Annotated in this window: 48 protein-coding genes and 2 riboswitches (2 of these 50 cut by a window edge); of the genes, 21 read left to right on the plus strand and 27 right to left on the minus strand. The window is 68.6% G+C overall.

The window, feature by feature from the left end:
- A protein-coding gene (locus GXW79_RS14310; protein ID WP_211875087.1) for a class I SAM-dependent DNA methyltransferase crosses the window boundary here: on the minus strand, window positions 1-77 show its beginning. It extends 508 nt beyond the left edge of the window; 77 of the gene's 585 nt are visible here — the first part of the coding sequence; its start codon is at window positions 75-77; the stop codon falls past the left edge of the window.
- Window positions 78-222: 145 nt separating this feature from the next.
- Window positions 223-1335 carry an acyl-CoA dehydrogenase family protein gene (locus GXW79_RS14315; protein ID WP_211875088.1) on the minus strand — a complete coding sequence of 371 codons (1113 nt, stop codon included), beginning with the start codon at window positions 1333-1335 and terminating at the stop codon, window positions 223-225.
- Window positions 1336-1924: 589 nt separating this feature from the next.
- Window positions 1925-2153: riboswitch (cobalamin riboswitch) on the plus strand.
- A 105-nt stretch (window positions 2154-2258) separates the two neighbouring features.
- On the opposite strand from GXW79_RS14315, the gene metE reads away from it, so the two are divergent.
- Both metE and GXW79_RS14325 read left to right on the plus strand, forming a co-directional pair.
- On the plus strand, window positions 2259-4583 hold the full coding sequence (metE, locus tag GXW79_RS14320; RefSeq protein WP_211875089.1) for a 5-methyltetrahydropteroyltriglutamate--homocysteine S-methyltransferase: 2325 nt from the start codon (window positions 2259-2261) through the stop codon (window positions 4581-4583).
- 52 nt (window positions 4584-4635) lie between these two features.
- Window positions 4636-4842 (plus strand): hypothetical protein, encoded by a 207-nt coding sequence (locus GXW79_RS14325; RefSeq protein WP_211875090.1) that lies wholly within the window; start codon window positions 4636-4638, stop codon window positions 4840-4842.
- A gap of 3 nt (window positions 4843-4845) precedes the next feature.
- Here GXW79_RS14325 and GXW79_RS14330 read toward each other — a convergent pair whose 3' ends face one another.
- The 4 genes from GXW79_RS14330 to GXW79_RS14345 all read right to left on the minus strand — a co-directional run bounded on the left by GXW79_RS14330 (window position 4846) and on the right by GXW79_RS14345 (window position 10548).
- Window positions 4846-6240: a BLUF domain-containing protein gene (locus tag GXW79_RS14330; RefSeq protein WP_211875091.1), complete on the minus strand. Its 1395-nt coding sequence runs from the start codon at window positions 6238-6240 to the stop codon at window positions 4846-4848.
- 105 nt (window positions 6241-6345) lie between these two features.
- Window positions 6346-6555: riboswitch (cobalamin riboswitch) on the minus strand.
- Window positions 6556-6574: 19 nt separating this feature from the next.
- Window positions 6575-6739 (minus strand): hypothetical protein, encoded by a 165-nt coding sequence (locus tag GXW79_RS14335; RefSeq protein WP_211875092.1) that lies wholly within the window; start codon window positions 6737-6739, stop codon window positions 6575-6577.
- Window positions 6740-6841: 102 nt separating this feature from the next.
- Window positions 6842-10279: a transcription-repair coupling factor gene (gene mfd, locus GXW79_RS14340; RefSeq protein ID WP_211875093.1), complete on the minus strand. Its 3438-nt coding sequence runs from the start codon at window positions 10277-10279 to the stop codon at window positions 6842-6844.
- On the minus strand, window positions 10279-10548 hold the full coding sequence (locus GXW79_RS14345; RefSeq protein WP_211875094.1) for a succinate dehydrogenase assembly factor 2: 270 nt from the start codon (window positions 10546-10548) through the stop codon (window positions 10279-10281). Before GXW79_RS14345 ends, mfd begins: the two co-directional genes overlap by 1 nt.
- A gap of 58 nt (window positions 10549-10606) precedes the next feature.
- On the opposite strand from GXW79_RS14345, the gene recG reads away from it, so the two are divergent.
- Window positions 10607-12676, plus strand: coding sequence for an ATP-dependent DNA helicase RecG (recG, locus tag GXW79_RS14350; RefSeq protein ID WP_211875095.1), 2070 nt, complete (start codon window positions 10607-10609; stop codon window positions 12674-12676).
- Here the strand turns inward: recG and upp are convergent.
- The 8 genes from upp to GXW79_RS14390 form a co-directional block, all read right to left on the minus strand.
- Window positions 12673-13302: a uracil phosphoribosyltransferase gene (gene upp, locus GXW79_RS14355; RefSeq protein ID WP_211875096.1), complete on the minus strand. Its 630-nt coding sequence runs from the start codon at window positions 13300-13302 to the stop codon at window positions 12673-12675. The genes recG and upp overlap by 4 nt on opposite strands.
- Window positions 13299-14978, minus strand: coding sequence for a peptidoglycan -binding protein (locus tag GXW79_RS21680; RefSeq protein WP_211875097.1), 1680 nt, complete (start codon window positions 14976-14978; stop codon window positions 13299-13301). Before GXW79_RS21680 ends, upp begins: the two co-directional genes overlap by 4 nt.
- 17 nt (window positions 14979-14995) lie before the next feature.
- Window positions 14996-16129 carry a flagellar motor protein MotA gene (locus GXW79_RS14365; protein WP_211875098.1) on the minus strand — a complete coding sequence of 378 codons (1134 nt, stop codon included), beginning with the start codon at window positions 16127-16129 and terminating at the stop codon, window positions 14996-14998.
- A complete protein-coding gene (locus GXW79_RS14370) occupies window positions 16126-16845 on the minus strand; it encodes a hypothetical protein (RefSeq protein ID WP_211875099.1) in 720 nt (239 codons plus the stop codon). The genes GXW79_RS14365 and GXW79_RS14370 overlap by 4 nt, the downstream gene beginning before the upstream one ends.
- Complete coding sequence (locus GXW79_RS14375; RefSeq protein ID WP_211875100.1) at window positions 16842-17672, minus strand: inositol monophosphatase family protein; 831 nt, start codon at window positions 17670-17672, stop codon at window positions 16842-16844. The genes GXW79_RS14370 and GXW79_RS14375 overlap by 4 nt, the downstream gene beginning before the upstream one ends.
- A gap of 25 nt (window positions 17673-17697) precedes the next feature.
- Entirely contained in the window at window positions 17698-18267 is a 570-nt protein-coding gene (efp, locus tag GXW79_RS14380; RefSeq protein ID WP_211875101.1) for an elongation factor P, read from the minus strand.
- Between the two features lie 1213 nt (window positions 18268-19480).
- Complete coding sequence (locus tag GXW79_RS14385) at window positions 19481-20854, minus strand: AAA family ATPase (protein ID WP_211875102.1); 1374 nt, start codon at window positions 20852-20854, stop codon at window positions 19481-19483.
- A gap of 158 nt (window positions 20855-21012) precedes the next feature.
- Window positions 21013-22641 carry an NAD(P)/FAD-dependent oxidoreductase gene (locus GXW79_RS14390; protein WP_211875103.1) on the minus strand — a complete coding sequence of 543 codons (1629 nt, stop codon included), beginning with the start codon at window positions 22639-22641 and terminating at the stop codon, window positions 21013-21015.
- A 138-nt stretch (window positions 22642-22779) separates the two neighbouring features.
- Here GXW79_RS14390 and GXW79_RS14395 point away from each other — a divergent pair, with 138 nt between their 5' ends.
- The 3 genes from GXW79_RS14395 to GXW79_RS14405 are packed head-to-tail and all read left to right on the plus strand — an operon-like array spanning window position 22780 to window position 26212.
- Window positions 22780-23268 carry a hypothetical protein gene (locus tag GXW79_RS14395; protein WP_211875104.1) on the plus strand — a complete coding sequence of 163 codons (489 nt, stop codon included), beginning with the start codon at window positions 22780-22782 and terminating at the stop codon, window positions 23266-23268.
- The gene (locus GXW79_RS14400; protein ID WP_211875105.1) at window positions 23268-24236 is read left to right on the plus strand and encodes a glycosyltransferase; all 969 of its coding nucleotides are present in this window, start codon (window positions 23268-23270) and stop codon (window positions 24234-24236) included. The genes GXW79_RS14395 and GXW79_RS14400 overlap by 1 nt, the downstream gene beginning before the upstream one ends.
- A complete protein-coding gene (locus GXW79_RS14405) occupies window positions 24233-26212 on the plus strand; it encodes a glycosyltransferase family 2 protein (RefSeq protein WP_211875106.1) in 1980 nt (659 codons plus the stop codon). The genes GXW79_RS14400 and GXW79_RS14405 overlap by 4 nt, the downstream gene beginning before the upstream one ends.
- 2 nt (window positions 26213-26214) lie before the next feature.
- Here GXW79_RS14405 and GXW79_RS14410 read toward each other — a convergent pair whose 3' ends face one another.
- From GXW79_RS14410 to GXW79_RS14420, 3 genes are all read right to left on the minus strand, one after another.
- A complete protein-coding gene (locus tag GXW79_RS14410) occupies window positions 26215-26577 on the minus strand; it encodes a DUF1428 domain-containing protein (protein WP_211875107.1) in 363 nt (120 codons plus the stop codon).
- A gap of 58 nt (window positions 26578-26635) precedes the next feature.
- The gene (locus GXW79_RS14415; protein ID WP_211875108.1) at window positions 26636-28522 is read right to left on the minus strand and encodes a propionyl-CoA synthetase; all 1887 of its coding nucleotides are present in this window, start codon (window positions 28520-28522) and stop codon (window positions 26636-26638) included.
- 78 nt (window positions 28523-28600) lie between these two features.
- A complete protein-coding gene (locus GXW79_RS14420) occupies window positions 28601-30280 on the minus strand; it encodes an MFS transporter (protein ID WP_456315835.1) in 1680 nt (559 codons plus the stop codon).
- A 260-nt stretch (window positions 30281-30540) separates the two neighbouring features.
- Between GXW79_RS14420 and GXW79_RS14425 the strand changes: the two genes are divergently transcribed.
- Window positions 30541-30933 (plus strand): hypothetical protein, encoded by a 393-nt coding sequence (locus GXW79_RS14425; protein WP_211875109.1) that lies wholly within the window; start codon window positions 30541-30543, stop codon window positions 30931-30933.
- A 10-nt stretch (window positions 30934-30943) separates the two neighbouring features.
- Here the strand turns inward: GXW79_RS14425 and GXW79_RS14430 are convergent, their stop codons facing one another.
- The 5 genes from GXW79_RS14430 to GXW79_RS14450 form a co-directional block, all read right to left on the minus strand.
- On the minus strand, window positions 30944-31615 hold the full coding sequence (locus tag GXW79_RS14430) for an MlaA family lipoprotein (protein ID WP_211875110.1): 672 nt from the start codon (window positions 31613-31615) through the stop codon (window positions 30944-30946).
- Between the two features lie 22 nt (window positions 31616-31637).
- The gene (locus tag GXW79_RS14435) at window positions 31638-32330 is read right to left on the minus strand and encodes a hypothetical protein (RefSeq protein ID WP_211875111.1); all 693 of its coding nucleotides are present in this window, start codon (window positions 32328-32330) and stop codon (window positions 31638-31640) included.
- On the minus strand, window positions 32327-33742 hold the full coding sequence (locus GXW79_RS14440) for a TRAP transporter large permease (RefSeq protein WP_211875112.1): 1416 nt from the start codon (window positions 33740-33742) through the stop codon (window positions 32327-32329). The genes GXW79_RS14435 and GXW79_RS14440 overlap by 4 nt, the downstream gene beginning before the upstream one ends.
- A 40-nt stretch (window positions 33743-33782) precedes the next feature.
- Window positions 33783-34391, minus strand: a complete 609-nt coding sequence (locus GXW79_RS14445) for a TRAP transporter small permease subunit (RefSeq protein WP_211875113.1) — start codon at window positions 34389-34391, stop codon at window positions 33783-33785.
- A gap of 191 nt (window positions 34392-34582) precedes the next feature.
- Window positions 34583-35731, minus strand: a complete 1149-nt coding sequence (locus GXW79_RS14450) for a TRAP transporter substrate-binding protein (RefSeq protein WP_211875114.1) — start codon at window positions 35729-35731, stop codon at window positions 34583-34585.
- Window positions 35732-35898: 167 nt separating this feature from the next.
- Here GXW79_RS14450 and GXW79_RS14455 point away from each other — a divergent pair, with 167 nt between their 5' ends.
- Window positions 35899-36360, plus strand: a complete 462-nt coding sequence (locus GXW79_RS14455) for a MarR family winged helix-turn-helix transcriptional regulator (protein ID WP_211875115.1) — start codon at window positions 35899-35901, stop codon at window positions 36358-36360.
- On the opposite strand, the gene GXW79_RS21820 is transcribed toward GXW79_RS14455, so the two are convergent.
- Genes GXW79_RS21820 through GXW79_RS14470 form a run of 3 tightly spaced genes read right to left on the minus strand, consistent with a single transcriptional unit; the run spans window position 36357 to window position 39595 of the window.
- Window positions 36357-37298, minus strand: coding sequence for a DUF697 domain-containing protein (locus GXW79_RS21820; protein ID WP_211875116.1), 942 nt, complete (start codon window positions 37296-37298; stop codon window positions 36357-36359). The genes GXW79_RS14455 and GXW79_RS21820 overlap by 4 nt on opposite strands.
- Entirely contained in the window at window positions 37295-38728 is a 1434-nt protein-coding gene (locus tag GXW79_RS14465) for a YcjX family protein (RefSeq protein ID WP_211875117.1), read from the minus strand. Before GXW79_RS14465 ends, GXW79_RS21820 begins: the two co-directional genes overlap by 4 nt.
- A gap of 57 nt (window positions 38729-38785) precedes the next feature.
- Window positions 38786-39595 carry a ferredoxin--NADP reductase gene (locus GXW79_RS14470; RefSeq protein ID WP_246504006.1) on the minus strand — a complete coding sequence of 270 codons (810 nt, stop codon included), beginning with the start codon at window positions 39593-39595 and terminating at the stop codon, window positions 38786-38788.
- Between the two features lie 89 nt (window positions 39596-39684).
- On the opposite strand from GXW79_RS14470, the gene GXW79_RS14475 reads away from it, so the two are divergent.
- The 3 genes from GXW79_RS14475 (at window position 39685) to GXW79_RS14485 (ending at window position 41650) form a co-directional block, all read left to right on the plus strand.
- A complete protein-coding gene (locus tag GXW79_RS14475; RefSeq protein ID WP_367614913.1) occupies window positions 39685-40398 on the plus strand; it encodes a GNAT family N-acetyltransferase in 714 nt (237 codons plus the stop codon).
- Between the two features lie 64 nt (window positions 40399-40462).
- Window positions 40463-40624: a hypothetical protein gene (locus GXW79_RS14480; protein ID WP_211875119.1), complete on the plus strand. Its 162-nt coding sequence runs from the start codon at window positions 40463-40465 to the stop codon at window positions 40622-40624.
- A gap of 63 nt (window positions 40625-40687) precedes the next feature.
- A complete protein-coding gene (locus GXW79_RS14485) occupies window positions 40688-41650 on the plus strand; it encodes a Bug family tripartite tricarboxylate transporter substrate binding protein (RefSeq protein WP_367614914.1) in 963 nt (320 codons plus the stop codon).
- Window positions 41651-41721: 71 nt separating this feature from the next.
- Here the strand turns inward: GXW79_RS14485 and GXW79_RS14490 are convergent, their stop codons facing one another.
- Window positions 41722-42483 (minus strand): MOSC domain-containing protein, encoded by a 762-nt coding sequence (locus GXW79_RS14490; protein ID WP_211875121.1) that lies wholly within the window; start codon window positions 42481-42483, stop codon window positions 41722-41724.
- A gap of 114 nt (window positions 42484-42597) precedes the next feature.
- Between GXW79_RS14490 and clpB the strand changes: the two genes are divergently transcribed.
- Entirely contained in the window at window positions 42598-45192 is a 2595-nt protein-coding gene (clpB, locus tag GXW79_RS14495) for an ATP-dependent chaperone ClpB (protein ID WP_211875122.1), read from the plus strand.
- Here the strand turns inward: clpB and GXW79_RS14500 are convergent.
- Window positions 45189-45554 (minus strand): hypothetical protein, encoded by a 366-nt coding sequence (locus GXW79_RS14500; protein ID WP_211875123.1) that lies wholly within the window; start codon window positions 45552-45554, stop codon window positions 45189-45191. The genes clpB and GXW79_RS14500 overlap by 4 nt on opposite strands.
- A 23-nt stretch (window positions 45555-45577) precedes the next feature.
- Between GXW79_RS14500 and GXW79_RS14505 the strand changes: the two genes are divergently transcribed.
- The 9 genes from GXW79_RS14505 to GXW79_RS14545 form a co-directional block, all read left to right on the plus strand.
- The gene (locus tag GXW79_RS14505) at window positions 45578-46297 is read left to right on the plus strand and encodes an ANTAR domain-containing response regulator (RefSeq protein WP_246504007.1); all 720 of its coding nucleotides are present in this window, start codon (window positions 45578-45580) and stop codon (window positions 46295-46297) included.
- 208 nt (window positions 46298-46505) lie between these two features.
- Entirely contained in the window at window positions 46506-47597 is a 1092-nt protein-coding gene (locus GXW79_RS14510; RefSeq protein ID WP_211875124.1) for a CmpA/NrtA family ABC transporter substrate-binding protein, read from the plus strand.
- On the plus strand, window positions 47594-48862 hold the full coding sequence (locus GXW79_RS14515; RefSeq protein ID WP_211875125.1) for a CmpA/NrtA family ABC transporter substrate-binding protein: 1269 nt from the start codon (window positions 47594-47596) through the stop codon (window positions 48860-48862). The genes GXW79_RS14510 and GXW79_RS14515 overlap by 4 nt, the downstream gene beginning before the upstream one ends.
- 3 nt (window positions 48863-48865) lie before the next feature.
- Window positions 48866-49741 (plus strand): nitrate ABC transporter permease, encoded by an 876-nt coding sequence (gene ntrB, locus GXW79_RS14520; protein ID WP_246504008.1) that lies wholly within the window; start codon window positions 48866-48868, stop codon window positions 49739-49741.
- Between the two features lie 12 nt (window positions 49742-49753).
- Entirely contained in the window at window positions 49754-50545 is a 792-nt protein-coding gene (locus GXW79_RS14525; protein ID WP_211875126.1) for an ABC transporter ATP-binding protein, read from the plus strand.
- A gap of 4 nt (window positions 50546-50549) precedes the next feature.
- A complete protein-coding gene (locus GXW79_RS14530) occupies window positions 50550-51749 on the plus strand; it encodes an NAD(P)/FAD-dependent oxidoreductase (protein ID WP_211875127.1) in 1200 nt (399 codons plus the stop codon).
- Window positions 51746-53482: a NirA family protein gene (locus tag GXW79_RS14535; protein WP_211875128.1), complete on the plus strand. Its 1737-nt coding sequence runs from the start codon at window positions 51746-51748 to the stop codon at window positions 53480-53482. Before GXW79_RS14530 ends, GXW79_RS14535 begins: the two co-directional genes overlap by 4 nt.
- On the plus strand, window positions 53479-55014 hold the full coding sequence (locus tag GXW79_RS14540; protein WP_211875129.1) for a sulfite reductase subunit alpha: 1536 nt from the start codon (window positions 53479-53481) through the stop codon (window positions 55012-55014). The genes GXW79_RS14535 and GXW79_RS14540 overlap by 4 nt, the downstream gene beginning before the upstream one ends.
- A 1-nt stretch (window position 55015) precedes the next feature.
- A protein-coding gene (locus tag GXW79_RS14545; RefSeq protein ID WP_211875130.1) for a molybdopterin-dependent oxidoreductase crosses the window boundary here: on the plus strand, window positions 55016-56951 show its 5' portion. It continues 620 nt past the right edge of the window; 1936 of the gene's 2556 nt are visible here — the first part of the coding sequence; its start codon is at window positions 55016-55018; its stop codon lies off the right edge, out of view.

Consider the following 56951-nt stretch of genomic DNA (forward strand, 5'->3'; position numbering starts at 1 on the left):
TGTCGGGCGAATCCCCAGGGGTCCTCGCCCTGCTTCCTGTAGAAATCTTCGAAAAAGATGGCTGGGAGCGATTCCATCACGCCGCGTCCTCAAGGTGCCCCAGGAACGGACGACACAGCACGTCCAGTCTCCATGGCTGCACCACCTCCTTCGTACCGGGCATCGGGCCACAGTGTCGGACCAGGACCCGCACTTCCGCGTTCCGCAAACGTCCGGACGCAGTCACTGCCACATCTCGCCAACCCTGTTCCGAGACCGAAGAGCCGCCGCGGCGCCACGCACCAGCGCATGATCAGGGCCGGGCTGGCGCAAGTAGGTGGAAAGGTCACGTACCAGCCGCTCCAGTGGGTTCGGCTGCATGAACGCCTGCAGGCCGACCGAACGGTTGGCAAGCTCCATGACGTCCAGCGCGGCCCGCTCGACCACGCCCCGTGCCAAATCGACGTACGCGATGACGTGGTCCGGATCGGCGCCGTCCTGCTCGGTCAACGCCGCGGCGGACTGAACCCACAGCCGCGCCGTCTCGGCGGCCGCGATGGCGTTGCCCAGGCGCGCGGCCTGATGCGGATCGCCACCGCGCTGCGTGCGGGTAAGATGGCTACGCAGCAACTCGGCCACTTCTTCGAGCGCACCCAGGTGGACAGCCAGGAACCGCCAGGCTCCGGTCGAGAAATCGGGCTGCGTCTGATAGGCATCGCGAGCGCCGATCATCATGTCGGGCGTAACCGCAACGCCTTCCAAATCGACGCTGCCGGTGGCCGATGCCCGCATGCCTGTCGGCGTCCAGGCGGAAAGATCCGCGCGTGGGGTGGAAAGGGGAAGTGGAACCAGCACCATCTGCTGCCCCTCTCCGTCCGCTTCAGACCAGCGCGCCGTTACGAGCGCCCGCTCAACAAGTCCTGCCCCAGAGCAGAGAACCTTTCCTCCGCGCAGTATGCGATCCCGCAACCGCAGGCTGAGCGAAGGCGATTCGGTGTTCCAGACGCCAAAAAGACGCCCGTCCAATGCGGCGACCGACGCCCCCTCCTGCTGGTCCGACGTGCCGTGGCGCAGGATCAGGCGGATGGCATTGACGTGGCCTTCATACAGACGCCCGAGCGACAGGTTCGTCCGACCAAGCAGGCGCAGGGCATCAAAGCCCGCGGCACCCGACCAACCGCTGCCACCAAGTGACGGCGGAAAAGGGGCTACCAGCAGCCCTGCGGCCGCCAAATCCTCGATGTCTTTCGCGGGCAGCCCGGGTTTCGAATCCAACGCTGTAGCCCGCTGAGCGATCGTCGGAAGAACATCGCGAAGGCGTTCCAATTGCGATCGTGATGCCTGGTTGGTGTCCATGCGGTGCAGACGCGTTGCAAACACAAAGGTTGCAAGATCTGCGCTGCAGCTCGAGGCCGATAGCGTCGGCCTTGTTTCAGGCGGAAGTGAACTCTGCGATGCGAAATGAAGGTCAGCAGGAGCCCTTTTGGGCGATGATTCCGCGGCGAAGACCAGTTTTACGTAGACCCTGACGCGACATGTTCCGCAGCTACTTCGGGACGTCGATCGAGAGGATGCGAGAACCCTGCGCTCCAGCAGCTTCGCATGCCCGATCTGGCGACACAGCAACGGCCTTCCATCGGCTGCGAACTTGGCCACCCGCGTTTCCTGCGGCGTCACGTTCGTAGCCCTCGCACATCGCGCCGCGCCGCGAGGTTTAAGTCAGGCGGTTCGCCAATTCAAAGCGATACGCGGTGAATGCCACTTGTGGGCCAGCGCAGGAGGTCGCCTGCTCTTGCGTGTTGCAGTCACGTCGGTGCCGGCGCGGGTCGACGACGTCATGCTTCGGACGAGGTGCCCGGCCCCGGAGCCGTAAGCGGGCCGGCCGACGAAATGATTTGCGGATATAAATATATCTTTATGTTACTTGACGTAGATGTGCCGCTGGTCCAGACAGGCTCGTCGAGGTTCCCCTGGTCGGGTTTGGCCGGGGGCTAAGAGGGAATTCGGTGGGGCGGCAACGCCGAGCCCGAAGCTGCCCCCGCAACTGTGAGCGGTGAGCCGAAGTCCGACACGCGCCACTGATGCCACCCCCGATCCATCGGGACGCACCGGGAAGGCCAGGACACAGGCGCTGACCCGTGAGCCAGGAGACCTGCCCCGACACATAACGTCCTCCGGCGGGGTGCCCGGTCAGGTCGCAGGTTTCGCCCGCGACGGGATCAGCCGCCGCGCGTGGAGTTGCGCCCGGCTGTGCCTCTGCCAGCAGCAAAGGCAGATCGATGACCGTCACCGTCGCAACCCTCGGATTTCCCCGCATCGGCCCGCGCCGCGAGCTGAAGGTGGCGCTGGAGCGCTACTGGTCCGGCAAGTCGGACCGCGCTGCGCTGCTCGCCACCGCCGCCGAGCTGCGCGCCAAGAGCTGGGCGCGCCAGGTCGCCCTCGGCGTCGATCATGTGCCGAGCAATGACTTCTCCCTCTACGACCACGTGCTGGACACCTCCGCCATGGTCGGCGCCATCCCGGCGATCTATGGCTGGGCCGGCGGCAGCGTCGATCTCGATATCTATTTCGCCATGGCGCGCGGCGCCCAGGGTGACGCGCAGGACGAATGTGGCCAGGGCTGCACACACAAGGCCGTGGACGTGCCCGCGGCCGAGATGACAAAGTGGTTCGACACCAACTACCACTACCTCGTGCCCGAATTCGCGGCCGGACAGGCCTTCGCGCTCAGCTCCACCAAGGTCATCGATGAGTATCTCGAAGCCAGGGCGCAGGGTGTTTTGACGCGCCCCGTGCTGCTCGGCCCGGTTACCTTCCTCAAGCTCGGCAAGAGCCAAACCGAAGGGCTGCACCGGCAAGAGCTGCTGCGCGCCCTGCTGCCGGTCTACGTCGAGGTGCTCAACCGCCTGGCCGCCGCCGGCGCGACCTGGGTGCAGATCGACGAGCCCTGCCTGGTGCTGGACCTCGCCGCCGAAGACCGGGCGCTGCTGGCCGAGGCCTATGCGGCGCTGGCCGCGGCCGCGACGGGCATCAAGCTGATGCTGACCACCTATTTCGGCGCGCTGGGCGACAATCTCGACACCGCCCTCGTCCTGCCGGTCGCCGGCCTGCATCTGGACCTGGTGCGGGCGCCGGCACAGCTCGGCGATGTGCTGGCCAAGGCGCCGCCCGGCCTCGTGCTGTCGCTCGGCATCATCGACGGCCGCAATGTCTGGCGCGCCGACCTCGACGCCATCCTCGCCCGGCTGGATCCGGTGGCCAAGAGCGGCCGAGCGATCGTGCTCGCCCCCTCCTGTTCGCTGCTGCACACGCCGATCGACCTGGCGCAGGAGAACGCACTCGATGCGGATGTCCGCAGCTGGCTCGCCTTCGCCGTGCAGAAGATCGAGGAGCTGGTCACGCTCGCACGCGCCCTGAACGAAGGCCGCAGCGCTGTAGCCGAGGCGCTTGCGGCATCGTCCACCGCCGCGACGTCACGAAGAACCTCGCCCAAGATCCACGACCAGGCGGTCGCCACGCGGCTGGCGCAGGTGACGGCGGCGATGACGCGGCGCCACGCTTCCTTCCCCGAGCGGCGCCGCCAGCAGGCCGAGCAGCTTGGCCTGTCGGCCTTCCCGACCACCACCATCGGCTCCTTCCCGCAGACCGAGGACGTGCGCAAGGCGCGCGCGGCCCATGGCAAGGGCACACTGTCGGACGCCGAGTACGAGAGCTTCCTGCGCGAGGAGACGGCGCGGACGGTGCGCTGGCAGGAGCAGATCGGCCTCGACGTGCTGGTGCATGGCGAGTTCGAGCGCAACGACATGGTGCAGTATTTCGGCGAGCAGCTGGCGGGCTTCGCCTTCACCAGACATGGCTGGGTGCAGTCCTACGGTTCGCGCTGTGTGCGCCCGCCGATCCTGTTCGGCGACGTGTCCCGGCCCAAGCCCATGACGGTTGCCTGGTGGTCCTATGCACAATCGCTGACCGCCAGGCCGATGAAGGGCATGCTCACCGGCCCGGTCACCATCCTCAACTGGTCGTTCGTGCGCGACGACATCCCCCGCGCGCTGGCCTGCAGGCAGACCGCGCTCGCCATCCGCGACGAGGTGGTGGATCTGGAGCAGGCCGGTGCCAGGATCATCCAGATTGATGAGGCGGCGCTGCGCGAGGGCCTGCCGCTGCGCCGTGGCGACTGGAACACCTACCTGACCTGGGCGGTGGAGAGCTTCCGCCTGACCGCCTCGGGCGTGGCCGACCGCACCCAGATCCACACCCACATGTGCTACTCGGAGTTCAACGACATCATCGCCGCGATCGGCGACATGGATGCCGATGTGATCTCGATCGAGACCGCTCGCTCGAAGATGGAGCTGCTCGGCGCCTTCGCCGACTACCGCTACCCGGCCGAGATCGGGCCGGGCGTGTACGACATCCACTCGCCGCGCGTACCGCCGGTGGAGGAAATGACGGAGTTGCTGCGCGTGGCACGCACGCGGCTCGCACCCGACCAGATCTGGGTCAATCCAGATTGCGGCCTGAAGACCCGCAAATGGCCCGAGACCGAGGCGGCGCTGGTGAACATGGTCGCCGCCGCGCAGGCCGCCCGTGCCGCCCTCGCCTGAACGCCCCGCGACGCGCGACCCCCGGTCGCGCGTCGTGGGCCCAGACGCGGCGATGCTCGACCATTTGCTCCTCCATGGGGTCGAGGTGCATGGCCGTCACGGCGTGTTCGACTTTGAAGGCCGCAACGTCCAGCGCTTTGTCAGCACCGTGGCGGTCACGGCCGGGGAGTCCTGGCGCCTGATCGAGAAGCTGGCCGCCTGCCTGGCGCAACAGGGGGCATCGTCCCGGCCGGGCCGATCACCCCTCCCACCGTGCTGAGGATCAGGCCAAGGCCATGCGCTTGCGTGCACCAGCCAAGGATGTGGGACCCTTCGGCGCAGTCTCGGGAGCATCGGCCTGGCGGCGTGCAGCACGATGGAGGGCGGCCTCGATCGACATGCCCTGCATGATCCGCTGATCCAGCTCCGCTGCGGTCGCGCTGGCCTGGTCGGCGCCGACATGCGCGCCGGCCGTCTGATCCTCGACAAAGGCGCGGCCGCCGACGACGACCAGAAGCGCCGGGTTGCGCGAGGCACGGCGAGCCTGCGCGATGCTTCGTGACAGCTGCGGCAGGGAGTCCGGACGCCGGAAGGCGGCGCTGAGCGACAGGTCCAGCACATCGATCCAGCTTGCAGAGAGCAGCTCCTGCAAGGCGCGGTCGTTCGCCGGGTATTCCGTCTGCGGCGCCCAACCTGCGCTCCAGAGCCATTCGGAATCGAGCGCGGCCACGAGGTGATGCAGTTCGCCGGGCACCGGGGCGACGAGGACATTGGGCCGGCCGCGCTGAAGCACCGCCGGCGGCGCATCGGCACCCAGCAGCCGCACCGCGGTCTGCAGCCGGCACAGGGCGAGCGTGATCTCCACCTCAGTGCAGATGTCGTCATTCCAAAGGTCGCCCAGGCGCCGCGCCGCCGGTTCGAACACCGGCGCGTAGAGGCGCCGTGGATCGCCATGGTTGCCGCGCAGTTCGCGGATCAGGTCGAGTGCGGCCCCTTCGTCCGAGGCGAGGAGAAGCTCGGCCAGTTCGGCCGCGCGGGGATTGACGGGCGAGCGCTCGTCATCGGCGGCGCCCACACCCACCCGCTGCAGAAGCATGGGGATGACCGAGCTCAGGATCACGGTCTTCAGCACCGCGGCCGGGGCCTGGCCCAGCGCCGCGCGCAGCATCGGTGCGTGTGCCTGTTCGTCGGTTTGCGCCGCGACCACCGGCAGCGGGATGAGCTTGACCAGCAGGCTGGGTGCCGCGTCCGGCTGACGCTGCAGGCTTTCGATGATGTCGGCGGGGGGTTCGATGACATCGTCCCGCCAGTCCAGGGCGTTGGCGTCGGGCGCGGCCAGCTTCATGTCCCAGCCGATGAATTTGCGGGCGACCGCGCTGCGCCTGGCTAGGATCTCCAGATCGGTATGCCGCGGATCGTTGTGGATCGAGTGCATCACCCGCTCGATACCTTCGGGCGGACCTTCGAGCCACTGGAAGAAATGGGTCTTGTCATAGAGCATGACGCCGGTGATGGACTCAGCGTGGTTGCGAGACTGCGCAGTCTGGATGAGGTGCTGCAACTCGGGGCCGGGCAGCGGCGCGACGGACCGGCTGCGATAGACCACAGTCGCGAGCGGCATGGCGCTGATCCCGGGTCGCTCCTCGGTACTGGCCTCGATGCCCGCCGGATGTGCCATGGCCAACCTCATTCCCTCCCGTCTCCGGTGCATGGGCGGGCAGGGACATCGCCAGCGCACTTCAGCAAGCCGTTGCGCCTCTACGACCCTGCCGGAGCACCCCGCCCGGCGTTCTCTGCTACGGCAGGTCTCCCGGTTCGCGGCAGCGACTTCGTCCAGCTCCTCCCAAGGGGTCGATCAACCCTGGTGAACCGTTTGGACGCCGCCTCACCGCTCACAGTGCAGGAGCAGCTTCGAACCAAGCCTACACTCGGCCTAACTCCCCTTTGCCCCGTGCATAGCTACGCATAGGGCACCATAGCGATGGCACGTTCGCAAGTGAGATCGTCAGATGTCAAGGGTTCCAAGGCTGAGGTCCGAAAGCCAATGCTCTGGAAACGCGCAGCTTGCGTAGCGGAACATCCTTGCCTGGATGCTCGATGCCGTTGAGGCACAGAAGCATACCGACACACAGGCCGACGCCGAGGGTGATGACGGTAATCGCCAGGGTCTGTTGCATGCAGGGCCGCGGGCAAGGCGGATGCAACACCGCACCCACGCTGCCACGTTGGCATGGGCCAGTCGGCCAGGCGAAGGCCTTTTTGACGACGCAAGCCGGTTGCTACGCCGCCTTCGCCTGCCGCGTGAGCTTCACCAGCCCCTGCATCAACTCGCGGGCCACCTTCACCCGCGCCGGCACATCCATGTCGCGCAGCAGGGCTAGCTTGTGGTCGGGGCGCAGTTTGATCTCGTCCCGCCGCCCCTGCACCCAGGCGACCAGCCCGCCGGGGTTGGCAAACCGGTTGCCGCGGAAGGTCACCACCACGCCTTTCGGCCCTGCATCGAGCTTTTCCACCCCCGCCTCACGGCACAGCCGCTTGATGCTGACGACCTGGAGCAGGTTTTCCACCTCCCCTGGCAGCGGCCCGAAACGGTCGGCGAGTTCGGCCGCCATCGCGTCGATCTCGCCATCGGTCGCGAGCGCGCCGATGCGCCGATACAGTCCCAGGCGCACCGGCAATTCGCGCACGTAATCCTCGGGGATCAGCACCGGCAGGCCGAGGCCGATATTGGGCGTGAAATCGCCGCTGTGGTCCGCGCGCTTCTTGCCCGCACCGGCGCGGAGGTCGGCCACCGCTTCCTCCAGCATCTGCTGGTACAGCTCGATGCCGACTTCGCGGATATGCCCGCTCTGCTCGTCGCCAAGCAGGTTGCCGGCGCCACGGATGTCGAGGTCATGCGAGGCGAGGGTGAAGCCGGCGCCGAGATTGTCGAGCGTCTGCATGACCTCCAGGCGCTTCTGCGCGGCGGGGGAGAGCTTATGGGCGGCGGGCCAGGTGAGATAGGCGTAGCCGCGCTGCTTGCCGCGCCCCACACGGCCGCGCAGCTGATACAGCTGCGCGAGGCCGAACATGTCCGCGCGATGGATGATCAGCGTGTTCACCGCCGGCATGTCCAACCCGGACTCGACGATGTTGGTGCTGAGCAGGATGTCGTGCTTGCCGTCGCCGAACTCGGTCATCACGCGCTCTAGCTCGGTGGGCGCGAGGCGGCCATGGGCTTCGATGATGCGAGCCTCGGGCACGATCTCGCGCAGGCGTTCGGACAGGCGCGCCATGTCCTCCAGGCGCGGGGTGACGCAGAAGATCTGGCCGCCGCGGAAGCGTTCTCGCTGCACGGCCTCGCGCAGCACGACCGAATCCCAGGGCATGATGAAGGTGCGCACGGCCAAGCGATCGACCGGCGGGGTCGCGATGATGCTCATCTCGCGCACGCCGGTGAGTGCCAGTTGCAGCGTGCGCGGGATGGGGGTGGCGGTCAGCGTGAGGACATGCACATCGGCCTTGAGCTGCTTCAGCTTCTCCTTGTGCGCGACGCCGAAATGCTGCTCCTCATCGACGATGACGAGGCCCAGATCGGCGAACTCCACGCTTTTCGCCAGCAGCGCGTGGGTGCCGACGACGATGTTGACCGAGCCATCCTTCAGCCCGTCGCGCACCGCCTGAGCGTCCTTGGCGGTGACCATGCGCGAGAGCTGTTCGACACGCACCGGAAACCCCTGGAAGCGGGCGCCGAAGACGCGGTGATGCTGGCGCGCGAGCAGCGTGGTTGGCACCACCACCGCGACCTGCGCGCCGGTCATCGCGACGGCGAAGGCGGCGCGTAGCGCCACTTCTGTCTTGCCGAAACCGACATCGCCGCAGACCAGCCGGTCCATCGGGCGGCCAGAGGCAAAATCTTCCAGAACGTCGGCGATGGCGCGGGACTGGTCGTCGGTCTCGACGAAGGGGAATCGCGAACAGAACTCATCCCAGGAGCCTTCGGGCGGCGTGATCATCACGCCCTCATGGGCCTGGCGTTCAGCGGCGATGCGGATCAGCGCGCCGGCCATGTCCTGGATGCGCTGGCGCGCCTTGGCCTTGCGGTTCTGCCACGCGACGCCGCCGAGCTTGTCGAGAGTGACGCCGGCGACCTCGGTGCCGAAGCGCGACAGCACCTCGATGTTCTCGACCGGGACGAAGAGCTTGTCGCCACCGTCGTAGACCAGGCGCAGGCAGTCATGCGGGGCCTCGGCGACGGAGAGGGTTTCAAGGCCATCATAGCGACCGATGCCGTGGTCTTGGTGGACGACGAGGTCGCCCTCGGCGATCTCGGTCGCATCGGCGATGAACTGGTCGGCGCGTTTCTTCTTGCGCGCGGGGCGGGCGATGCGCTCGCCCAGCAGATCCTGCTCGCCGGTCACCGATAGCCCCGGCGCCGTGAAGCCGCGCTCGAGCCCCATCACGACGAGCGCCACGGTGCCGGTCTTCAGCGCCTGCACCGCGGCCCAGTCGGCGGCCGGTTCCGAGGCGACGCCATTCTCGCGCAGCAAATTGCCGAGCCGGTCGCGCGAGCCGCGCGTCCAGGCCGCCAGTACCGGGCGGCGGTGCAGCTTTATCTGTGCGTTCGCGTGCTCGGCATAGGCGTGGAAAATGTTCTCGCCGGCGGTGCGCGCCTCGCTGAACAGCATGCCCGTACGGCCGCCGGCATCGATGCCGCCCTCGCCAGTGAAGGGTGAGAAGCGCATCACCTGGAGGTCGTCGGACGCCTCGCGCCAGGCTTCGCGGTCGAGGTAGAGCAGGGCAGGCGGCGCGGGGCGGTAGGGGACCTCGCCTTCGTTCACGCGCACCGGATTGCGCCGGGCGCCGTAGTGGTCGGCCACCATCTCGAAACGTGCGGCGAAGACCTCGTCAGCCTGGTGGTCGAGCGAAAGGCTCGCTCCGGGGACATAGTCGAGCAGTGTCTCCATCGTGGCGTGGAAGAAGCCGGCCCAGTGCTCCATCCCCGGATGGCGGCGACCGGCGGTGACCGAGACATAGAGCGGGTCCTCGGCGGCGGCCGCGCCGAAGGCCTCGCGATAGGCGGCGCGGAAGTTCGCGACACTCGCCTCGTCGAGGAAGACTTCGCCGGAGGGGCGCAGGATCAGGCTTTCTACCTTGGCGCCGCTGCGCTGGGTGCCGGTGTCGAAGCGGCGCAGGCTTTCGATCTCGTCGCCGAAGAAATCGATGCGCACGGGCTCGGTGCGCCCGGCGGGGAAGACATCGAAGATCCCGCCGCGGATGGCGAATTCGCCATGTTCCATCACGGTGCCGGTGCGGCCATAGCCATTGGCTTCGAGGTAGCGCGCCAGATCCTCGGGCTTCAGCCGCGCGCCGGGCAGGATGTTCATCGTCGCACCGGAGAAGGCGCTACGCGGCGGCACCTTCTGCACCAGCGCATTGACGGTGGTGAGCAGGATGCGCGGGCCACTCGGCGCTTCGAGCAGGCGCGTCAGCGCAGCTACACGCTCGGCCACGATCTCGGGGTTGGGGGAGACGCGGTCATAGGGCAGGCAATCCCAGGCGGGGAAGCGGATGACCTCCACCTCAGGCGCGAAGAAGGCCAGCGCATCGGCCATGCGCGCCATCCGCGCATCGTCGCGGCAGGCGTGCACCACGGGGCCGTCGAACTCGGCGCGCCGGCGCGCGAGCAGCAGCGCGTCATAGCCCTCGGGTGCGCCGTGGACGGCCAGCGATGGCATCAGCGCGCCGCCCCCGCGATGTCATGCACCATGCGGCGGAGCATCGCGGATTCGAATTCGGCGGGAATGGGGCGCCGGCCGGACAGCCAATCGGCCAGGTCCACGTCCAGAAGTTCCATCACGTCTTCCAGCTGGGTCAGTTCCTCGGGCGTGAAGCTCGCGATGTGGCGTGCGACGAAACCGCCGACCATCAGGTCGGTCTCCTTGGTGCCGCGATGCTGCGCGCGGAACAGCACGCGGCGGCGGCGGGTCTCGTCAGTGTCACTCATGCTCGGCTAATCCCTCAGGCGCTGGCATATAGGCCGCCATGCTCATGCTGTCAGCCCGATGACGGATCCCCTCGCGCCGTTGTTCGCCCCGATCGCCGCGCTGCCCGGCGTGAAGAAGCCGGAGCTGCTGGCCAAGGCGGCGGGCGGCGAGCGCGTGCTCGACCTGCTGCTGCACCTGCCCGAGCGCGTGCTGCACCGCCCGGTGCTCGATTCGCTGGCAACGGTCACCGAGGCCATGGAGGTCACGCTGGCGCTCACGCCCAGCGGCGAGCCGGCGCGCACGCGCAGCGGACCGTGGCGCATACCCGCGCGATGCGGCGGGCAGGTGCTGGACGTGATCTCCTTCTCGCGCGCGGTCTGGGCCGGCACCTGGCTCGCGCGGCGGCTGCCGGTGGGCGAACCCTGCCGCGTCGCCGGGCGGATGCGCGCCTTCAACGATCGCTGGTCTCTGGAGCTCGACCCGGATCCGTTGGTGGAGCCGCCGGCAACCATCCCGGAATACCAGCCCATCTGGCCGCTGACAGCGGGCCTCACTTGGCAGCCGGTGTTCCGTGCCGTTACGCAGGCGCTGGCCGCACTCCCGCCGCTGCCGGAGTGGCACAATGCCGCACTGCTGGCGCAGCATGGCTGGCCAGGGTTTGCCGACGCCCTGCGCGCGATGCAAGCGCCCGACGCTGATCCGGGCCCAAAGCCGCGCCGCCGCCTGGCCTATGACGAGGTTTTGGCGCACCAGCTTGCGGTGGGCCTGGTGCGGCTGCGCAACCGCGCCCGGCCGGGACGCGCGCTTACCGGCGACGGCCGGTTACAGGCGGCTGCCCTCGCGGCCTTTGAGCACAAGCCGACAGCCTCCCAGGGCAAAGCCATCGCGGAGATCAACGACGACCTCGCGGCACCGCGGCGGATGCTGCGGCTGCTGCAGGGCGATGTTGGGTCGGGCAAGACGCTGGTCGCGGCCATGGCGATGCTGCGCGCGGTGGAGGCCGGCGCCCAGGCCGCACTGATGGCACCCACCGAGCTTCTGGCGCGCCAACACCTGCGCACGCTGACCACACTCTGCGCGCCGCGGCCGGTGGCGCTGCTGGCCGGATCGCTCAAGACCGCCGAGCGCCGGCGCACGCTGAAGGGGTTGGCGGATGGCTCCATCTCCATCGTGGTCGGCACGCACGCGCTGTTCCAGAAGGGCGTGACGTTCCGCGATCTCGGCGTCGCGGTGATCGACGAGCAGCACCGCTTCGGCATCGAGCAGCGCCGCGACCTCGCAGCCAAGGGCGAGGAGACCGACACGCTGGTGATGACCGCCACGCCCATCCCGCGCACCCTGCAGCTCTCGCAATGGGGCGAGATGGATGTCTCGCGCCTGACCGAAAAACCCGCCGGGCGGCAGCCGATCGCGACGCGCCTGGTCTCGCGTGAGCGCCATGCGGAGGTGCTGGCGCGCCTGGGCGAGGCCATCACGCGCGGCGAGCGCGCCTACTGGGTGGTGCGCGCCATCGCGGGGTCGGAGCGCGATGATTCCGTCGCCGCCGAGGATCGCTTCGCCGAATTGGCCCAGCGCTTTCCAGCTCAGGTGGGCCTCGCGCATGGCTTGCTCGACCTTGGTCCGCGCGAGGCGGCGCTGGCCGATTTTAAGGAGGGCCGCACGCGCATCCTGGTCGCGACCACCGTCGTCGAGGTCGGCGTCGACGTGCCCGAGGCGAGCATCATGATCATCGAGCAGGCCGAGCGCTTCGGCCTCGCCGCGCTGCACCAGCTGCGCGGCCGCGTCGGGCGCGGGGCGGCGCGGTCCTCCTGCCTGCTGCTGCATTCGGCGGGGCTGTCGGAAGGGGAGCGCAAGCGCCTCGCGATCCTGCGCGACACCGAGGATGGGTTCGTCATCGCCGAGGAGGACCTGCGCACCCGCGGCGGCGGCGAGGCGCTCGGCGCGCGGCAGGCGGGGCACCCGGGCGCACGGCTGCTCGACACCGATGACCCCGAGGACTACGGGGCGCTCGTGCGCACCGCCTATCGCGACGCGCAGCACCTGCTGCACCAGGACCCGGACCTGCAATCGCCGCGCGGCGAAGCGGCAAGGCTGCTGCTGCGCCTGTTCGACCACGACATCACGATGGACCGGTTGTCGGCCGGCTAGGCCTCGGTGCCGAAGCAGCGATCTCCGGCATCGCCGAGGCCCGGCAGGATGTAGCCCCGCGCATCCAACTCCCGGTCCAGCGCCGCGGCCAGAATCGGCACGTCGGGATGCGCGGCGACCAGGCGCGCCACGCCTTCCGGCGCGGCGACGACGCAGAGAAATTGAATGCGCGCGCAGCCCGCGGATTTCAGCTGGTCGATGGCGGCGACCGCCGAGCCCCCCGTCGCCAGCATCGGGTCCAGCAGCAGCGCACCTCGGGTCTCGAGGCCCGGTGGCAGGCGCTGGAGGTAGCCCGAAGGCTTCAGCGTCGTCTCGTCCCGCACCAACCCGATATGGCCAATTGGCGCCTCAGGCAGGACGCGCCGCGCGCCTTCGAGCAAACCCAGCCCGGCCCGCAGCACCGCCACCAACACCGGCGGCGGGCAGGCGAGCACAGGATGCTCCATGATCTCCAGCGGCGTCGCGACGGGACGCGTCGTCTCGGGCTGCGCGCGCAGCGCTTCGGTCACCAGGATGGCGCCGATCTCGGCGAGAATTTCGCGGAAGGCGTTGGACGGCGTCGCGCGGTCGCGCAGGCTCGCCATGCGGTGGCGCAGCAGCGCATGGTCGCACACCGAAAAGCTCATCGGTCGGTGAGCCGGAGTTCGATGCGGCGGTTGCGCGCCAGGGCGTCCGGGCTGTCGCCGGCGTCGAGCGGCTGGGTGTCGCCGAACGCCGTCGCCGCCGTGCGATTGGCGGGCAGGCCCTCGCTGATCAGCAGCTGCGCCACCGCGATGGCGCGCGCGGCGGAGAGTTCCCAGTTGCTTGCGAAGCGCGCGCTGCGGATGGGGTTGCGGTCGGCATGGCCATCGACGCGCAGCACCCAGGCGATGTCGGGCGGGATGCGGGTGGTGATACCGAGCAGCACGCGGCCGAGATCGCGCAGCTGGCGCTCGCCGGCCGGCGTCAGGTCGGCGCTGCCGATCGGGAACAGCACCTCGGACTGGAACACGAAGCGGTCCCCGACGATGCGGATTTCGGGGCGTTCGCCGAGCAGGTCGCGCAGGCGGCCGAAGAAGTCCGAGCGGTAGCGCTGCAATTCCTCGACGCGCGCGGCGAGTGCGGCGTTCAGGCGCTGGCCCAGCAGAGTGATCTGCGCATCCTTGCCGCGTCCGGCCTCTTCCGCGGCTTCAAGGGCTGCGGCGAGGCGCGAGAGTTCGCCGCGCAAGGCGGCGAGGTCGCGCGACAGCAAAGCGGCCTGGGCGCGGGCGCTGTCGGCGAGGCGGGCATAGTTCTGGCCTTCCTCGGCGCGCTGTTCGGCGAGCCGTTCGGCGGCAGCGCGGCGCGTGGCTTCGCCATCGGCCCGCGCACGGGCGGCCTCGCTACTTTCGGCGCTGCGCTCCGCACTCTGCTCGGCGGCGCGGCGACGGGCTTCCTCGGCCTCGGCGCGCAGGCGCGCGGCCTCGCTGGTCTCCGCGCTGAGGGCCGCGTTCTGTTCGGCGGCGCGGCGGCGCTCTTCTTCGGTGCGGGCCAGGGCGATCGCCGCGCGGGCCTGCTCGGCACGCTGCGCGGCGGTGGCCTCGGCCGCGCGGCGGGCGGTTTCCTCGTCGCGCGCGCGGGCCATAGCGGCTTCCGCCTGGCGTTCCAGCTCGTCGCGCAGCGCGGTCATGGCGCGGATCTGTTCGGAGAGGCGGGCGAGGTCGGCGAGCCGCGCCTCGATGGTAGCGCTGTCGGCGCGCACCTGGGTGTCCAGCCGCGTGGCTTCGGCCCGCAGCGCCTCGGCCTGGCGGCGGGCCTCGTTGAGGTCGCGGATCGTGCGCGCCGCCTCGCCGCCAACGGATTCCGCGCGCGCACGGGCCTCGGCCAATTGGCGTTCGACCGCGGCCAGCCGGTCGGAGCGGGAGCGGGTGGCGGTTTCCAGATCGGCCAGGCGCGCGGTGAGGCGTTCGCGTTCGCCGCGCGCCGCGTCCCGCTCGGTGCCGAGGCGGTCGCGTTCCTCACGCAGCAGGGAGAGCTGGGCCAGGGCCGCATCACGCGCCGCGCCGCTGGCCGAGATCTCGGCCTGTGCGCGCGCGAGGCTGGCGCGCAATTCGTCCGCGCTGCCGCGTTCCAGCGAGAGCAATTCGCCCAGCTCCGCGAGCTGGCGGTTGACGCGTTCGAGCGTGCGGTCGCGCGAGGCGAGCGTGGTGCCGAGGAAGGCCTGGGCGAGCACGAAGACCATCAGCACGAAGATGATGACCATCAGCAGCGTGGACAACGCATCCACATAGCCGGGCCAAGCATCGAGCCCGCCGCGGTTGCGCCTGCGGTCCGACGAGGCCATCGCCTATTCCGCCCCGCTCATGGCTGCGGCTGCTCGGCGAGTGCGGCGATGGTGCGCGAGAGGATCTTTATTTCCGTTCGGATTTCCTGGGTGGCCTGGGTGCGGCCCTGCTGCGAATCTTCGAGGATGCGGCGCGCGTAGATCTCGATGTTGCGCAGGTTGGCGCGCGTTGCCTCGTCCATCCCGCCCGCGGCTTGGCTGTCGGCGAGGCGCTGCAGGGCGGGGCCAAGCGTGATCTGCGCCTCTGCCACGCGCACCATCACCTGCTGGTTGGCGCGCATCAGCTCGGTCAGCACGGCGAGGCGTTCGGCGAGCTGCTGCATGGCATCGTTGGATTTGCCGCGGTTGTCCTCGCCACGCGCAAGGATGCGCTGCATCTCCTCGAGGTTCTCGGCGGTCTGTTCCAGCAGCGCCTGAACGTAGGCGGGGACGGACCCCTCGCCCTCCTGGCCCAAGACGCCGGAGGACAGGCGGGTGATGCCGGCGAGCCATTCCTCGAGGTCGTTGGTGAAGCGGTTCTGCGCCTGGCCGGCGGTGAGGTCTAAAAAACCCAGCACCAGCGCGCCGGCGAGGCCGAGCATGGAGGAGGAGAACGCCGTGCCCATGCCCTCCAGCGGCCGCGCGAGGCCGGATTTCAGCTGGTTGAACATCTGGGTCACGTCGCCCGAGCCCACGGACATCGAGCCGATCACGTCGGCGACCGCGCCGATGGTCAGCAGCAGGCCCCAGAAGGTGCCCAGCAGGCCCAGAAAAATCAGCAACCCGGTCATGTAGCGCGACAGTTCGCGCTTCTCATCCAGGCGCCCGATGATCCCGTCCAGCACCGAGCGCATCGCCATTGCCGACAGCGACAACCGGTCCGACCGGCGCGCGGCGAGCATCGACGCCATGGGGGCCAGCAGCTTCGGCTCGCCGATGCCGGAGCCCTTGGGGCCGCGAAAACCTTCCAGCCACTCCACCTCACGCTTGAGCGACATGACCTGCGCGATGGTCCAGGCGCAACCGAACAGCAGCACGCCGACGATCAGCCCGTTCAGCACCGGGTTCGCCCCGAAGGCGGTGGCAAGCTGCGGCGCGAGCAGGATGGTGACGACGAGCACGATCGCGAGGAAGACGATCATGCGGATCAGGTAGGATGTCGGTCGGGTCATCGCGGCGAGTCGCTCCGGTCAACGCCCGGAGGTAGCACATCCAGCCGGTCCATGCCCGCCGCCGTGCGGCCGAGCGGGCGGAGGTCGATGCGGGTGGCGTCCAGCCCGCCCTCCATCAGCGCCGCCTTCGCCGCCTGCGCACGGGCGAGCGAGAGGCGGCGGGCCAGGTGCGCATCCTCGGCCGGTCCGGAGACTTCCGCGAAGACGGTGACGCGGCCACGCTCCAGCGCGGCGAGGCGACGGCCGTAGTCGGCGAGGGCCACGCGTGTCGCGTCGTCGAGTGCGGTGCCGCGGATGCGCAGCCCGCCATTGGGCAGTGCCTCGGGCCCGTCAGGCAGCGGGATCTGCGGCGGGCGCGCGCGGCTGGGCGCCGGGGCCGGGCGCGGCGAAAATTCCGGTGGCGGCGGCGGCGCGGCAGGGGGTTCGGGCGGCAGGCCGGGGATGGCGAGCTCGGCGGCGGCCGGCTGGGCAACGGGGTCGGGCAGCTGCGTCAGGCGGATGGGCGCGGGCGCATGCGGCCCCGGTGCCGCCGGAGCGTTGAGCGAGACCGGCAGTGGTTCGGGCAGGAATTCGAGCGGGATGGCGGAGGGCGGCGCCTCGGGCGGGGCGGCGGGGCCCTCGACCGCGGGCTCCATCGGCTCAGGCTGGAACTCGATCGTGCCCTGGGCCGCGGCGGGCAGCGCGAACAGCAGCAGCAGGGCGAGCGCGCGGATCATGACCGGATGGACGCGATCCCCTCCGCGACGATCTCGCGCAGGCGCGGGTGCATGGCGGCGTTGCCGGCCACGATGTTGCCGGCGGGGTAGGGCTCGTTGCCATCGGGGTCGGTGATGGTCCCCCCCGCCTCGCGCAGGATGACCTGGGCGGCGGCGAAATCCCACGGCTTGATGCCCAGTTCCCAGTAGCCGTCGTAGCGCCCGGCCGCGACCCAGCAGATGTCCAGCGCGGCCGCACCGAACCGGCGGATGCCGGCGACCTGGGGCATCAGCGCGTTGAGGATGGCCACGAACTCCGGCTTGCGCGGCACCGAGGCGAAGGGGATGCCGGTGGCGAACACCGCCTCGAGCATGTTGCGGCGGCCCGAGACGCGCAGCCGCTTGTCGTTGAGGAAGGCGCCCATGCCCTTCTCCGCCCAGAACAGCTCGTCACCGGCGGGGTTGTAGACGCAGCCGGCGACCAGCTCGGTCTTGTCGGCGCTGATGCGTTTTTCCACGCCGACCGAGACGCACCAGTGCGGGATGCCGTGGAGGAAGTTGGTGGTGCCGTCGAGCGGGTCCACCACCCAGCGGTATTCCCAGTCCGCGGCACCATGCAGGCCGGATTCCTCCATCAGGAAGGACCAGCCGGGGCGCGCCTTGGTGAGTTCCTGGCGCAGCGTCTCCTCGGCGCGGATGTCGGCCTGGGAGACGAAGTCGCCGGGGCCCTTCTGGGAGACCTGGAGCTGCTCGACCTCACCAAAGTCGCGCAGCAGGCGCTTGCCGGCCTTGGTGATGGCGGTGGTGAGCACCTGCATGGCGGGGGAAAGACGGGGGGAGATGGCCATGAGGTGCGGTTTACCTTGGGGCGCGTTAGCCCTTGAAGCGTTCGTAGTAGGAGCCGTCCTCGGTCTTCACCACGATCTTTTCGCCGGCGGTGATGAAGGGGGGGACCATGGTCTTTACGCCGTTGGAGAGAAGGGCGGGCTTGTAGGAGGAGGAGGCGGTCTGGCCCTTCACCACCGGGTCGGCTTCCATGATTTCGAGGACGACGGTCTCCGGCAGGTCCATGGCGACGGGTTCGCCCTCGATGAGGCGGACGTTGACGACCATGTTTTCCTGCAGGAAGGGCAGGCGCTCGGCCAGGATGTCCTGGGGGACGACGGTCTGTTCGAAGGTCTCGGGGTCCATCAGAACCAGGTTGGTGCCGTCGGCGTAGGAATAGGTGAATTCCTTGTCCTCGGTGGAGAGGCGTTCCACCACATCGGCCGTGCGCCAGCGCTGGTCCTTCTTGGCGCCGCTTTTGATGTTGCGCATGTCCACCTGGATGATGGCGTTGCCCTTCCCGGGGATCATGATGTTCTGCTTGAGGATGGTGTAGCGCTGGCCCTCGAACTCGATGACCATGCCGGCACGCATCTGGTTGGCTTGCATCTTGGCCATGGGGTGGGCTCGACCTCAGGTGGTTTGGAATGAGCGGCGTGCCGCGGTTTGGGGCCGCGGGCGGATGGGGAGAGGGGGATACAGCGGGTGGGCCAACGAGGCAACCGGGGAGGGGTGGGGGCGGTAAAGCGGTAAGGTGACCTTACTTGGCGGGAGCGGGCTAACATTCTGATTTTGCGATGAATTTTGTAAGGTGGCCTTACTTTCCGCTTTTCTTACGCTTGGCGCGGGATGCTTTCGGACAAATCCCCCTTGGTCGATGAGGGGCCGATCGGGCGTGCGGTGGCGGGCGGGGTGGTGACGGTGTCGGGTGGGGAGAGGGCGCGAGCGGGCGGGCGGGGGAGGGGGCTGATTTTGGTTTGCTTGGGGCCGTGGCGCGCGCGCAGGGCGGTTTGGGACAAATTGCCGAACCGGTAGGAATGAAGGTAGCAAGCCGGGGGTGGGAAGGCAAGGAAAAGGGGTGGCTCAGAGGCCGCCGCGTTCTCGATCCGCCTTGGCAAGGGCGGGCTCTTCAAAGAATTTGGCCAGCGTGCGCGTGCTGATCGCACGGGCCGTCTGTTCCGCGGAGAGGATCTGAACCTGCTCCTTATGCCTAGGAGCGCGAGAACAATTTAGACGGACCACATGTCAATTTTCGCAGAAATCTGGCTTGAAGCGATCGTCACAATCCTTCAGCCAGAAACATTTTAAATTAAGGAGATTAACGAAGCTCTTAAAAGAAGCGCTTTCCATTAATTTTACTGCTCTACATTTTATAAAAAGACTGTAGCCTATGGTTGTCTCATGATACACCAAATTTTTTGGCATGAGTGATTTGATTTCATTCTTTCCGTGACATCCCTCAATGCGATTTAAAACTACTGAGGATTTGGCGTCTATTATGGACTTTACGTGATCCCAATCATACAAAATCTAATTTTCTATGGTTCTATCAGGCATTCCTATAATCAAATTTTTGCCGAGATTGTATTTTTCTAAAGCCTTATGAAGGCTTTTCACGAGGTCCGCGCACTGCTTTTGACGTCGTTCTCGATCAAGAATAATGATAATTGGGTCGCAATGTCTAAGCATGCGGATTCTAGCGTTCAAAACCTTTGCAATTGCAGCAATAGCAACGTCATCCCCGTTACAATTTATCAAATTTACAATTCGGCCCGGGCAGATAAATTCGATGATTCTTTTTTCCATATTTCCTTCTACGAGAAAAGCAGGCTTAGGCATCGTTAAGGTCTCCCGCAATATAGTATGAGCCCATACCGAATCCCGTAGCTTTTATCTCTTTGTCAAGAAATTTTGGATCAGATATGCGTCGAGCCGACGTGATCGAGTCAGTTGCTTTCACAACGATTATTTCGCTTGCAATTGAAGCATTCAAAATGGTTTCACTATGTGTTGACATTAACGCAAATGATTTTTTTTCTTTAGTTGTTTCCCTCATTAGTTTTATGACTTCTTTTTGCATATGAGGATGAAGAAAATTTTCGGGTTCTTCGATGGCAAACATTGATCTATGTGTAAGAATTGCAGTCACTAGCGAAAGCCATTTGAGTGTTCCATCAGACAAAGCCGACGCAGGCAAATCAAAATTACCAAGCTCTCCTTTAAGTCGGAGCTTTAGTCTCAAATAATTTTCAAAATGTTCTGTCTCAACAAACACATCTTCAATTTGATTATTGACTAGTGTTGCCAAACCTTTAATTTGATTTAGTGTCGCTTTCCAACCATCATCGGGCCTATTCGGCAATATTCTAATATCAGAAGCGTCGAAATAAAACGGGACTGACGATGCCCTGTGATCGTCGCGTTGCAGATAGTTGAGGGTTGCAGCTAACCCAGAGCCATCGCTCTGAATTCCCGGTCGCGCGCCGATATCCTCTGACTTTCGGAGTTGCCTTGGATCAATATTTATTATCTCACCCCTGTCAATGTCCCCTCTAATTATCCAGTTTATGGGGGCTTCATCAATTATAGATAAAATACAATAACTACTAAATCTTCTAAGCTCTTTTTCTTGTAGTGCATAATTGTCCATCGCAGCCTTCAGCAGACTTGCCTCTCTAAGATGTATTGTATATGGAGAATGTTCGTTCTCTGTGACGCCAATCTTTAAATTTTGATCATAGTTAGAGAACTTAAATTCGAGATCCCAACTCGGATCTGTAAATTCATAAGGCTTGTTCGCAATATTTTTTGGTGAAATGAATTTTATCTTAACCTCTTGATAAACGTACTCAATCTCTTCAAACCCGTTAGCTGCCGAAATTTCGAATGAAAATTCGTAAACAATAGTACCGGATTTCTTCAGTATATATTTATGATTGCTGTAGGTTGCACCTCGAATTGTAGCTGAAACAGATTTCTTGTACTCTGACTGTGAGAGTTTCCGAAAAACTGAACCTACGCCACCCGCAAGACTGATGGCATCTTTAATGTTTTTGCGCGACAATTGCGAGACTAATTGAAAAAATTCAATAACATTTGTTTTGCCGGAGCCATTTGGTCCTACTAAAATATTTAATCCAGGCGAAAAATTCAACGAAAACCCATCCAGTGACCTAAAACCATCAATTTGGACTGAATGAATCATGACCGATTTTGTTCCTCTGGTGCAAGGTAGGATGGCAATTCAAACGAAGCAAGAGCGGGAGAATAGCCGCCCAGATTCTGGGCCGATCACCGGAAATTTTTGGTGTGCGGCTGAGACAGCGTCCAACCTTGTCTTCGGAATGGTTGTCATATGGTCTCCTACCCCCACCCCTGCACCTCCCCCCCTCGCCACCGTCTCTCCACCGGCACCTCCACCCCCACCGCCGCGCAGGCCAGCGCCTCCGCCACCCGGATCCCGTCCACCGCCGCCGACAGGATCCCCCCCGCATACCCCGCGCCTTCCCCGGCCGGGTACAGGCCCGGCGTGTTCAGGCTCACGAACTCGGCGCCGCGCCCGATGCGCAGCGGGCTGCTGGTGCGCGTTTCCACGCCCGTCATCACCGCCTCCGCCGCGTCGAAGCCCATGATCTGCTTGCCGAAGGCGGGCAGGGCCTCGCGCAGTGCGGCCACCGCGTAGTCGGGCAGGCAGTCCGCCAGCGAGGTGGGGGTGACACCGGGTTTGTAGCTCGGCGTCACGGACCCCAGGCTGGTGCTCGGCCGGCCGGCCAGGAAATCGCCCACGGTCTGGGCGGGGGCGCGGTAGTCGCGGCCGCCGGCGGCGAAGGCGCGTTCCTCCCAATGGCGTTGGAATTCCATGCCGCCGAGGGGGGAGGCGTCGGGGAAGTCGGCGGGCGTGAGGGAGACGACGAGGGCCGCGTTGGCGTTGCGTTCGGCGCGGGAATACTGGCTCATCCCGTTGGTCACCAGGCGGCCGGGCTCGGAGGCGGCGGCCACCACGGTGCCGCCGGGGCACATGCAGAAGCTGTAGACGCTGCGGCCGTTGCTGGCGTGGTGGACGAGTTTGTAGTCGGCCGCGCCGAGGGTGGGGTTGCCGGCGGCGGGGCCGAAGCGCGCGCGGTCGATCAGGCCCTGGGGGTGTTCGATGCGGACGCCGATGGAGAGGGGTTTTGCGTCCATGGAGACGCCCTGGGCGTGGAGGGCGGCAAAGGTGTCGCGGGCGGAGTGGCCGATGGCGAGGACCACGTGTCGGGCCGGGATGTGTTCGCCGGTGGAGAGGGTCACGCCGGTGACGTGGCGGTCGGGGGCGAGGGTCAGGCGTTCGACGCGGGATTGCCAGCGGTACTCGCCGCCCATGGCTTCGATGCGGGCGCGAAGGGATTCGACCACCTGGACCAGGCGGAAAGTGCCGATGTGGGGTTTTGAGAGCCAGAGGATTTCCTCCGGCGCGCCGGCGGTGACGAAGTCTTCGAGGACTTTGCGGCCGTGGTGGAGGCGGTCTTTTATTTGTGAGTAGAGCTTGCCGTCGGAGAAGGTGCCGGCGCCGCCCTCGCCGAACTGGACGTTGGATTCGGGGGTGAGGATGCCGCGGCGCCAGAGTGCCCAGGTGTCCTTGGTGCGCTCGCGAACGGGTTTGCCGCGGTCGAGGATCAGGGGCGGAAGGCCCATCTGGCTCAGGGCGAGGGCCGCGAACAGCCCGCACGGTCCGGTGCCGATGACGATGGGCCGGGGCGTTCCGGGGGGGGCGTGGGTGACGGGCGGCCGCCAGGTGGTGTCGGGCGTGGCGGGCAGGCTGGTGGCGCCGTCGATCTCGGCATCGATCGTGTAGACCAGTTGGATCGCGTGCCGCTTGCGCGCGTCATGGCTGCGCCGCGCGATGCGGAAGTGTTGGAGTTGCGTGGTGTGTATGCCGGCGCGCGCGAGGATGGCCGTGCGCAGGTCCTCGGGCGCATGGCCCAGCGGCAGTCGAAGCTCTGTGATACGCAGCATGGCCCCGGAGATACGCCGGTGGCGCCGGGAACCAAGTGATAAAAATAAAAGATTGGGGCGTTACGTATACGTAACGGGGGAAAATTCTTTTCCCCCATGCTTGCCTCGGTTGCGGGTTCTGGCCTAGCGCGGATGCGCATGTCGACATTCGTCTTCGAAGCGGAGGATGGCCCAGCGGGGGTGGTGCGTTCCTCGCTGGTGGCGCGCGGCCTGGTACTCGCCGGCCATCCGGTCGATGCGCTGCGCCTGGGTTTTGCGCGCCTGGCCATCCCGGGCGGGGTGACGCTGCTGCAGTTCCGCCCCGGCGAAAACCCCATGCTCGGCCTGCAGCTGGACCCGGCCGTGACGGGCGAGGATGAGCTGGGCGTGCATGCGACCACGCCCTTGGGTCCGGGCCTGGGTGCGCGTCTGGGCGCGCTATTGCCAGCGGAGGGCGCGGCGCTGCTCATGGCCGCCCTGGGCGCCTTCGTGGCGGAGGATGTGCCGGTGGAGGTGAAGGGCCGCGGGGCGGAGCTGCGGGTGTTGCGAATCGCGCTGGCGGGGAGTGGGCCGTTCGTGGCGCCGGGGGTCGCGGTGACCCTGCATGAGGCGCTGTACTTCACGCTCCGCCACGGGCGCGCGGGCTGATGCGCATCGCCTTCCTGGGCCATTCCTATCATCGCCTCACCGGTTCCTCGCGCTTCATGCAGGCGATCCTGCTGGCGCGGCTGGGTGCTGTGGAGGTGTTCGAGGATGAGAGCTGGCAGGGGGGTGCCGCGGTGGACGTGGCCGCGGTGCTCGCCGGCGGGTTCGACGCCATCCATGTCTGGCAGATGGAGCAGCCGCTGGAGGCGCTGGTGGCCGCACGGCCTGGCGTGCCGATCTACTGGTACCCGATGCAGGACAGCGCGCGGCATCTCGGCCCGGCCTTCTGGTCACGCACAGCGCCGGGCGCGCGGATCATCGCCTTCTGCCGCGCGGTGCATGAGGATGCGGTGCGGCGGGGGCTCGACAGCGCGTGGTTCCAATATTTCCCGGACCCGTCGGGCGTGGCGCCGGTGGGGGCGGCGGATGGCGTGTTCTGCTGGCCGCGGCGGGAGGCGTTCGGCTGGCCGCTGCTCAAGCGCCTGCTGCCGCTGGGTTTTTCTGGGCGGCTGCACCTGCATGACCATCCGGACCCGGGCAGCGCGCCGCCGGCCTTGCCCGATGCGGTGGATATCGCCGCGCACGGCATCACGCAGTCGCGCTGGTTCGAGGATCGCGGGGCGCTGGACCGGTTGCTCGGCGAATTCCTGATCTATGTCGCGCCCCGGCTGCATGAGGGCATCGGGATGGCGTTTCTCGAGGCGCTGGCGCGCGGCCAATGCGTTGTCGCCGCCGACCGTGCCACGATGAACGAGTACATCACCGATGGGGTGAACGGCCTGCTGTTCGACCCCGACCGGCCGCGGCCGCTCGATTTCGCGCGCGCGGTGGCGATGGGTGCCCGCGCGCGGGAGCTGGTGGCGCTTGGCCATGTGCGCTGGCAGCGCGATGCGGCGGGGCGGCTGCTCGATGCGCTCACCGCGCCGCCCGGCACCAGGCTGCGGGCGCTGGCGGAGCCGTTCCCTGCATGAGGGTCACCATCGCCGTCGTCACGCTCAACGCCGCGCCGGTACTGGAGGCGACGCTCGCCTCCATCGCCGCGCAGAGTTTTGCGCATGAGCTGGTGATCGTGGATGGCGGCTCGACCGACGGGACGCTGGCCATCGCCGAGGCGCCGCGCTGGCGCGCCGCGCAGGTGGTCAGCGAGCCGGACCGCGGCCCCTACGATGCGATGGAGAAAGCCGCGCGGCTGGCCACCGGCGCGCACATCCTGTTCATGAATGCCGGCGACATCTTCGCCGACCCGCTCGCCATCGAGCAGGCGATTGCGCCCGCACCCGACGATGCCGACATCATCTACGGGCATCATTTCTGGCGCACCCTCGACGGTGCCGTCGCGCTGCATCGCGCGGCGGATTTCGAGGACACCTGGCAGCGCCTGCAGCGCGGCGACCTGCACCCCGGCTGGCAGGGCGGCGTGCCCTGCCACCAGGCGACCTTCACGCGGCGGAGCCTGCTGCTGGAGCTGGGCTACGACCCGCGCTACCGCATCGCCGCGGATCACGACTTCCTCTATCGCGCGCGCCGCGCGGGGGCGCGCTTCCACCATGCCGGCATCGCCATAGCCGCCTATGCGCAGGGCGGCATGTCGCATTTGCACGCCCAGCGCTGCTTTCATGAATGGTGGGAGATCGCGCAGCGCCACGGCGACGCGGCCGCCGCCACCGCCTATTTCCGCGCCCGCTTCGGCGCGGCGGTGACGAAGGACCCGGCGCTGCTCGCCCCGCGCGTGGCGATGCTGCGCGCGTCGGGGATGTTCTTCGAGGATTGGTACCGCGTGCGCCAGCTTGCCGGCCGCCCGCACATCGCGCCCATCGAGCACTACATCGCCGAGGGCGCGGCGCGCGGCGCCTCCCCGATGCCCTTCTTCGACCCCGCCTTCTACACGGCGCGCTACCCCGAGGCCGCCGACGCACACGGCACCGCCTTCGAACACGCCCTCCGCCATGGCCCGCCGCTGGGCGAGGATTGCTTCGACTGGGGCGATGCCCGCCACCCGCTGGCCCCGCTGCGCCGCCTGTTCGACCCGGCGCGAGAGACGCTGGACACGCTGGTCGCGCGCATCTGCGCCCTCGACACGCCGGCCCTGGTGGCCCTGTTCCCCGAGGCCGGCGCCTTCGACCCGCCCGCCGCCGAGGCAACCCCCGCCGTCACCGAGCGCGACGGCGACTGGCAATTCCTCAGCGGCGTGAGCGAGGTGGAGGAGGGGCCCTATCCGGAGCTCGACCTCGACCAGCCCTTCCGCTGGTGCGTGGGCGAGAACAGCGCCTTCCGCCTGTTCAGCGCCGCCTCGGGTGCGCGCGGCCTGCGCCTGCGCCTGCGCAGCACCCAGCCGAACCAGGCGATCACCCTGCTCGACCAGGACCAGCGCGTGCTCGCCCAGGCGAGCCTGCCGGCCGCGCCCATGGCGACGCCGCAGGTGGTGGATGTCTCGCTCGCCGCGCTGGCCGGGGCCCAGACGCTGGTGCTGCGCACCGCGCGGCAGGCGGCACCTGACGCGCTCGGCCGCCGTGTCTCCGTCATCCTGGAGGGGCTGGAATGGCGCGAGCCTCCGGCGGGGCCGACCGCCGCGATGGCCGCGGCGCCACATGTGGCGGCCCCCCCGCGCATCCTGTGGAGCGCGGCGGAAGGGCTTTCTGCGGAGTCCCTCGACGGGCGCTGGGCCATCGGGCGCGAGGCGACGCTGGTGATCGAAGCCGACACAGCCGTGAACGCGGTGCTGCGCCTGGAATACCGCAGCCCCGTTGCCGGCCAGCAAGCGATGGTGCAGGTCGATGGCGGCCAGGCGCGACCCTTCTTCGCGCGCGCCGGCGGAGATGTCCCCCAGCGATGGGACATGCCGATCGTCCTGCGCGCGGGCCGCACCCGGGTGAGCTTCGCCTTCCGCACAACCGAGCCGGGGACCGACCGCGCGTTGCTGATCGCCGCCGCCGAAATCGGCGCCTGAGGTCAGGTCTCGCCGAGGTCGAGCACCGGCGTGAAGCTGCCATAGATCATCCGCCTGCCGTCGAACGGCATGGGATTGTCGCCGGCCATCAGGCGGGGATCGGCCATGACCTTGGGCATCGCCGCGTCGCGCGTCGCCTTGTCCGGCCATTCGATCCAGGAGAAGACCACGCTCTCATCCGCCTCGGCCTTCACCGCCATGTAGAAATCGGTGGTCGTGCCCCGGGGCACATCGTCGCCCCAACATTCTGTGACGCGCAGCGCGCCATATTCCAGGAACACGGCATCGGCCTTGGTCGCGTGGTCGATGAAGGCCTGGCGGTTGGCGGTAGGCACGGCGATCACGAAGCCATCGACATAGCGCATGGGTCTGCTCCCGCGTTGTGGCTATCCAGGTAACGCCGCATCGGAGATTACAGCCGAGTCACGTCTTCAGTAGCTGCTCCAGCTCCGCCAGGATCGCCGGGTCGTCGATGGTGGGCGGCACGGCGTAGGCTTCGCCATCGGCGATCTTGCGCATCGTCCCGCGCAGGATTTTCCCCGAGCGCGTCTTGGGCAGCCGGGCGACCACGCGGGCATCCTTGAAGGCGGCGACGGGGCCGATGCGGGCGCGGACCAGGGCCACGAGTTCGCGCGCGATCTCCGCCTCGTCGCGCGCGACGCCGGCCTTGAGAATGACCAGGCCCATCGGGGCCTGGCCCTTCAGCGCATCGTGCACGCCGATGACCGCGCATTCGGCGACGTCGGGGTGGCTCGCGAGCACCTCCTCGATGGCGCCGGTGGACAGGCGATGGCCGGCGACGTTGATGATGTCGTCGGTGCGCGACATAACCCAGACGTAGCCCTGCTCATCGACCATGCCGGCGTCTGAAGTGTCGTACCAGCCGGGGAAACGCTCGAGGTAGGCGCTGCGGAATCGCGCATCGGCGTTGTACAGCGTGGGCAGGGCGGCGGGCGGCATCGGCAGGCGGATGGCGAGCGTGCCGATCTCGCCGGGCGCGACAGGGTGCCCGGCTTCGTCGAGCGCGGCGACCTCATAGCCAGGCGCGGCCTTCCCGCCGGACCCGGCGCGCATGGGGAACAGGCCGAGCCCGCGGAAATTGCCGGTGATGGCCCACCCGGTCTCGGTCTGCCACCAGTGGTCGATGACCGGCTTGCCCAGCAGCGCCTCGATCCACAGCGCGGTCGGCGGGTCGCAGCGTTCGCCGGCGAGGAACAGGGCGCCCAGGGCGCTCAGGTCGTATCGCGCGATCAGCGCGCCCTCCGGGTCTTCCTTCTTGATGGCGCGGATGGCGGTGGGCGCGGTGAAAAGCGCGCTGACCTTGTGCTCGGCGCAGACGCGCCAGAAGGCGCCGGCATCGGGCGTGCCGACGGGCTTGCCCTCGTAGATCACCGAGGTCATGCCCGCGAAGAGCGGCGCGTAGACGATGTAGGAATGGCCCACCACCCAGCCGACATCCGACGCCGTCCACATCACGTCGCCGGCCTTCAGGCCGTAGAGCATGGCCATGGAATTGTGCAGCGCCACGGCATGCCCGCCATTGTCGCGCAGGATGCCCTTGGGCGCCCCGGTCGTGCCCGAGGTGTAGAGGATGTAGAGCGGGTCGGTGGCCGCGACCGGCACGCAGGGGTGCGGCGTGGCGGCGGCCTCGGTCGTGAGCCAGTCGAAGTCGCGGCCCGGGGTGAGATCAGCCGGCAGCGTGTCGCGCTGGAGGATGATGCAGGTGGTGGGCTTGTGCGGGGATTGCGCGATCGCCGCGTCGAGCAGCGGCTTGTAGGCGATGGTACGCCCCGGCTCCAACCCGCAGGACGCGGAGAGCACCAGCGCGGGCTTCGCATCCGCGATCCGGGCGGCGAGCTCGGGCGCGGCGAAGCCGCCGAACACCACCGAATGCACCGCCCCCAGCCGCGCGCAGGCGAGCATGCCGATCGCCGCCTCGGGCACCATCGGCATGTAGATGACCACGCGGTCGCCCTTGCCGACACCGCGCGAGGCCATCGCGCCCGCCAGGCGCTCCACCCGGCCGAGCAGCGCGGCATAGGTGACGGAGGCCTTCCGCCCGGTCATCGGGCTGTCCCAGAGATAGGCCACCTGGTCGCCGCGCCCGGCCGCCACATGGCGGTCGATGGCGTTGTGGCAGGTGTTCAGCACGCCGTCGGGGAACCAGCGGCCATAGACGCCGAGCCCGGCATCGAAGGCGCGCGTCGGGGCGGTGATCCAGTCGATGCCGTGCGCCGCCTGCAGCCACCAGGCATCGGGGTCGTCGCGCCATCGCGCATAGGCGGCGTCATAGCCGGCACTGTCGGACATGGATTGACCTCCCTGAAACGCAGCAGGGGCGCCGGGTCTCCCCGACGCCCCTGCGATTTAAGCCGATGCAGGCCGGGTTCAGCGGCGTTCGTCGGCGAAGAGGTCCCGCTTGTAGGTCTCGGGCACGAAGAACAGGCCGATCACCACCGTCGCCAGCGCGATGACGACCGGGTACCAGAGCCCGTAATACACGTCGCCGGTCTGCGCGATCATGGCGAAGGCGGTCGCCGGCATCAGGCCGCCGAACCAGCCATTGCCGATGTGATAGGGCAGCGACATCGAGGTGTAGCGGATGCGGGTGGGGAACAATTCCACCAGCGCCGCCGCGATCGGGCCGTAGACCATGGTCACGTAGATGACCATCAGCGTGAGGATGCCGATCAGCACCGCCGGTTGTTCGCGGAAGATGTCGAAGGGACCCGACATCTTCACGACCGACGCGTTCGACGCCGCGGGGTAGCCGGCCGTCGTCAACTGCCGGTTCAGATCCGCCGCGAAGGTCGCATTGCCGGCGACCGTGATCGGCGTGCCATTGGCGATGCGAATGGTGGCCGCGGTGCCGGCGGGCGCGGCCTCCACGGTGTAGTTGACCGAGGCGCGTGCGAGGGCCGCCTTGGCGATGTCGCAGGGCTGCGTGAAGCGCGAAGTGCCCGTCGGGTTGAACTGGAAGGAGCAGAGTGCGGGGTCCGTCACCACCCGCACTTCGATGGTGGCGTGGGCGCGGGCTAGGTCGGGGTTGGCTTCCTTGCTCAGCAGATGGAACAGCGGGAAGTAGGTCACGGCCGCGAGCAGGCAGCCGCCCAGGATGATCGGCTTGCGGCCGATCTTGTCGGACAGCCAGCCGAAGAAGACGAAGCCGCCGGAGCCGAGCAGCAGCGACCAGGCGACCAGCATGTTCTGCGTGAAGGTGTCGACCTTGAGGACCGCGCCCAGGAAGAACAGGACGTAGAACTGGCCCGTGTACCAGACCACGGCCTGCCCCATGACCAGGCCGAGCAGCGCGAACAGCGCGATCTTGGCGTTCTTCCACTGGCCGAAGGCCTCGCCGAGCGGCGCCTTGGACTCGGTGCCGGCCGCCTTCATGCGCTGAAAGGCCGGGCTTTCCTCCATCTGCAGCCGGATCCAGACGGAGATGCCGAGCAGCAGGATCGAGAGCAGGAAGGGGATGCGCCAGCCCCAGGCCGCGAACTCCGCATCGCCCACCGCGAGGCGGGTGAACAGGATGACCAGCAGCGAGAGGAACAGCCCCGCGGTCGCGGTGACCTGGATGAAGCTGGTGTAGAAGCCGCGCCGGCCGTTCGGCGCGTGCTCGGCGACATAGGTCGCCGCACCGCCGTATTCGCCGCCGAGTGCGAGGCCCTGGAGCATGCGCAGGATGATCAGGATGATCGGGGCCGCGATGCCGATGGTGTCCGAGGTGGGCAGGATGCCGACGACGAAGGTGGAGGCACCCATGATCAGGATGGTGACCAGGAAGGTGTATTTGCGCCCGACGAGATCGCCCAGGCGGCCGAACACCAGGGCGCCGAAGGGCCGCACGAGGAAGCCGGCGGCGAAGGCCAGAAGCGCGAAGATGTTGCGCGTGCCCTCGGGGAATTGGCTGAAGAAATTCGTACCGATGATGACGGCGAGCGATCCGAACAGATAGAAATCATACCATTCGAAAACGGTGCCGAGCGAAGAGGCGACAATGACCTTCCGCTCCTCCTTCGTCATCGGACGCGCTTTCGCGTCCACGGCTTCCAACGCAATGCTCACGTTATTCTCTCCCTTATTCCCGGTCGTCATGCCGGCGGTTGCGATGGCCGGTCTTGCCGTCTGGCCGTGCGTCGCGATGTCACGACGCACACCAAATGGTCATCCCGCAGGGGGCTTAGCCTATGGAACGTAGAAAATGAAAGGCCGTATTGATCTGAATCCATGAGGTTCCGGCCCAAAAACCGTCAATGGAGAAGCCCTCTTCCCTTTTTTCATCATCGGGCGCGAAGATGGGGTTTGTTTCACGGAGGTCATCCGCAATGGATGTGCTGGTTCGCCTTGCGGATCGTGCGATTCGCAGGCTCTGCGCCCCACCCGGCCTTGGCATGGTGCTGGTGATGCTGGCCTTCGCCGCCACCCCGCCGGTGGCGCTGCGTTTTGCCGGCCACGTCGCGGGCGTCACCGGACTGGCGTTGCTCATCGCCGCCTGGCGGGCGCCGCGGCGCGACCTGCGCCATTCCACGCTGTGGGCGCGGCTGGGCGCCGAGGCGGAGTCGCTCGCGCGCCTGGTTGCCGGCGGCGTGGTGCAGGCGCAGCTGGCGAAGACGCTGCAGGCGCGGCTGCTGTGGCACGCCGAGCGCATCGGCGCCCTCGCGATGGCCCTCTGGGCCGCCTCGCTGCTCGCGGGCGTACCGCCCTTCGCGCGGAGCTGAGCGCCGGGCCTCAATCCTCCGACGCGGCGGCGGCGTCGGCCGGGCAGGACGCCGCGCGCCGCTGAAGATAGGCGCTGCGGTAGGTGGCGTAGGGATCGAGGCTTTCCGCGCCAATCCGCTCGAGCGATGGGTGCAGCTCGGCATAGTCGTGCAGTTGCTCGGTGAGGCCGAGGGCGACCACCGCATCGCCGCCGATGCCCTGCGCGAGCGCGGTCGACGTCGCGACGAGCGCGGATGCGTCGCGCAGGGTTGAGGGGCCCAGCAGCGGCAGCATCAGGAAGGGCCCGCTCGGCACCCCCCAGCGGCACAGCGCATCGCTCAGCGTCATCGGCGCCCGCGGATAGCCCATCGCCTCGGCCGCGTCGCGCACGCCGCCCAGGCCGAGCGTGGTGTTGATCGCGAAGCGGGCGGCGGCGTTGCCGGCCTGGCCGAATTCGCCGGCCAGCGCCGCGCTGATCGCGGTGACCGGCTCGGCGATGTTGGCGATGGCGTTGCCGATGCCTTGTTGCACGCCAGCCGGCGTGTGGGTGCGGTAGAGCGCGGCGGCAGGGCCGAACACATGGCTGTGCAGCACCTGGTTGAGCGCATGGACGCGGCGGTTGACGGCCTCGAGCGGGTCGTCGGCAGCCTGCGCCGGCGCGGCGGCGAGCAGGCCGATGACGAGCAGGGTGTGAAGGCGCATGCGGTGGTCTCCGGGGCGGGTCTCAGGTTGGCGCCAGTGTAGCGGCATCGGGGGCCGGAAAGCTCGCCCGAACACGACCAAGCGCGGCGCCGAATCCCCAGTCCAGCGTCGTCCCAAGGGCGGGCGCGACGGGCGGCGCGAGGCCCGCGACCATGAGCAGCGTGCCGGCAGGCAGGCCGCCCAGGCGCCGGGCGGCGGCGATGGCGGGCTCAAGGGCGTCCGCGACATCGATGGGCGCGGCGCGCGGCGCGAGGCGGGCGCTGCCCATCGGCCGACGGCGGCCGAGCACGATCAGCCCGAGCCCCGCGAGGTCGGCGGCACAGCACGCCGCATCGGGCGGTCCGTCGCGGAAGCGCGAAGCGGCAACGTCGATGGCGGCGTACATCCCGGCCCATCGCGGTGCGCCAACCGCGTCGAGGTCGCCCGCGAGCATGCCGACCAGCGCCCGGCTGGCGCGGGCATGCGGCAGCGCGGACAGCGCCAGCGCAGCGCCATCGGCGAGCAGCCGCGGGCCGAGGAGGGGCCCGGCGACGCCGTCGGGGCCGATGCGCAGTCCGATCGGCGTTGCCGCCATCCGTTCGAGCAGGGCGGCCGCCGCATCCTCGCCCTCCTCGATGTCGCGCGGGGCGATGTCGGGCGGGAGCGGGGCCAGCGGGTTGCCGGTCTCGATGGCCTCGGCGATCCAGCGCGCGACGGTCTCGGCGCGCCCCATCATCGCAGGCTGGGCGCCATCACCTCCTCCTCCGCAAAGCCGCCTTCGGGCGGGCGGTCGAGGATCAGCGGCTGCGAATTGTCGACCACGCCGTAGAGGTAGTCGGGCAGCCAGGTCGCCATGCCGGGGAAGATGTACATGAACACCATGGTGACGATGACGATGTAGATGTAGGGCATCACGCCCGCGAAGATGTCCTCGAGCTTCACCCAGGAGGGTGCCACGCCCTTGAGGTAGAAGGGCGCCATCGCGACGGGGGGCGAGAGGAAGCTGGTCTGCAGGTTGAGCGCGATCATCACCCCGAAGAAGATCGGGTCCACGCCGAAATCATCCAGCAGCGGCAGGAAGATGGGGACGAAGATCACGATGATCTCGGTCCATTCAAGCGGCCAGCCGAGCACGAAGATGATCGCCTGCGCCAGCAGCATGAAGGTGACGGAGTTCAGGCCGAGGGACTTCACGAAATCCTCGACCACCGTCTGCCCGCCGAGATAGCCGAACACCGCCGAGAACAGCGCCGAACCCACGAACAGCCAGCACACCATCGCCGAGGTGCGCGCGGTCAGGTACACGCTCTCCTTCAGTCCCGTCCAGGTAAAGGAGCGGTAGCCGACCGCGAGCAGCACCGCGCCGACCACGCCCATCGCGGCCGATTCCGTGGGCGTCGCGATGCCGAACAGGATGACGGCCAGGACCAGGATCGTCAGAAGCGTGAGCGGGACGAAGCCGATGAGCAGCTCCCACAGGATCTTGCCTACGGGTACGTTGCGTTCCTCGGGCGGCAGGCGCGGTGCCCATTCGGGTTTGATGATGCCGCAGCCGATGATGTAGATCAGGTAGGCGCCGGTCAGCACGAAGCCCGGGATGAAGGCCGCCGCGTAGAGCTTGACCACCGAGACGCCGGCCGTCGCGCCATACAGGATCAGCATGATCGAGGGCGGGATGAGGATGCCCAGCGTGCCTCCGGCCGCGATGCAGCCGGTCGCCAGGCGCACGTCATAACCGGCGCGCAGCATCGGAGGCAGCGCGAGCAGGCCCATCAGCGTGACCACCGCGCCCACCACGCCCGAGGCGATGCCGAACAGCGAGCAGGTGATCATGGTGGCAACGGCAAGCGAGGCGGGCAGGAAGCCCGAGGCCAGCAGCAGCGATTTGAAGAGCCGGTCGAGGATGTTCGCGCGCTCGATGATGTAGCCCATGAAGACGAACAGCGGCACCGAGATCAGAACGTCGTTCGACATGACGGAGTAGGTGCGCTGCACCAGCAGGTCGAGCACGCTCGGCCCGAGCGAGCCGGCCCAGCCGAAGATGATGCCCATCGCCATGAGCGTGAAGGCGATCGGGAAGCCGAGCAGGATGAAGCCGATGAACAGGATCAGCATCGCCACGCCGATCTGCGGGTCGGTGAGCAACATGAGGCGGGGTTCCAGCGATCAGGAGGTCAGGGACGCTTGATTAAGGACGGGGGCCGGTCGGCATCACGGGTGCGGCCTCGCCGCGTTCGGCGGCGGCGCGTTCGAGGATCACCACCTCCAGCTCCTCGACATCGGAGAGGCGGCCGGGCCAGGCGCCGGTCTGCAAGGCGCCGATGCAGCGGCCGACCTCGGCCAGGCCCTGGAGCACCAGCATGGCTCCGGCGATCGGGATCAGCGCCTTGAACGGCCAGATGACCAGGCCATCGGGCGCGAAGGGGGAATGCTCGTTCTGCCGAAAACTGTCCTGGAAGAAGGAGAAGCCGGCGAAGACCATCGCGATGATGCCGGGGAAGAAGAAGACGAAGTAGAGCACCAGCTCCACCCCGGCCTGCCAGCGCACTGGCCATTTGCGATAGATAAAATCGCCCCGCACATGGCCGTTGCGCGCGAGCCCGTAGGCGCCCGCCATCATGAACAAGATGCCGTAGAGCATGTAGGAGGCGTCGTAGCCCCAGTTGGTGGGGCGCGCGAACAGGTAGCGCGCCGTCACCTCATAGGTGATCTGGAGGGTGAGCAGCACGATCGACCAGGCGAAGACCTTGCCGATGACGGTCGAGAAGCGGTCGATGCCGATGAGCAGACCCTGCATTAGAGGCGAATCCCCTCAGAAAAATTTGTACGACGGCATGAAGACCGTTCGGCACGAGGCTCTTCCTCGTGCCGCCCGGCCGAATGGCCGGCGCCGCTAGTGCGGCGAGCCAAGCCGCCGGAGGCGGCGCCCGGCGCCTGAGGGCACAAAAAAAGGCTGACACCGGCGGTCATTCTTCATGGCCGCCGGTGTCAGCCGCGGGCGAAGAAGTGGTTGAAGGACACCACCGGGCTCGCCTCGTAGCGGAGGAAGAAGCTGCCGATGCGGCGGCACCATTCGCGCTGGCTGTCGCAGACCTTCTTGAAGAAGGGGCCGTTGGCGGGCGAGGAATTGTCGCCTTCCAGCCGCGCGATCACCGCGTCCCAGGCGCGTAGCTGCGCGTCCAGGATCGGGCGCGGCGTCTGGCGGACGGAAACGCCCTGCGTCTGGGCCATCTGCAGCAGGTCGCGCGAGTAGCGGTCCTGCAGTTTCCACGACATGTCGGCCGAGGCGCTCTCGGCGCCGAACTTCAGCACCGCCTTCAGCTCATCGGGCAGGGCGTCGAATTTCGGCTTGTTGAACAGCACCTCGAAGCTCTCGGTGCGCTGGTGGAAGCTCTGGATCATGTAGACCTTGGCCACGTCGGGGAAGCCGAGCATGCGGTCCGAGGAGGGGTTGTTGAACTCGGCACCGTCGATGACGCCGCGCTCGAGCGCGGGCACGATCTCCCCGCCGGGCAGCGAGATCACGGCCGCACCCATCTCGGTCATCAGGTCGGCGGCGAGACCCACGGTGCGGTATTTCAGGCCGCGGATCTGCTCGACGCGCTCGATGGGATTCTTGAACCAGCCCAGCGGCTGGGTCGGCATGGGACCGGTCATGAACGACACGCAATTCACCCGAACGATGTCGGCCATCAGCTCGCGATACAGCGCCTCGCCGCCGCCGTAATGGTACCAGCCGAGCAGCTGGTTCGCGTCGCCGAACCAGGGCGGCGAGGTGCCGAACAGGGAAAACGCCTTGTTCTTGCCGAACCAATAGGCGGGCACGCCATGGCCGCCATCGAGCGTGCCGGAGCTCACCGCGTCGAGCAGTTGGAAGGCGCCGACCACCGCGCCGGCGGCGAGCAGCTCCAGGCGCAGACGGCCGCCGGCCATGGCGTTGACGCGGCTGACGTAATCGCCGGCAAATTCGTGGAAAATGTCGCGCTGGGGCCAGGTGGACTGGAAGCGCAGGGTCACTGTCTGCGCGCGGCTGACATTGGGCATGGCGAGGGTCGCGGTGCCCACCGCCGCGGCGGCGGCACCGGCGAGGAAGCCCCGGCGCGCGGGCGCATTGGGGGTGACTGTCTGATCGTTCATGTTGTTCCTCCCGGGCGAAGACGAGCGCCACGTGTCGTTGCACGTGGGTAATCGAACCGAGATAACCGTCTTTATACTCTCGGTGCAATCTTCGTTTTGAAACAATGCCCGGTTGACGGTTTGCACGGCGTGCGCAATCAAGGTGCAGTCAGGGAGTGCCGCAACGCATGTCAAGCCAGGTGGCTCATATCGATGCGCTGCGCTACGAGGCGGATTATCGCCTCGATGAATCAGTTGGCCATTTGCTGCGCCGCGCGCACCAGCGCCATGTCGCGCAATTCCAGATCCGCGCCGGCGATCACGGCCTGACGCCGCCGCAATTCGCCGCCCTGCTGCGCCTGGTGGAACTGGGCAACGTCACGCAGAACCGGCTCGGCCGGCTGGTCGCGATGGACCCGGCGACGATCCAGGGCGTGGTGCGCCGGCTGCTGGCCCGCGAGCTGGTGGTCGCGACGCGGGACCCGATGGATCGGCGCACCGTGGTGCTTTCGCCCACGGATTCCGGCCGGCTGGTCGCCAGCGCCGCGAGCCCCCGGGCGCAGTCGGCCAATGAGAGCGTGCTCGCCTGCCTCACCGATGAGGAGCGGACGAAGTTCCTCGCGATGCTGCGGCGGGTCGCCGGCGCCTAGCCCAGGCGCGGCAGCGGCCGGCAGGCATCGGCGACCGCACGCGCCAGGCGCAGCATCCGCCGCGTCGCGGTGGCGGCACCCGCGGCCTGGCCCAGCAGCCGGCTCAGCACCGCGTCATGCGCGAAGCTCTCGACCATCGCCGCGACCGCGAGGTCCGCGGCGGCGACGGTGCCGGCATCGATCGCGACGCGGCGGAACAGGGTCAGCGTGCCGAGCGTGCCGGGCCGGAATCCGTAGAGCGAGGCGACCCGGCGCACCAGGCGTGACCCGCGCCAGACCACGATCAGCCCGTCGAGGCCCGGCCAGGGGCTGATCGCGGTGGCGGTCAGCACCGCGAGTGCGGCGTCGCGCCCGCTGATGGCGGCGGCGGCGTCGAGCCGGGCGAGCGCCCCCATCTCCAGCAGGGCCCGGATCGTGGCCGTGTTCGGCGCCGCCTTTAGCGCGGCGGATTGCGCCTCGCCCAGCCCGGTCGCCTCCAGCCAGGCGAAGGCCGCCGCGCGGGCCTTGTCCAGATCCTCCCCGGCGAGGTCGGCGCGGATCGCGTCGATGGTGGCGAGCTGCGCGACGCCGCGCCATTCCCGCCAGGCGGCCCAGCCGAGCGCGCTGCCGCCGGCGAGCAGAATGACCAGCGTGAGGACCCCCAGCGCATCGGAGCGCGCGAACTGGTCGGCCACGAAATTGCCCAGCGAGAGCACCAGCAGCGCCACCAGCAGGCCGCCGATCGCCATCGCCGCGACCACCAGCGGCGCGATCGGGGCGGGTGCGGCATGCGGCAGCACACCGATGGTGGGAGGGGCGATGGGTCCGCCCGGCACGGCCTCGCCGATCCAGCCCGGCTCTCCGCGCGGGACAGGCGCGGTCGTCACGGGCAGCGGCTCGGCCGCACGGGCCGGGGGCGCGGCGCTGGGCCCCTGGAGAAAGCCGATCTGGTTGCTCACAGCACGTCTCCGATCAGTTCCGCGAGGACGACGTCGATGCCCGCCTGCGGGATGGGCGCGGCCTCGCCCGGCTCGATGAGCGGCGGGCGCAGCGCGGGCAGCATGAAGTAGGGGCGTGACCAATAGCTTTCGTGCACCGGCCCGGTCGGGATGCTGCCCAGGCGGAAGGCCTTGCGCTCGGTGCCGCCGAGCGGGACTCCGAAGACGATGCGCTCGGGAATGCCGTCGACCAGGAAATCCCCGCTCTCGGTGCAGATGATGGAGGCGACGTTGTGGAAGCTGTGCCGGGCGCCGCGCGCGACCGCCGTCTCGGCCGGCAGCGCCATGTGCATCAGCGTCTGGCGCAGCGCGACCTGCGCCTGGTCGGGGACATGGTCGGCCTTGGTCGCGGCGAAGACGATGCGCTCGATCCGGCGGGAGAAGGGCAGCGCGCCCTGCATCTCGCGCTTGTAGCTCTCGGCGATGGCGTGGATCGCCATGGCGGAATCCTCGAAGGCGGTGCGCCCGGCGAACAGCGCGCCGAGCACGTCGACCAGGATGACCTGGCGGTTGAAGCGGCTGAAATGCGGTTCGAAGAAATTCTGCCGCATCTCGGCCTTGTAGGTCTCGAAACGCTCCCGCAGCAGCAGCGCGAGGCTGCCGGCGGCGGGCACGTCGCCGCCTTCGAAGGGGAAGAAATGCATGAAGGGCGCCTCGCCCCAGGGCCCGGGCATCAGGAAGCGGCCGGGCTGCAGCCAGCGCAGACCCTGCTCCTCCTTGGCGCGGCGCAGCGCCTCCCGGTACAGGCGGAAGCCGTGTTGCGCAACGGCTTCGTCGGCCGCGGCCGTCGGCGGGATGGCGGCGAGGAAACGGAGGAATTCATCGGCGAAACCGGCGCGGCTGGGCTGGCCGAGCAGGTGCAGCGTCTGCTGCGACCATTGCGCGAAACTCTGCGGCAGCATAGGCAGGTCGAGCAGCCATTCGCCGGGATAGTCGAGCAGCTCGAGCCGCACCTCGCGCTCGCCGAGCAGGCTGCCGACCATCCCCGCGATCCCCTGGCGCTGGCGCAGCCGGATGCGCAGCGTGATCAGCGCCGGCTGGTCGGTGAAAGCCGGCCAGTGCGGCGCGGCACCGGCGAGACCGGCGAGATTCTCCTCATAGGCGAAGCGCGGGATGCGCTGGACGCCGGAGGGCTCGATCGCGACGGAGATCAGGCGCGAGCGGCCGGCGCCGTCATCGAGTGCGGTGCGCAGCGCCGGAAGCGTGTCGCGGCCGCGGCCGAGGGCGAGGAGGTTGCTGATCAGCGAGACCATGAACACGGTCTTGCCCGCGCGGCTGAGGCCGGTGACCGCGACGCGCAGGGTCTCGACATTGCTGATCTGGTGCGCGGCGTCCACCGCGGCGGAGGCGGCGTCGCGCAGGCCGGCACCGAGGCGCCCGAAGATGTCCATGCAGCATGCCCCTCAGGAAACGATCCGCCCCAGACCAGGCACCAAACCAGAGACCGGCTACTTCGTCACGAATGCCTTCTCGACCACGTAGCTGGCCGGGCGGTTGTTCGCGCCCTCCGTGAACCCGCGGATCTCCAGCAGCGCCTTCATGTCGGCGTTCAGGGCCTCCGACCCGCAGATCATCACCCGGTCGCGCACGGGGTCGAGGTCCGGCAGGCCGAGATCGGTGCCGAGCGTGCCGGCCTCGATCTGGGTGGTGATGCGCGCCTGGTTCGCGAAGGGCTCGCGCGTGACGGAGGGGTGGTAGATCAGCTTTTCGGCGAGGAGTTCGCCCAGCAGTTCGTCGGCCGGAAGATCCTTGGTGATGAAATCGCGGTAGGCGAGCTCGGCCACCTGGCGCACCGTGTGGCAGATGATCACGCGCTCGAAGCGGTCATAGGTCTCGGGCTCGCGGATCAGACTCATGAAGGGGGCGAGGCCGGTGCCGGTCGCGACGAGATAGAGGTTTTCGCCGGGGGCGAGATTGTCCAGCACCAGGGTTCCGACCGGCTTCTTCCCGATCAGCACCGTGTCGCCCGGCTGGATGTGCTGCAGGCGCGAGGTGAGCGGGCCGTCCTGGACCTTGATCGAGAGGAATTCCAGCTCCTCCTGCCAGGGTGCGCTCACCACCGAATAGGCGCGCACGAGGGGTTTGCCCGCGTTCATCAGCCCGATCATGGTGAACTCGCCGGCGCGGAAGCGCATGGTCGCGTCGCGCGTGCAGCGGAAGGAGAACAGCCGCTCCGTCCAGTGGTGCACATGCGTCACCGTCTCGCCAAAATAGGCGGCGGGGATGGCGGGTTTCGGGGCGGATGCGTCGTCTGGCATGGCGCAGGGGTTAGCGCCCGCCTCCCGTTGATGCAATATCGAAGGCTGCATTGGTGCCCGGCGCTGCGCGGGCCGAACGGAGCCGACAGGTGATCGAGACGAATGCGCCGCGCGACCCCGCCTCGGACCCGCCGGTGGGCCCGCTGGTCGATGCCGCGCCGCGCCCCCTGCCGGCGCGCATCGCCCATCGTGGCGGCGCCGTCACGCTCGAGCCGCTGCACGCCCGCCACGGCGCCGAGCTGTGGCGCGCGGCGCAGGGCGAGGCCGCCGCCGAAAGCTTCGCCTACATGGGCTACGGCCCTTTCTTGACCGAGGCGGCGCTCGCCACCTTCGTCGCGGAGTTTGCCGCGCAGCATGACCCGCTGGCCTGGGCCGTTCGGCCCCACGTCTCGGGTGCGGCCGAGGGCTGGATCACGCTGATGGACATTCAGCCCAAGAACGCCGCCATCGAGATCGGCAACATCTGGTTCTCCCCGCGCATGCAGCGCAGCCGCGCCGCGACCGAGGCCATGTACCTGCTGATGCGTCACGCGATGGACGACCTCGGCTACCGGCGCCTCGTGTGGAAGTGCAACGCGCTCAACGCGCCCTCCCGCCGCGCCGCCACCCGCCTGGGTTTCGTCTACGAGGGCGAGCTGCGCGCCCACCTGGTGATCAAGGGGCGCCGGCGGGACACCGCCTTCTTTTCCATGCTCGATACCGAATGGCCGGAGCGACGCGATGCGATCGCCGCCTGGCTCGACGCGGCGAACTGGGACCAGGATGGACGGCCCAAGACCAGCCTCGGCCGCCGCCCCGTCTAATCTCCTTGCGCATCGGCCCGGCGTGCGCCTAACGTCCCGTTAATAATTTGGACGGGAGATTGTCATGCTGATCCCGGGTATCGAACTCACCGACGTCCTCGCCTGGGGCGTCATCGCGGCGGGCACGGCCTTCCATATGCTCCGATCGCTCGGGCCGCAGGCGAGCATGGTCGGCGCCGCGCTGGCCGCCTTCGGTGCCAAGGCGCTGCTGCTCAACATCGCCTGATTGCCGCGCCCGCCCGCCTGCGTGCACCCTGCCCCTGACGCTGGGCAGGGGATCGCGATGCGGGTGACATGGACAAGACGGGCGACACTCGCCGCGGGCCTGCTCGCCGCGCCCGCGCTCCGGGCGCAAAGCTATCCATCCCGCCCGATCCGCCTGATCGTCCCCTACACGCCGGGCGCGGCCACCGACGCCATGGCGCGGATCGCGGCCCAGAAACTTCAGGAGAAGCTGGGTGCCACGGTGGTGGTGGAGAACCGCGCCGGCGCCAATGGCGCGATCGGCAGCCAGGCCGTCCTCGCAGCCCCTACCGACGGCTACACCCTGCTCGGCTCGGCCAGCATCCATGTGATGGCGCGCCACGTCATGCGTGCCGCCCCCTACGACCCGGTCGAGGACTTCGCCCCCGTGGCGCGGACCGCCCGCGGCCCCCTGGTGATGGTCATGGATCCCCGCCGCCCGCAGACCACCATCCCCGCCGTGGTCGAAGCTGCACACCGCGACCCCGCGCGCTGGACCTTCGCAACATCGTCCCTGGGCTCCGCCGGCCATCTTGGCACCATCGAGTTCAACCGCGTGACCGGCTCGGCCATTGAGATCGTGGGCTATCGCGGCTCCGCGCCGGCGCTGACCGACGTCGCCGCCGGCAACGCCCAGCTGATGTTCGAACCCGCGCTCGCGACCCTGCCGATGATCCGCGGCGGGCAACTCCGCGGCCTGGGCATCGCCGCCCCCGCGCGCACGCCGCTGGCGCCCGACCTGCCGACCATGGCGGAGGCCGGGCTGCCAGGCTTCGAATTCTATTCCTGGTACGGCGTCTGGGCGCCGCGCGCCGTGCCCGGCGAGATCGTGGCCAGGCTCAACGCGGCCATCGTGGAGGGGATGCGCGAGCAGGCCATCGCGGACCGGCTGAACGGGCTGGGGTTCGAGCCGGTGGCGGAGACGCCGGATGCGTTTGCGGCCTTCATCCGCGAGGATGTGGCGAGGAACGCGGCGCTGCTGCGGTTGGCGAACTACCAGCCGGAATGAAAGTCGGGAAAGGAATTTCCCGAACGCCATTCTTTATTTTAATTCTTGGGAACCCCGAAAGCCCGCACCAATCAGATCAGGCGCAGTGGCTCCAAGGCGTCGCCCACCGCGACACGGCCGCCATCGAGCACCTCGGCGTAGACACCCAGATCGATGTGGCCGAAATGCTCGCGCAAGGCCTGCGGCGGGCGAGCATCGCGCTCCGCGGTCACCGGGTTCACCTCCGTCGCCGCGCACCGCACGATGCGCTTGAACACCTTCAGCCGCGCTCCACCCAGCATGATCTCCTCGCCCAACAGGTCGAACTCGCCCCAGGGCAAGCCACCCGAAAAATAGACATTCGCCCGGAACCGCAGCGGGTCCAGCGCCATGCCCATCTTCGCCTCAAGCGCCGCCAGGGACGCGAGCCCGATGATCGAGACGCATTTCTTCGCCACATCAGTGAAGGCATGCCCCGGCGCCTCGACGAAGCGTGGCTCGCCGCGGGCCTCATCGCCGAGGAAACCCGCGAGGAATCCGGCGATGGCGGCGCGCCCCTCCGCGGTGCGGGTGTCGCCGGCGAACGGGGCCGCTTCCGGTGCCCGGATCACCAGCATTCCGCTGCGCGGGTCAAAGGCCGAATGCAGATGCGCCAGCCGCGCATTCGCCATCAGGCACCCGAAATGGCGCTTCTGCATCCAGCCGGGCGCGGCGGAATTGAAGGGCGCATCGCCCTGCGCCAAAGCAAAGCGCCGGTCATGCGGCAGCGTCTCGCCGGGCGTCAGCGTGACCTCCTCCATGGCCTCGGCGGAGAGGCCCTTCACGGGATAGCGATAGATTGTCTCGACACGCATCGGCGAACCCTTGAAGCAGCAGCGTCGACGCTACCACATAGTTTGCACCAGGCGCTGCCCGTTGCCATTCCGGGACGGTGCGGCGCCGGTCCGCTCATCGGAGGGACTGGGACCATGGATATAGAGAAATTCACCGAGCGCACGCGCGGATTCCTGCAGGCGGCGCAAACCATCGCGATCCGCGAATTCCACCAGCGCATCACGCCCGAGCATGTGCTGAAGGCACTGCTGGATGACGAGGAGGGTGCCGCCTCCGGCCTGGTGCGGGCCGCCGGCGGCGACGCCGCCAAGGTCAAGGCGGGCGTTGAGGCCGCGCTTGCCAAGCAATCCAAGGTGAGCGGGCAGGGGGCGGGACAGCCGCAATTCACCCCCGAGATCATCCGCGTGCTCGACGCCGCGCAGCAGGGTGCCACCAAGGCCGGTGATGAATACGTGGCGCAGGACCGGCTGCTGGTCGCGATCGCCGCGTCCGACACCGATGCCGGTCGCGCGCTGCGCGCCGGCGGCGCCGACCCGCAGCGCCTCGAAGCCGCCCTCGCCGACATCCGCAAGGGCCGCAAGGTCGAGAGCGCGAATGCCGAGGCGAATTTCGACGCTCTAAAGAAATACGCCCGAGACATCACCGAGGTGGCGCGCCAGGGCAAGCTCGACCCCGTCATCGGACGCGACGAGGAGATCCGCCGCACCATTCAGGTGCTCGCGCGCCGCACCAAGAACAACCCGGTGCTGATCGGCGAACCCGGCGTGGGCAAGACCGCGATCGTGGAGGGTCTGGCGCTGCGCATCGTGCGCGGCGACGTGCCCGAGGCGCTGAAGGATAAGCGCGTCATGGCGCTCGATCTCGGCGCGATGGTCGCCGGTGCCAAGTATCGCGGCGAGTTCGAGGAGAGGCTGAAAGGCGTGCTCTCCGAGGTCGAACAGGCGGCCGGCCAGATCATCCTGTTCATCGACGAGATGCACACCCTGGTCGGTGCGGGCAAGGCGGATGGCGCGATGGATGCGTCCAACCTTCTCAAGCCCGCCCTGGCGCGCGGCGAGCTGCACTGCATCGGCGCGACGACGCTCGACGAATACCGCAAGCATGTGGAGAAGGATGCGGCCCTCGCGCGGCGCTTCCAGCCGGTGTTCGTGGGCGAACCGTCGGTGGAGGACACAATCTCCATCCTGCGCGGCATCCGTGACAAGTATGAGACGCATCACGGCGTGCGCATCACCGACTCCGCGCTCGTCGCGGCCGCCACGCTCTCCAACCGCTACATCACCGACCGCTTCCTGCCCGACAAGGCCATCGACCTGGTCGACGAGGCCTCCGCACGCCTGCGCATGACGGTCGACAGCAAGCCCGAGGCGCTGGACGAGCTCGACCGCCGCATCATGCAGCTCAAGATCGAGCGCGAGGCGCTCAAGCGCGAGGAGGATGCGGCGTCTCGCGACCGCCTCCAGCGTATCGAGAAGGAAGTCGCCGAGCTGGAAGAACGCTCCGACTCCATGACCCAGCGCTGGGCCGCGGAGAAGGGCAAGGTCGTCGAGAGCCAGAAGCTGAAGGAAGCGCTGGATCAGGCGCGCACCGATGTGGAGCTGGCCCAGCGCCGCGGCGATCTCGGCCGCGCCTCCGAGCTGCTCTACGGCGTCATCCCCGGCATCGAGCGCCAGCTCGCCGAAGCCGGCGACCAGGATGGCCGCCTGGTGAACGAGGCCGTCACCGAGGAAGGCGTCGCCGCCATCGTCAGCCGCTGGACCGGTATCCCGGTGGAGAAGATGCTCGCCGGCGAGCGGGAAAAACTGCTGCGCATGGAGGAGACGCTGCGCGGCCGCGTGGTCGGCCAGGATGAGGCGCTGGGCGCTGTGGCCAAGGCGGTGCGCCGGGCGCGGGCCGGCTTGCAGGACCCGAACCGCCCGATCGGCAGCTTCCTGTTCCTCGGCCCCACCGGCGTTGGCAAGACCGAGCTGGTGAAGGCGGTGGCCAACTTCCTGTTCGATGATGAGCGGGCGATGACGCGCATCGACATGAGCGAGTTCATGGAGAAGCACGCGGTGGCCCGCCTGATCGGCGCTCCCCCCGGCTATGTCGGCTACGAGGAAGGCGGCACGTTGACGGAAGCCGTGCGCCGCCGCCCCTACCAGGTGATCCTGTTCGACGAGGTGGAGAAGGCCCACGACGACGTCTTCAACATCCTGCTCCAGGTGCTCGATGACGGGCGGCTCACCGATGGCCAGGGCCGCACGGTGGATTTCCGCAACTGCATCATCGTTCTGACCTCCAACCTCGGCAGCCAGGCCATCGCCGATCTGTCCGAGGAGAGCGACATCGAGGTCGCGCGGCCAGCGGTGATGCGCGCCGTGCGCGAGCGCTTCCGCCCGGAATTCCTCAACCGGCTGGACGAGGTGGTGCTGTTTCGCCGGCTCGCGCGCTCCGACATGGCCGCTATCGTGGACATCCAGCTCGGCCGCCTGCGGGAGTTGCTGGCGGAGCGCAAGATCACACTCACGCTCGATGACTCCGCGCGCAGCTGGCTGGCGGAGGCCGGGTATGACCCGCTCTACGGCGCGCGCCCGCTCAAGCGGGTGATCCAGCGCGCGCTGCAGGACAAGCTGGCGGACCGGCTGCTCGCCGGCACGGTGGCCGATGGCGCGGCGCTGACAGTCACGGCCGGGCCGGATGGGCTGGAAATCGGCGCGGCGCCGGCACCGGTGGCCGAGGCCGCTTAAGGCACGTAGACGAACCCCGTGCCGCTGCACTGGTAGGCGAAGGTGGCGGAGAGTCCGCAGCGGAAATCCGCCACCCCGTCGAGGCCCGCGCGCGCGGCCTCGGCGCGCATCGCGTTTACCAAATCGGTGTTGTTCTGCCATTCGGTGCGCGTGCCTTGGATCTGGCCCACGCGCTCGATGGGCCGGCGCGGCGTGTCGTTCAGGTAGACCAGCGTGATCTCGGCCGCGGTGCGGTTGCGCGGGGTAAAGGGCGCGGTCGGGCTGAACCGCGTGTCGATGACGAACAGTGCCGCGCAACCCGGCAGCACCAGGCCGGCCATGACGGCCGCGAGGGCACGCATCGTTGGGCAGGGGACGGGCATGGGGCGCTCCATCACGGCGGGAGATGCAGACCAGCGAACCGCAACCAGCCGCCGACCGCAAGGGTGCCGAGCCGCGCGAAAATGATGCGCAGGCTCTCCACCTCCCCGGCCCCTTTCCTGCATACTCCGCACCGGGACGAAATGCGGCACGGCTTTCTCAAGCTTCGGGAAGGGCCGGGCAGCTGCGCGTTCTGCTCATCGACGAGGATGCCGAGAGGGCCGAGGCCGTCCGTGCCGGGCTGGAGGCGGCGGGCTTCGTCGTCGCTGCCATTGTGGCGGCGCCGGGCGACCTGACGCGCCAGGTGCGCGAGGCCGGCGCCGAGGTGATCGTCTGCGACATCGACGACCCCTCCCGCGACGCGCTGGAATCCATGCGCGCGCTGTATCGCGACGAGCCCCGCCCGGTGGTGCTCTTCGCCGGCAAGGGCGAGCCCGAGCAGATCGAGGCCGCGCTGGAAGCGGGTGTGGCCGCCTATGTGGTGGAGGGGCTGCAGCCCGCGCGCGTTCGGCCGGTGCTCGACGTCGCCATCCGTCGCTTCCACGCCCACCAAAAACTGCGCGCCGAGCTGGATGCCGCGCGCGCGACCATCGAGGAGCGGGTGGTGCTTGACCGCGCCAAGCTGCGCTTGATGCGGGAGATGGGCCTCACTGAGGACGCCGCGCATCGCCGGCTGCGGCGCATGGCGATGGACAGGGGGATGAAGCTGGCGGCGATGGCGACCGAGATTTTGCGCCTGAATTAGGCGATTGCGCGCGTATCGCGCAGATGTCGTTGGTGTACGAATCTTTATGCATGCAGGACGTGCGATTTTGGTTGCGCGTCACCCTTGTTTTTGGTTTTTTCGTGGCTGCGGGGAAGTGCAATGGCGCGCTTCCATCTGACCCGCCCTCCAATCCCTCACGGTCCAAGGACGGCCCGTTTCGAAGCCCTGTGCTTCGGGAGCGTGCGCGTTGGCCCTGGCCGTCGAAGCCTTACCCCGCCCCTTGCGCCCGCCGCCGCGCCTTCACGCGCTGCGGGTCGGCTATGTGCCGCTGGTTGATGCCGCGCCGCTGCTGGTCGCCGAGGCGATCGGGCTGTTCGAGGCGGTGGGACTGCGCGTCACGCTCTCCCCGGAATCGGGCTGGGCCGCGATTCGCGACAAGGTTTCCCTCGGGCTGCTGGACGGGGCGCATCTGCTGGGCCCGATGCCGATCGCGCTCGCCTGTGGGCTGGGCGGGCTGTCGGCGCGGCTTTCCGTGGCTTGCGGGCTCGGTGCCAATGGCAATGCGCTGACGCTCTCCAATGCGCTCGCCGACGCGGTGGCCCCCGAGGGTGCGAGCCTGACCGCACGGGCCTTCGGCGATGCGCTGCGCGCCAGCGGCCGGGTGCCGACCATCGCCGTGGTCTTCCCCTTCTCCTCGCACAACTATCTGCTGCGGCACTGGCTGGCCTCGGGCGGCATCGACCCCGACCGCGACCTGCGCATGACCGTGGTCCCGCCGCCTCAGGCGGCCGCGCGCCTGGCCGAGGGCGCGATCGACGGCTTCTGCGCCGGCGCCCCCTGGGGCAGCCATGCCGAGGCCCTGGGCTGCGGACGCATGGTGCTGGGCAGCGGCGAGATCTGGCCCGACCACCCCGAGAAGGTCCTGGCCTTCGCCGAAGCCGCGCTGGAACGCGCCCCCGAGGCCGCGATCGGCTGCACCGCCGCGGTGATCGCGGCCGCCCGCTGGATCGGCGAGGCCGGCAACCGCGCCGAGCTGCTGCGCATCCTCACCCACGCGATGCCGCATCTGTCCGGCGATGAGCTGGGTGCCGCGATCGACGGGCGCGTGCCCGGACCCGCCCTGCATTTCCACGACGTGACCTTCCCCCGCCGTGACGCCGCCGCCTGGTGGCTCGCCCAGATGCGGCGCTGGGGGCATGTCGGCGCCGATGTCGCCGCCGACGAGGCACTCGCCCCTTACGGCTCCGCCCTGTGGCACGCCGCGGCCGCCCGCGTGGGCGAGCCGGAACCCTCACCCGCATCACCACCACCAGAATTTTCCCGGGAGATCTTGGTATGAGCGACTTCACACGCCGCGGCGCCATCGCCGCGACCGCGGCCCTGCTCGCGGCCGCGCGCGCGGCGACCCCGCGCGGCGCCTTCGCGCAGAGTGCGACCACGCCGGAGGTGCGCGCGGCCAAGCTCGGCTACATCGCGCTGACCGATTCCGCCCCGCTGATCATCGCGAAGGAAAAGGGCTTCTTCGCCAAGCACGGCATGCCCGACGTGATCGTCGACAAGCAGGCGAGCTGGGGGGCAACGCGCGACAACCTGGTGCTCGGGGGACGCTCGGGCGGGATCGACGGGGCGCATATCCTCACACCGATGCCCTACCTGATGCAGACCGGACGCATCACCCAGAACAACCAGCCGGTGCCGATGGCGATCCTCGCGCGGTTGAACACGAACGGGCAGGCGATCTCGGTGGCAGCCAAGCACCGCGCGCTGGGCGCGCGGCTGGACGCCGCGCCGCTCAAGGCCGCGATGAACCGCGAGAGCAAGTTCGCCATGACCTTCCGCGGCGGAACCCACGACCTGTGGATCCGCTACTGGCTCGCCGCCGGCGGCATCGATCCCGACAATGACGTGCAGACCATCGTCGTCCCGCCGCCGCAGATGGTGGCGAACATGCGCGTGGGCACGATGGACGCCTTCTGCGTGGGCGAGCCGTGGAATGCGCAGCTGGTCGCGCAGAATCTGGGCTACACCGCGCTCACCACCGGCGAGCTGTGGCGCGACCATCCGGAAAAGGCCTTCGCGCTGCGGGCCGATTTCGTCGAGGCCAATCCGCACGCGACGGAGGCCATGACGGCGGCGGTCATCGAGGCGCAGCGCTGGTGCGACACGCCGGCCAACCGCGCGGAGCTGGCGGCGATCCTCGGGCGCCGTGCCTGGTTCAACGTGCCGCCGGCCGATATTCAGGGTCGCACCTCGGGTGTCATCGACTACGGCGATGGCCGCGTGGTGCAGGACAGCCCCTTCGTCATGAAGTACTGGCGCGACCACGCCAGCTACCCCTTCCGCAGCCACGACCTGTGGTTCCTCACCGAGGATATCCGCTGGGGCGTGCTGCCGCAGGACACCGACACGCGCGCGCTGGTCAATGCCGTGAACAAGGAAGGCATCTGGCGCGCCGCCGCCGCGCGCGCCGGCGTGCCGAATGCCGAACAGCCTTCGGGGACCAGCCGCGGGACCGAGACCTTCTTCGACGGCAAGGTCTTCGACCCGGAAAACCCCGCCGCCTATCTCGCGAGCCTGCCCATCAAGAAACTGGCCGGAGCCTGAGCCATGAACGTCATCACCACCAAGACCGAGACGGTGGCCGCGCCCGCCGCGACGCCGATCCCGCGCCCCGCGCCGGCGCCGCTGCCCCGCGCGTCGCGCATCATGCCCGTCATCGCGCAGGTGATGCCGCCGGTGATCGTGCTGATCGGCCTCGTCGTGCTGTGGGAGGTGCTGGCGAGCGGGCCGAACGCCACGCTGCCGCCGCCCTCGCGCGTGTGGAAGGACGCGCATGACCTGATCGTGGATCCGTTCTTCGATCGCGGCGGGCTGGACAAGGGGCTGTTCTGGCACCTGCTGGCCTCGCTGCAGCGCGTCGCACTCGGCTTCACCATCTCAGCGGTGGTGGGTGTCGCGGTCGGGATGCTGATCGGCACGTCGCAATTCGCGATGCGCGGGCTGGATCCGATCTTCCAGGTGCTGCGCACGGTGCCGCCGCTGGCCTGGCTGCCGCTGTCGCTGGCGGCGTTTCGCGAGGCGCAGCCCTCGGCGATCTTCGTGATCTTCATCACCGCGGTGTGGCCGGTGATCATCAACACGGCCGTGGGCGTACGCAACGTGCCGCAGGATTACCGCAACGTCGCCGCCGTGATCCAGCTGCGCGGCATCGGCTATTTCTGGCGCATCGTGATGCCGGCGGCCGCCCCCTACATCTTCACCGGGCTGCGCATCGGGATCGGGCTTTCGTGGCTCGCGATCATCGCGGCCGAGATGCTGATCGGCGGCGTGGGGATCGGGTTCTTCGTGTGGGATGCGTGGAACAGCTCGAACCTGTCCGACATCATCGTCGCCCTCATCTATGTCGGCATCGTGGGCTTCTTCCTCGATCGGCTGGTGGCACTCGCCGGCCATCTCGTCACCCGTGGCACCAGCGCGAGCTGAGGAGAAATCACCATGTCCTATCTCGAGATCACCGGCCTCACGGTCGCCTTCCCGCGCAGCCCTGCGCCGGTGTTGCGCGACATCGACCTTCACGTCGCACGCGGCGAATTCGTCTCCGTCATCGGCCATTCCGGCTGTGGCAAGTCGACCATGCTGAACGTGGTGGCCGGCTTGCTCAAGCCGTCCCAAGGCGGAGCGGTGCTGGAAGGCAAGGAGGTGAACGGCCCCGGGCCCGACCGCGCCGTGGTGTTCCAGAACCACTCGCTGCTGCCCTGGTTGACCTGCGCGGAGAATATCCGCCTGGCCGTGGACCAGACGCTGTCCAAGACCATGTCGCGCGCCGAGCGGGCGGCGTGGGTGATGGAGAACCTCGCGCTGGTGCGCATGACGGCGGCCGCCGACAAGCGCCCGAACGAGATCTCGGGCGGCATGAAGCAGCGCATCGGCATCGCCCGCGCGCTGGCGATGAAGCCCAAGGTGCTGCTGATGGACGAGCCCTTCGGCGCGCTCGATGCGCTGACGCGCGCGCATTTGCAGGACCAGGTGATGCAGATCCACGCAGCACTCGGGATGACCACGATGATGATCACCCATGACGTGGATGAGGCGGTGCTGCTCTCCGACCGCATCGTGATGCTGACCAATGGGCCGAATGCGCAGATCGGCGAGATCCTGCCGGTGACGCTGGCCCGCCCGCGCGACCGGCTCGCACTCGCCGAGCATCCGGATTTCGTGCATGCGCGGAGGGCCGTGCTGGAATTCCTGCACGCGCGGCACGCGAACCCTGCGCTCAAGGCGGCCTGAGCCGATGCGCGTCCTGGTCATCGGGGCGGGGCCGGCGGGGACGCGCTGCGCGGTGCGCATCGCCGAGCGGCTGCCGGGGACGGAGATCGTGCTGGCGGGCGCGGAATCGGCGCTGCCCTATGACCGGATCGCGTTGTCGAAGGTGCTGGAAGGGCGCGCGGAGGTGGGCGACATCATCACCCATCCGGTGGGCGTGCTGCGGGCCAAGGGCATCGCGTATCGGCCGGCGACGCGCATCGTCGCCCTCGACTGCGTGGGCCGTGCCGCGGTGACGGAGAAGGGCGAGCGCGTCGGGTATGATGCCTGCGTGATCGCGACCGGGTCGCGCGCGGCGCGGCTGCCGCTGCCGGGTGCGGATCTGCCGGGCGTGCTGCTGTATCGCGACCTGTCCGACGTGCTGGCGATGCGGCGCGCGGCGATGGCGGGCGGCCCGGCGGTGGTGATCGGCGGCGGGCTGCTGGGGCTCGAGGCCGCCGCGGGCCTCGCCCATGCGGGGATGAAGGTCACGGTCATCCATGCCGTGGATTGGCCGATGGAGCGCCAGCTGGATGCCGAGGCCGGCGCGATGCTGGCCAGGCGCCTGGGCGCGCGCGGCATCCGCTTCGCGATGCCGGCCAAGACCGCCGCGATCGCGGGCGATGGCCGCGCCGAGGCGGTGCTGCTCGCCGATGGCACGCGCATCCCCGCGCGGCTGGTGGTGATGTCCGTCGGCATCCGGCCGGAGACGGGGCTGGCCGCGGCTGCGGGCCTTGCGATGGCACGCGGCATCGTCGTCGACGACCAGATGCGGACGTCGGACCCGGCGGTCTTCGCCATCGGCGAATGCGCCGAGCATGGCGGCAAGCTGATCGGCCTGGTCGCGCCCGCGCTGGAACAGGCCGAGATCGCCGCCGAGGCCATTGCCGGCGGTGCGACCGCCTGGGCGCCGCGCACCGACAGCGCGGCGCTGAAGGTCTCCGGCACCGCGGTGTGGTCGGCGGGCGAGATCGCGCCCGCGGATGCCGAGGTGGTGACGCTGCGCGACGAAGGCACCGACGCCTATCGCCGCTTCTGGCTGCGCGAGGGGCGCCTGGTGGGCGCGGTGCTCTACGGCGACACCGACGATAGCGGATTTTACCTGAACCTCATCACGAGTGGATGCAGCGTGGCACCGTTCCGCGCGGCACTCGCGATGGGTCCTGCCTATGTGAAGGTTGCGGCATGAATTCCGATCCTGGCTTTTCCGGCGAACAGCAGAACTACCTCATGGGCTTCATGGCCGGGGTCGAGGCGCGGCGCGGTGCGCTGGCCCCCGGCGGCGGCGGTGGTGGCGCGCCCGCCGATGCGCTGCGCGCCGCGCAGGATCGCACCATCGCCGAGGGCGGGAAGCTGACGCCCGAGGAGCAGGCCAAGCGCGACAGGCACCCGCTCGACCGCTGGGACGAGATCACCGCGCGTGCCGCGGAGGGGAAATTCCCCAAGGGCGTCGACGTACTGATGACCAAGTATCACGGCCTGTTCTACGTCGCCCCCGCGCAGGACAGCTTCATGTGCCGGCTGCGCATCCCCGGTGGCGTGATGAACGCGCATCAGCTGCGCGGGGTCGCCGACATCGCCGAGGAGCTGGGCGGCGGCTATGCCGATGTGACCACGCGCGCGAACCTGCAGATCCGCGAAATCCCCGCGGCCAAGGGGCCGGAGCTGGTCAATCGCCTGGGCGATATCGGGCTGCTGCCGCGCGGTACCGGTGCGGACAACATCCGCAACATCACCGCCGCCCCCACGGCGGGCATCGACGCCGGCGAGCTGATCGACACGCGCCCGATCGTGCGCGCGCTGCACCACCACATCCTCAACACCCGCGACCTGTTTGCCCTGCCGCGCAAGTTCAACATCGCCTTCGATGGCGGCGGCCAGGTGGCGGTGCTGGAGGACACCAACGACATCGCCTTCACCGCGGCGATGACGGCGGAGGGACCGACCCTCCGCCTGGGCCTGGGGGGCATCACCGGGCACCGCGATTTCGCGCGCGAGACCGGCGCGGTGGTCGCACCCGCCGATGTCGTCGCGGTGTGCGACGCGATCCTGCGCGTCTTCATCGCGCATGGCGACCGCACCGATCGCAAGAAGGCGCGGCTGAAATACCTGCTCGACCGCTGGGGGCTGGAGAAGTTCCTCACCGAGGTCGAGGCGCAATGGGGCAGGTCGCTCACGCGCCTTCCGGCCGAGGCGCTGACGCCGCCGCCGCCCGCGCTCAAGCACGGCCATGTCGGCGTGCACGCGCAGAAGCAGGCGGGGCTGTTCTACGTGGGCGTGGTCACGCCGGTCGGGCGGCTGACCGTCGAGCGGCTGCGCGACCTCGCCGCTGTCGCGGAGACCTTCGGCAATGGCGAGATCAGGCTCACCGTGTGGCAGAACCTGCTCATCCCGAACGTGCCCGAGCGCTCGCTCGCCTCGGCGCTGCACGCGATCGAATCCGCGGGCCTGACCACCGAGGCGAGCGCGGTGCGCGGCGGCCTGGTCGCCTGCACCGGCAATGCCGGGTGCAAGTTCGCGGCGTCCAACACCAAGGGGCACGCGGCGATGCTGGCCGATTACCTCGAGGCGCGGATCACCTTGGATGCGCCGATCAACATCCACCTCACCGGCTGCCACCATTCCTGCGCGCAGCACTACGTCGCCGATATCGGGCTGCTCGGCGCGCGCGTCGAGCAGGGCGAGGACACCGTCGAGGGCTATGACCTGCATGTGGGTGGCGGCGCGGGGCCGGAGCAGGCGATCGGGCGGCTCATCATTCCCGCGATCGCGGCCGACGACCTGCCGCCGCTGGTGCTGGCATTGCTGCGGCGGTGGATGGAGCAGCGCGCGGCGGGCGAAACCTTTCAGGCATTCACCGCGCGGCATGAGGATGCCGCACTTGTGGCGATGGCGCGCGAAGGCGCCGAGGTGATGGCATGAACGCGATGTTCCCCCAGGCGTTTCCGGGCCCCGCGCCGGTGCCGGTGATCCCCGAAACCGCACCGTTTTCCGCCGAGCAGCGCGCCTGGTTGAACGGCTTCCTTGCCGGGCTGTATGGCGGCGCGGAAGGCGGTGCCAACAGCTCCGCCGCACCGCCGCCGCCGGCCGAGGATTTCCCCTGGCACGACGCGGCCCTCTCGCTCGACGAGCGCCTGCCGATGGCCGAGGGCCGCCCGCTGCCGCGCAAGCTTATGGCCTGCATGGCGCAGCTCGATTGCGGGCAGTGCGGCTATCTCTGCCAGACCTATGCCGAGGCGCTCGCTGAAGGACGGGAGACGTCGTTCGCGCTGTGCGTGCCCGGCGGCAAGGAGACGCAGAAGGCGCTCAAGGCCACGGTCGCGGCGGCGCCCGCGGTGGTCGCGGCGGCACCCGTGCCGGCCAGCGGGCCTGTCGTGCCGATCGGCGTGCCGGTCGCGATGGTGCGCGCGGATCGGCTGACCGGCGAGGGCTCGGCCAAGGATGCGCGGCATGTGGTGATCGACCTCGCGGGCAGCGGGCTCGCCTATGAGCCCGGCGATTCCTTCGGCGTGCAGGCGCCCAATGATCCGGGCCTGGTGGATGCGGTGGTGGCCGCCTGGGGGGCCGAGGCGGAGGAATATCGCGACGCGTTCACGCGTGATCTCGACATCGCCCGCCCGCTCGACCGCACGCTCGACGTGCTGGCCGGTGCGGCGAAGGATGCGGGCGAGGCCGCGATGCTGCGCAAGCTCGCCGATGGCGATGATGACGCGGCGCCGCAGGATGCCGATCTGCTCGACCTGCTGGAGGCGTTTCCCTCGGCGCGGCCGCCGATAGCCGATCTCGTGGCCTCGCTGCCCAAGCTGAAGCCGCGGCTGTATTCCATCGCATCCTCGCCGCTGTTCAATCCCGGCCATGTCGAGCTGTGCATCGGCGTGGTGAAGGCGGAGCGGCGGGGGCGGGTGCGCGACGGGATCGCGTCGTGCCATCTCGCGCATCGCGCGGCGGCGGGGTCGTCGCTGCTGGCGCATGTGCAGGAGAGCCATTTCCGGCTGCCGGCGGACCCCAAGATCCCGGTCATCATGGTGGGGCCGGGCACGGGGATCGCGCCGTTCCGCGCCTTCCTGCAGCACCGCGCGGCGATCGGCGCGAAGGGCGCGTCCTGGCTGTTCTTCGGCGATCAGAAGCGGGCCACGGACTTCCTCTTCGCCGAGGAGATCGAGGCCTGGCGCGCCGAAGGAACCTTGGCGCGGTTGAGCCTCGCCTTCTCGCGCGACCAGGCCGCGAAGGTCTATGTGCAGGACCGGATGCGCGAGGAGGCGACGGACCTCTGGCACTGGCTGCAGGATGGCGCGCATTTCTACGTCTGCGGCGATGCCTCGCGCATGGCCAAGGATGTCGATGCGGCGCTGCGCGCGATCGCCGCGAGCGAGGGCGGCATGAGCCCGGACCAGGCGCGCGACTGGATCGTGGCCCTTGCCCGCCAGGGCCGCTATCAGCGCGACGTGTACTGAGGTGGAAGCCACACGCACCACCTGCCCTTATTGCGGCGTCGGGTGCGGGGTTCTCGCGCGGCCGGACGGCACCGTCGCCGGCGACCCGGAGCACCCCGCGAATTTCGGGCGGCTGTGCAGCAAGGGCGCCGCACTCGGCGAGACCATCGACCTGCCGGGGCGCCTGCTCTACCCCGAGGTCGGCGGCAAGCGCGCGAGCTGGGATGCGGCGTTGGACGCCGTGGCCGAGGGGTTTTCGCGCGCACTACGGCAGGGCGGACCGGACAGCACCGCGCTCTACGTTTCGGGGCAGTTGCTGACCGAGGATTATTACGCAGCGAACAAATTCGCGAAGGGGTTTCTGGGCACCGCGAACATCGATTCCAATTCGCGCCTGTGCATGGCGAGTTCCGTCGCCGCGCATCGGCGCGCCTTCGGCGAGGATATCGTCCCCGCGGTCTATGCCGACCTCGAGCAGGCCGATCTGGTGACGCTGGTCGGCAGCAATTTGGCCTGGTGCCATCCGGTGCTGCATCAGCGGCTGATGGCGGCGAAGGCGGCGCGGCCGCAGATGCGCATCGTGGTGGTGGACCCGCGCGTGACGGCGACCTGCGCGGGGGCGGATCTGCATCTGCCGCTGGCGCCGGGAAGCGACGTGGCGCTGTTTGCCGCGGTGCTCGCACGCTGTGCCGATGCCGGGTTCGCAGCGCCGGGGATGGAGGATGCGCTTGCCGTCGCGCGCGGGATCGATCCGGGACTCACCGGATTGGCGCCTGACGCGATCGCCACCTTCTGCGACTGGTTCGCGCGCACGGAAAAATCCGTCACGCTCTGGAGCCAGGGCGTGAACCAGTCGGGTGCCGGCACCGACAAGGCGAATGCGATCATCAACTGCCACATCCTGACCGAACGGATCGGCAAGCCCGGCGCCTCGCCCTTTTCCATCACGGGACAGCCCAATGCGATGGGCGGGCGCGAGGTCGGCGCGCTGGCGAATACGCTGGCAGCACACCTGGACTGGTCGGTGCCGGCCGAGGTCGCTGCCCTGCGCGATGCCTGGGGCGCGCCGAACCTTGCGATGGGTCCGGGGCTGAAGGCGGTGGATCTGTTTCGCGCGCTCGGCGCCGGGACGATCGGCGCGCTGTGGGTGATGGCGACCAACCCCGCCGTGTCGCTGCCCGATGGCGATGGCGTGCGCGCGGCACTCAAGCGCGCGCCCTTCCTCGTGGTGTCCGACTGCACGCGCGAGAGCGACACGGTCGATGCGGCGCATGTGCGCCTGCCCGCACTCGGCTGGGGGGAGAAGGACGGGACGGTCACGAATTCGGAGCGCGTCATCTCCCGCCAGCGCGCCTTCCTTCCGCGGGGCGGCGAGGCGCGGCCGGATTGGTGGGCGGTGGCGCAGGTGGCCAAGCGGCTCGGGTTTGGCGAGGCCTTCGCCTGGGACGGCCCCGCCGCGATTTTCCGCGAACACGCCGCGCTGACCGCGCTGGTGCCGGAGAGCAGGCGCGCCTTCGACATCAGCGGTCTCGCGGAGATCAGCGACGCGGACTACGCGGCGATGCCTCCCACGCGCTGGCCGGTGGCGTCGCGTGGCGCGCCGGGCGAGCGGCTTGCGCCTGCCGCGCGTTTCATCCCCACGCCCTATCGCGGCCTCGCGCAGCCTGGTGCGCCGCTGACGCTGCTCACCGGGCGGCTGCGCGACCAGTGGCACATGATGACGCGCACCGGCCCACTGCCGCGCCTGATGGCGCAGGCGCCGGAGCCGGAGCTGACGCTGCACCCCGACGACGCCGCGGGCATCGCGGATGGCGCGCTGGTGCGGCTCGGCAATGCGCAGGGGAGTGCCGTGCTGCGGGCGCGGCTCGATGCCGGGCAGCGGCGCGGCTCCTGCTTCGCGCCCATGCATTGGACGGCGCGGTTCTGTGTCGGTGCGCGGGTGAATGCCGCGGTGCTGC

Source organism: Plastoroseomonas arctica, from assembly GCF_018128965.1.
GTDB classification, from domain to species: Bacteria; Pseudomonadota; Alphaproteobacteria; order Acetobacterales; family Acetobacteraceae; genus Plastoroseomonas; species Plastoroseomonas arctica.

Coding starts and splice junctions, on each gene's coding strand:
- GXW79_RS14315 (WP_211875088.1), bottom strand. CDS start 1,335: ATGGACACCAACCAGGCATCACGATCGCAATTGGAACGCCTTCGCGAT.
- metE (WP_211875089.1), top strand. CDS start 2,259: ATGACCGTCACCGTCGCAACCCTCGGATTTCCCCGCATCGGCCCGCGC.
- GXW79_RS14325 (WP_211875090.1), top strand. CDS start 4,636: ATGCTCGACCATTTGCTCCTCCATGGGGTCGAGGTGCATGGCCGTCAC.
- GXW79_RS14330 (WP_211875091.1), bottom strand. CDS start 6,240: ATGGCACATCCGGCGGGCATCGAGGCCAGTACCGAGGAGCGACCCGGG.
- GXW79_RS14335 (WP_211875092.1), bottom strand. CDS start 6,739: ATGCAACAGACCCTGGCGATTACCGTCATCACCCTCGGCGTCGGCCTG.
- mfd (WP_211875093.1), bottom strand. CDS start 10,279: ATGCCATCGCTGGCCGTCCACGGCGCACCCGAGGGCTATGACGCGCTG.
- GXW79_RS14345 (WP_211875094.1), bottom strand. CDS start 10,548: ATGAGTGACACTGACGAGACCCGCCGCCGCCGCGTGCTGTTCCGCGCG.
- recG (WP_211875095.1), top strand. CDS start 10,607: ATGACGGATCCCCTCGCGCCGTTGTTCGCCCCGATCGCCGCGCTGCCC.
- upp (WP_211875096.1), bottom strand. CDS start 13,302: ATGAGCTTTTCGGTGTGCGACCATGCGCTGCTGCGCCACCGCATGGCG.
- GXW79_RS21680 (WP_211875097.1), bottom strand. CDS start 14,978: ATGGCCTCGTCGGACCGCAGGCGCAACCGCGGCGGGCTCGATGCTTGG.
- GXW79_RS14365 (WP_211875098.1), bottom strand. CDS start 16,129: ATGACCCGACCGACATCCTACCTGATCCGCATGATCGTCTTCCTCGCG.
- GXW79_RS14370 (WP_211875099.1), bottom strand. CDS start 16,845: ATGATCCGCGCGCTCGCCCTGCTGCTGCTGTTCGCGCTGCCCGCCGCG.
- GXW79_RS14375 (WP_211875100.1), bottom strand. CDS start 17,672: ATGGCCATCTCCCCCCGTCTTTCCCCCGCCATGCAGGTGCTCACCACC.
- efp (WP_211875101.1), bottom strand. CDS start 18,267: ATGGCCAAGATGCAAGCCAACCAGATGCGTGCCGGCATGGTCATCGAG.
- GXW79_RS14385 (WP_211875102.1), bottom strand. CDS start 20,854: ATGATTCATTCAGTCCAAATTGATGGTTTTAGGTCACTGGATGGGTTT.
- GXW79_RS14390 (WP_211875103.1), bottom strand. CDS start 22,641: ATGCTGCGTATCACAGAGCTTCGACTGCCGCTGGGCCATGCGCCCGAG.
- GXW79_RS14395 (WP_211875104.1), top strand. CDS start 22,780: ATGTCGACATTCGTCTTCGAAGCGGAGGATGGCCCAGCGGGGGTGGTG.
- GXW79_RS14400 (WP_211875105.1), top strand. CDS start 23,268: ATGCGCATCGCCTTCCTGGGCCATTCCTATCATCGCCTCACCGGTTCC.
- GXW79_RS14405 (WP_211875106.1), top strand. CDS start 24,233: ATGAGGGTCACCATCGCCGTCGTCACGCTCAACGCCGCGCCGGTACTG.
- GXW79_RS14410 (WP_211875107.1), bottom strand. CDS start 26,577: ATGCGCTATGTCGATGGCTTCGTGATCGCCGTGCCTACCGCCAACCGC.
- GXW79_RS14415 (WP_211875108.1), bottom strand. CDS start 28,522: ATGTCCGACAGTGCCGGCTATGACGCCGCCTATGCGCGATGGCGCGAC.
- GXW79_RS14425 (WP_211875109.1), top strand. CDS start 30,541: ATGGATGTGCTGGTTCGCCTTGCGGATCGTGCGATTCGCAGGCTCTGC.
- GXW79_RS14430 (WP_211875110.1), bottom strand. CDS start 31,615: ATGCGCCTTCACACCCTGCTCGTCATCGGCCTGCTCGCCGCCGCGCCG.
- GXW79_RS14435 (WP_211875111.1), bottom strand. CDS start 32,330: ATGATGGGGCGCGCCGAGACCGTCGCGCGCTGGATCGCCGAGGCCATC.
- GXW79_RS14440 (WP_211875112.1), bottom strand. CDS start 33,742: ATGTTGCTCACCGACCCGCAGATCGGCGTGGCGATGCTGATCCTGTTC.
- GXW79_RS14445 (WP_211875113.1), bottom strand. CDS start 34,391: ATGCAGGGTCTGCTCATCGGCATCGACCGCTTCTCGACCGTCATCGGC.
- GXW79_RS14450 (WP_211875114.1), bottom strand. CDS start 35,731: ATGAACGATCAGACAGTCACCCCCAATGCGCCCGCGCGCCGGGGCTTC.
- GXW79_RS14455 (WP_211875115.1), top strand. CDS start 35,899: ATGTCAAGCCAGGTGGCTCATATCGATGCGCTGCGCTACGAGGCGGAT.
- GXW79_RS14465 (WP_211875117.1), bottom strand. CDS start 38,728: ATGGACATCTTCGGGCGCCTCGGTGCCGGCCTGCGCGACGCCGCCTCC.
- GXW79_RS14470 (WP_246504006.1), bottom strand. CDS start 39,595: ATGCCAGACGACGCATCCGCCCCGAAACCCGCCATCCCCGCCGCCTAT.
- GXW79_RS14480 (WP_211875119.1), top strand. CDS start 40,463: ATGCTGATCCCGGGTATCGAACTCACCGACGTCCTCGCCTGGGGCGTC.
- GXW79_RS14490 (WP_211875121.1), bottom strand. CDS start 42,483: ATGCGTGTCGAGACAATCTATCGCTATCCCGTGAAGGGCCTCTCCGCC.
- clpB (WP_211875122.1), top strand. CDS start 42,598: ATGGATATAGAGAAATTCACCGAGCGCACGCGCGGATTCCTGCAGGCG.
- GXW79_RS14500 (WP_211875123.1), bottom strand. CDS start 45,554: ATGCCCGTCCCCTGCCCAACGATGCGTGCCCTCGCGGCCGTCATGGCC.
- GXW79_RS14505 (WP_246504007.1), top strand. CDS start 45,578: ATGCAGACCAGCGAACCGCAACCAGCCGCCGACCGCAAGGGTGCCGAG.
- GXW79_RS14515 (WP_211875125.1), top strand. CDS start 47,594: ATGAGCGACTTCACACGCCGCGGCGCCATCGCCGCGACCGCGGCCCTG.
- ntrB (WP_246504008.1), top strand. CDS start 48,866: ATGAACGTCATCACCACCAAGACCGAGACGGTGGCCGCGCCCGCCGCG.
- GXW79_RS14525 (WP_211875126.1), top strand. CDS start 49,754: ATGTCCTATCTCGAGATCACCGGCCTCACGGTCGCCTTCCCGCGCAGC.
- GXW79_RS14530 (WP_211875127.1), top strand. CDS start 50,550: ATGCGCGTCCTGGTCATCGGGGCGGGGCCGGCGGGGACGCGCTGCGCG.
- GXW79_RS14535 (WP_211875128.1), top strand. CDS start 51,746: ATGAATTCCGATCCTGGCTTTTCCGGCGAACAGCAGAACTACCTCATG.
- GXW79_RS14540 (WP_211875129.1), top strand. CDS start 53,479: ATGAACGCGATGTTCCCCCAGGCGTTTCCGGGCCCCGCGCCGGTGCCG.